Here is a 57,671-nt window from a genome sequence, read left to right on the forward strand (position 1 = left end):
TAGGTTGTTACCGTTACATAGAAAATTATAAAGTCTATGTTTTAATTTGTCGAAAATAATATCTTAATCAATTATTTTGCCTTCGCTTGGTACATATTTTAACACTTCTACATCGATTTCTTCTAATGCTTTACCTACACATTTATGAGAAACAGGTTGTTCAATAACACAGTTGTTAGCAAGTTGCATTTCACGTGCACGCTTTGCAGCTACTGTTACAAGTGTATATTTAGAATCGATTTTTGTTAATAATGAATCAATTGATGGATTTAACATAATTATAGACCCTCCGTCATTTCTTTATAATATTTTGCTACTCTTTCGCGGCGGCAATGTTCACCAACCACAATTGCTTTAATTCTATCACAAGCTAATTCAACTTGATCATTTTCTACAACATAGTCGTAAGCGTCCATCATTTCGATTTCTTCTTTCGCTACAGTTAAGCGATTTTCAATAACATCTTCAGTTTCTGTACCACGGCCGACAATTCGGTTTTTTAGCTCAGATAAACTTGGGGGTGCTAAGAAAATAAACACACCTTCTGGGAAAGCTTTCTTAACTTGAATTGCTCCTTGCACTTCAATTTCTAAGAATACATCTTTTCCTTCTTGTAATGTTTTTTCAACATAGTCAATCGGTGTTCCGTAATAATTACCTACGAACTCAGCCCACTCAAGTAATTTTTCATTACGAATCATTTCCTCAAATTCTTCTCTCTCTTTAAAGAAATAATCCACACCATCTACTTCACCTTCACGCGGCTTACGTGTCGTTACTGAAATAGAATATTGAAAACGTGTATCCTCATGGCTAAACAGCTCTTTTCGAACCGTTCCTTTACCAACCCCAGAAGGTCCTGAAAGAACGATGAGCAATCCTCTTCTACTTCTCATAAATATGTAAAACCTACCCTTCCTCACTTAAATCTTCTTTATTATTCAAACGATGTGCAATCGTCTCTGGCTGAATTGGACTTAATACAACATGCCCATCATCCATAACAATAACCGCCCTTGTTTTTCTCCCATACGTAGCATCTAGTAAAGCATTATGTTCACGTGCTTCCTGTACTGTTCGTTTAATAGGAGCTGACTCCGGACTTACAATAGCAATAATTCGATGAGCAGATACAATATTTCCGTATCCAATATTTAAAAACCGCATGGCCATAGTTTGCGCCTCCTAGTAAGTCTATCCGATTTCTCCACCACGTATAACTTTATATATTTTTTGAAAGCTACTCAATATTTTGTACTTGTTCACGAATTTTTTCAAGGTTATTTTTCATTTCTACAACATATTTTGAAATTGTTAAGTCATTTGCCTTCGAACCAATCGTATTAATTTCTCGATGCATCTCTTGCACGATGAAGTCCATTTTTCTTCCAACAGGCTCTTCAATCTGCAGTGTTTCACGAAATTGTTCTAAATGACTTTGTAAACGAACTAACTCTTCATGAATATCACAACGCTCTGCAAACATCGCGACTTCTGTTAGCAATCTTTGTTCGTCTAGATCTTGATTATGTAATTCCTTTAAGCGATTTTCTAATCGTTCACGATATTTTTGTGTAACAATCGGTGCATGTGGAATAATTGCATTTACACAATTGTGAATCTCTTGTAAACGATACGCCATATCTTTATGTAATCGTTCTCCTTCGCCATCTCTCATCGTTTTCAACATTTGAGCAGCTTGGCGAACAGCCTCATATAAACTATTCTCAAATTGTTCATTTACGTTTTCTATTTCTTCAATTGCCGTTACTTCTGGCATTGCCATTAATTGCCCAAGTGTAATAGAATCTTGCAATTGAAATTTTCCTTTTATATCTTCCATCATCGATTGGTACTGCTTGAGAAGCGACCAATTCACACTTAATTTTCTTTCAACAAGCCCTTCACCCGTTATACTAATAGACACTTCAATGCGCCCACGTCGAACTTGCTGTGCAATTATTTTACGAATTTTGTCTTCAAATACCATCATTTGCTTCGGAAGTCGAATACTCATCTCAAGAAAACGGTGGTTCACCGATTTCATTTCTACTGTAATCTGAAAAGTATCACTTTCTACTTTCGACCTTCCAAACCCTGTCATACTAGAAATCATTTTTATCACATCCAAGCCATGAAATAACTCAATGAAAAAGGTAATAGAGACAAGGCTCTACTACCTTCTGTAAATTATATCACATTTTCATATCATTGACTATTTCAAGTTTAATCCCTTCTTATATAAAAGTGGCTTTTTCTCCTTACCCTTTTTCCTTGTTAATAAAGAACCTACTAATAAGAAAGTCGGAATTGATGACAAACCTCCAATTAACAACCAATCTCTTGCTTGTATTGGCATTGTACTAAAAATTGGTTGTAATGGTGGATAATAAATAACAACGAGCATTAACAACAATGAAATGATAACAGCCCCTACTAAATACACGTTCCCAAATGGATTGCGATGAAAGACAGAATGTTCACTTCGGCAATCAAATACATGAATAAGTTGCGCAAGTACCAAAGTCGCAAATGCTACTGTCTGTGCATATTTCAGTTCATTCGGATGTTGATTATATGCGATAATAAACGCTACTAACGTCACTGCTCCAATGAGGAACCCTCGACTTATAATTTTCCAGGCAAGCCCTCTGGCGAATACTCCCTCTTTCGGATGCCGCGGCGTTCTCTTCATCACATCTCCTTCCGCCTTATCCAAACCTAATGCCATCGCTGGTAAACCGTCGGTAACTAAGTTCACCCATAATATTTGAATTGGAACCATCGGCAATGGTAGCGCCAGTAACATCGCAAATAACATAACTAAAATTTCGCCGACGTTTGATGCTAACAAATATCGAATAAACTTTCGAATATTTTCGTATATGTTTCTACCTTCTTTAATCGCTGATTTAATCGTCGCAAAGTTATCATCTAACAATACAAGCGAAGAAGCTTCTTTCGCAACGTCTGTTCCTGTAATACCCATCGCTATCCCAATATCCGCTGTTTTTATAGCTGGTGCATCGTTTACTCCATCTCCTGTCATCGCTACTATATGCCCTTTATTTTGCAATGATTTAACAATTTTTAATTTATGTTCTGGTGATACACGAGCAAATACGTAAGTATCTTCTACAACATTTTCTAGTTCCTCTATATCCATATTTGCTAGCTCAACACCTTCCACCACACGACCTCCTGGTGGTAAAACCCCTAATTGTTCCGCAATCGCCATCGCTGTTACTTTATGATCTCCTGTAATCATCACTGTTCGAATACCAGCTTCTTTACACTCTTTTACCGCCTGCGCTACCTCTGGTCTTGGCGGATCGATCATACCTTGTATCCCGATTAACATAAAATCTTTTTCAACATCTCTCTCATGTTCAGTGGAATCTGTTACTTTTAATGGCTTAAATGCAACCGCAATTGTTCGAAGCGCTTGGCTACCTAAACTATGAATAGCCGCCTGTACTTCTTTTCTATATAACTCACTCATCGGTTGCTGCTTATCACCCCATAAGATTGTTTGGCTCATTTGCAGGAGGACGTCTGGAGCTCCTTTCGTAACAACAAACTTTTTCCCATCTCGATCACGGACAATAACACTCATCATCTTTCGAGTCGAATCAAATGGGAACTCACGAATAATCTCGAACTTCCCTTTCAGTGCATCACGTGTTATTCCCGCTTTCATTGCTGCAGCTACAAGTGCTCCCTCTGTTGGATCCCCATCTAATACATACGCCTTTTTCTTTTGAATAATATTCGCATTGTTACATAGTGAACCGAATGTAAGTAGCTGATAAAGCGCTTTTGTCTTAGCTGGATTAACTTCTATTTCACCTTTCATAAAAGATCCATTAGGTTCATACCCTTGACCAGTCACTTTCCACAACTCTCCACCTGACCACATATGTGTTACCATCATTTTGTTTTGTGTCATTGTTCCTGTTTTATCAGAACAAATTACAGAAGCACAACCTAATGTTTCTACAGCTGGTAACTTTCTTACAATTGCTCTCTTTTTTATCATACGCTGTACACCAAGTGATAAAGCTACTGTAACGATTGCGGGCAATCCTTCTGGAATAGCAGCAACAGCTAAGGACACACCTGCTAAAAACATATGGTATACTTCATTCCCTTGATACACACCTGCTAATACAACGAGTGCTGTCAAAATAAGAGCTACAATAATTAATATTTTCCCGAGTTGCTCTAATCTTCTTTGCAGTGGTGTTTCCATTTGCTCTGCATTTTGCAACATATTTGCAATTTGGCCCATTGCGGTATTCATACCAGTCGCTACAACGACTCCTGTTCCAGATCCTCGCGTAATCATCGTACCCATAAAAGCCATATTTTTTTGATCACCAATTGAAACATCTTGCCCTTGCAATGCTTCTATCTTCTTTTGTACAGGTACTGACTCTCCTGTCAGGGCAGACTCTTCGATATATAAACTCGATGCCTCAACGAGACGGACGTCAGCCCCAATACGATCACCACTGGAAAATTTAATAACATCACCTAAAACAAGTGCTTTAGATGGTGCCTTTACCCACTTTCCATTCCTCATTACCGTAACTTGCGGGGCGGCTAGTTCTTTTAAAGCTTCCAATGATTTTTCAGCCTTTCTTTCTTGAAAAAAACCTAGAATACCATTGATAATAACAATGGCAACAATAGCTATAGAATCAATATATTCACCTAAAAATGCAGAAACAATTGTTGCTCCAAATAAAACAAGTACCATAAAATCTTTAAATTGTGCTAAAAATACCATTAGTGCAGAAGGCCTTTTTGCTTCTTCTAATTCATTTGTACCAAATTTCTTAATTCGCCCTTCTGCTTCTTTCTCTGTAAGTCCAACCTTTACATTCGTATTCGTTCTTTCTTCCACTTCATGTGCCCGCATTCCATACCAGTTCATCCTGCCATCGACCTCCTGATTCCAGACATACTCTATTGAAAGCTTATTCAGCCTCGTCCAAAAAAATGCTATAATTAACTTTTAGTTAGAAAGGAGTGTTCATTTATGGCATTCGATGGATTATTTACAAGAGCAATTACACATGAAATTGCAAATTCTCTTTACACAGGAAGAATTTCCAAAATATATCAACCTTCAAAATACGAGATTTTATTACATATTCGAGCAAACGGAAAGAACCAAAAACTAATTCTTTCGTCTCACCCTACATATGCGCGTATGCACTTAACGAATCAAAACTACGATTCACCAGCAATACCGCCGATGTTTTGTATGCTTCTTCGTAAACATTTAGAAGGCGGATTTATTGAAAAAATTGAACAAATTGACTTAGAACGTATTATTCAAATTACAGTTCGCAGTCGGAATGAAATCGGAGACGAATCATTAAAAACATTAGTAATCGAAATAATGGGACGACACAGTAACATTATCTTAGTAGATACGAAAACAAATGTTATTTTAGATAGCTTAAAACACATATCTTTAGCGGTAAACCGCCATCGTACTGTATATGCTGGAGCTGAATATGTTGCCCCTCCAGCACAACATAAGGTTAATCCGCTTCTTATCGAAACAGCAACTGATTTTATTAGACCGCTAGACTTTTTATCCGGAAACATGGACAAACAACTTGTCGGAGCATTTATGGGAATTTCCCCATTATTCGCAAAAGAAGTTGTAAAAAAAGCAGGTATGGCAAATGAAAAAGCATTATCTGAAGCGTTTTTCTCCATACAAAAACCATTACTAACTCATACATATTCACCAACAATGATTACTGCAAACGGAAAAGAATTCTTTTATCTTTTCCCTCTTACACACTTGCAAGGAGAAGAAAAAACATTCTCATCTGTTAGTGAATTGTTAGACCGTTTCTTTTTCGGAAAAGCGGAGCGAGACCGTGTAAAACAACAAGCTCATGATTTAGAACGCTTTATGCAAAACGAAAAAAACAAAAATGAGAAAAAACTTATTAAACTTGAAAAAACATTACAAGATGCTGGAAAAGCAGATAAATATCAACTATTTGGAGAGCTACTTACAGCCAATATGTACGCTTTGAAAAAAGGCGATAAAGATATTGAGGTCGTTAATTATTACGATGAAAATGGCGGTACTGTAAAAATCACATTAGATCCTTTAAAAACACCGTCTGACAATGCACAACGCTATTTCCAAAAATACCAAAAAGCAAAAAATTCAGTTGTTGTGGTAGAAGAACAAATCGAAAAAACCAATGAAGAAATTCTTTATTTTGATAGCTTACTTCAACAAATGGAAGCTGCTTCTTCAAAAGATATTGAAGAAATTCGTGAGGAATTAGCCGAAGAAGGATATGTGCGTAATCGTAAGACGAAAAATGCAAAGAAAAAGCCTACAAAACCAGTATTAGATAAATATGTAGCTAGTGACGGTACAGAGATTTTCGTTGGTAAAAACAATAAACAAAATGATTATTTAACAACGAAATTTGCCCGTCGGGATGAAATTTGGTTACATACGAAAGACATACCTGGTTCTCACGTTGTCATTCGTTCTTTAGAACCTGCTGAAGAAACTTTACTAGAAGCTGCAAAAATTGCCGCTTATTACAGTAAAGCAAAAGAGTCTAGCTCTGTACCTGTTGATTTTACAAAAATACGCCATGTGAAAAAACCAAGTGGTGCAAAGCTTGGATTCGTTACGTACGATAACCAACAAACAATATATGTAACACCAGATGCTGACATCGTAATGAAATTAAAAGCGTAAATATAAAAAATGCGTTGCTAGATAGCAACGCATTTTTTATATTCATTCACATTCGTTCCTATATCCATTAACTAATTCACACTATCTTTCTTTTATCATTTTATATATTGTCAAAAAGATTGACAGTGTCATTACGCATTTGTATAAATTTTTTTACAGTATGTATATAAAGTTCAACTCAAGTCAATGTTTTTATCCCCTACTAATTGCAATCTGAATTTTATTAACGGCACGCCTCCCACAAAATAGCTGGATAATCGTTTATTTTCCCTAATATATATTTTGGCACGCTATTTGCTTTATTCAATACTGTGAAAAGGAGGAATTAACATGACTTTAAAAATTAATAAAATCCAAAATCAACTACAAAACTATGAAATTGACGGATTACTTATTACCAAAAAAGAAAATCGCCAATATGCAACAGGATTTACAGGTAGTGCTGGCGCCGTCTTAATTGCTGCGGATAAAGCTGTTTTTATAACTGATTTTCGCTATGTAGATCAAGCGAAATCACAAATAAAAGATGCTGAAATTATTATGCACAAAGGAAATTTAGAAAAAGAAATCGCAAATCAAGTATCGAAATTAAACATACAAAAACTTGGAATTGAAGAAAACAACATGACATTACAACAATATAAAAACTTACAAAAATATGTACATGCGGAAATGATTCAAGTGTGCGAAATCATTGAAAATATTCGTCTTATTAAAGACATGCCTGAAATAGAGACAATGAAAATCGCAGCTAATATCGCGGACGAAGCATTTCATCATATCCTTACGTTTCTAAAACCAGGTATAAGTGAAACTGATGTCCGAGATGAATTAGAATTTTTCATGCGAAAAAAAGGAGCTACATCCTCATCGTTTCAAATAATTGTAGCTTCTGGCGTTCGTTCTTCTCTTCCTCATGGCGTTGCATCAAATAAAATAATCGAGCGAGGTGACATTGTTACCTTAGATTTCGGTGCACTTTACGACGGATATTGTTCCGATATAACACGTACTGTAGCAATCGGGGAACCATCAGAAGAATTCAAAAAAATATACAATGTTGTACGCGAAGCATTAAAACGTGGAACGGAAGCAATTAAGCCTGGAGAAACTGCGAAAAGTATCGATGATGTAACGAGAAATTACATTACAGAGCATGGATACGGTCAATATTTCGGTCACTCTACGGGGCATGGTCTTGGTTTAGAAATACATGAACCGCTTCGCCTGTCCCAGGAAAGTAAGGCTACCTTAGAAGAAGGTATGGTTGTTACAGTCGAACCAGGTATTTACATACCAAACTGGGGCGGTTGTAGAATTGAAGACGATATCGTCATTACAAAAGACGGGTATGAAGTTATTACAAAATCAAATAGAGATTTAATTGTTATTCCTTGTTAATATTATCAAATTTTCACAGGATTTTTTCTTTACGTATAGAATCCCTTATCTGGAGTATTTGTTTAAAAGAGGGGGAATTTTAATTGAATTTTGTAATTGATAAAATAGATGGTTTACAGCCTGAATTTTCAAAACTTGTTTCCATGATGAATTACGCTCGTTACACAACGATGCAAGCGGTGGAAGACTTAACAGTTGAAGAACTGGATTATTTATATGATGAGGAAGCAAATTCGATTGGTATGTTATTGTACCATATGGCCGCTATTGAATTTTACTACCAGATTCATACTTTTGAAGACCGTGAACCAACGGAGGCTGAATTAGAACGTTGGTTACCTGCTATTGAGTTAGGTGATCTTGGACGTGAGAAAATAAAAGGAAACGCTATTGAATTTTACTTAAATACATTACAAGAAGTACGTTCCAAAACAATCGAGACTTTTCAATCGTTACCTGATGAATGGCTATTTAAAACATCAGATTTTTGGAAGAATAAACCAGCAAATAACTATTTTAAATGGTTTCACGTATTTGAAGATGAAATCAATCATCGTGGACAAATTCGTTTAATTAAAAAGATGCAAAAATCTCATGCAGTAAAATGAAAAAATGCCACCGAATAAGGTGGCATTTTCTTTTATTCATTCACGAATAACTTTTTGTTTACTGTATTAGTGACTACCACTACCAACATTAAAATGCATATTAAATATAGCATTTTCACAATAAACAACCACCCTTGAAACATTACAATTCCATCTATTACCTCATTTCCTCTCAATAACAAAAACGGAATCGTACTAATTATAATGACAAACTCGATGCTGAAAACAATTTTCTTTTTTCGGCTATACGCTTTCCATTCATCCCAACGATACATAGGTGCAAAAATCAATACTCCTATACATAATATAACTGGTACCCATTCACTTTTAAGAAATTGCCCTGAAACAACTAATAATAGTAAACAAACGAGCACACCGTAATACCCTATTTTCTCTCTCATTCGTACTCCCCCATTCTACTTCTCCTTTAATATGTAACTTGCTATACTTATAACAATTTTCAGAAAAATAACTACTACAATTACAATATAAAGACCTTTTGCAGACGACATCCATTCTTGAAAAATAGACATTTTCTCCATTTGTTTCTGCCCTTCTATTAAAATAAATCCTACAAAAAGTGAGCAAACAACAATGATACCTATCATAATTCCAATACTTTTCTTGCTATATTGTTTCATATCATCCCAGTTATATAACAGTACAAAAACAAACCCGAAAACAGGTATGATACTGATCCATTCATTGTTTGTAAACAGGTTTAAAATGATTAATAGACTACAAGATATAACGAATCCCCAAAATCCAATTTTTTTGCGCATAAGTCCTCCTCTAATTCCATTTTTAGGATTAATTGTATTATAACATCCATTTTTTCTCCTTACCATTACAGTACATGAAATTTCACTTTTTTCTTTTTCCTATACTCACATACCTTCACTGCTTTCATACAATACACTACACGAATGCCTAAAGGATGTGACTGTTATGTGAGTTGAATTAACGCTATTACACGCTCTCTATGTTCTTTGTTTACTCACTATTATTACCTTCTTTATTCTCAGGAAAGATACAACGATTATTTGTATCGTTTTTATCTTTTTATTAGCATTAACCGCAACAAGTTCTATCCCTCTTGCCATTAGCGGGATCTTTCAAAGTTTCATTTATGCCATTACTGAGCTATTACCAACTATATTAATCATCTCCATTATCGTATCCATGAGTAACCTACTCGTTCATACCGGCATAAATGATACGATGATTTCACCATTTACAAAGATGATTCGAACACCTACACTCGCCTACTGGATTATCGGCCTTTTAATGATGACTATTTCTTTCTTCTTTTGGCCTTCTCCAGCTGTCGCCTTAATGGGAGCTATTTTATTACCGGTCGCTGTACGCGTCGGTCTGCCGCCAATTGGGGTTGCGATTGCTATGAACTTATTCGGACACGGCATCGCCTTATCTGGTGACTTCGTTATTCAAGGCGCTCCGAAATTAACTGCGGACGCTGCTGGTCTGCCTGTTTCTAGCGTTGTTTCTGCCAGTGTTCCCCTCGTTATCGTTACGGGCGTTGTGACAACTTCCGTCGCATTTTTCTTCTTACGAAAAGAATTTCATACAGGATTATCGCTACAAGACACCTCTTCATCATCTGAACTATCTAAAACTACTATTTTTTTATCTCCTCGCATAAAAAAATGGCTCGCTATATGTATCCCTATCGTATATATCCTTGATATCCTTTGTATGATCCAATTTAAACTACAAGGAAGCGATGCTACAGCGCTAATCGGCGGGACGACTGTTATTATGATTATCATCATTTCTCTCATCACCTATAAAGGGAATGGACTAAATAAAACGACCGATTATTTTATAGAAGGGCTCCAATTTGGATTTAAAATTTTCGGCCCAGTTATTCCAATTGCTGCACTTTTTTATTTAGGAGATAGCGGATTTGTAAAAATTATTGGAGACTATTTACCGAAAGGTTCACATGGAATCATTAATGACTTAGGAATCGCTTTATCTCAAACTGTTCCTTTAAACCAATATGTATCGGCAGGAACATTAACTATCGTTGGTGTCATTACCGGTTTAGATGGATCAGGATTTTCCGGCATTTCACTTGCTGGTTCAATTGCCAATCTTTTCGGAACAGCACTTGGGCATGGAACAGCTACCTTAACAGCACTCGGACAAATCGCTGCCATATGGACCGGTGGCGGGACTTTAATTCCTTGGGCTCTTATTCCTGCCGCTGCCATTTGTAAAGTAGATCCGTTTGAACTTGCACGGCGAAACTTTTTACCAGTTGTGATTGGCTTAATCGTCACCACAATCGTTGCGATGTTTATTCTATAACGTAAGCAAGTTTTCTCTTGCTTACGCTTTTTATTATGAAATCCAGCATTTATTACTGAACTCCAAAAGGGATTATATACATGTTAGCGAAGTTATATTAGGAGAGCATTTATTCCAAAACGTTTACGAGAAACAGATTACTTCCATTCGAAAAGGGGACATAACTATGAATGAATTGATTTTCGTCTTATTAATTTGTCCATTACTTATCTTTATCATTTCTGTTATTGGAACCCGCAAGACGAAAACGTATTACGTAATGCCGATTGTAACGTTTGCTAGTTTTTTAATAATAGGTGTGATCGCCTTTACTCCGAAGTTTTTCTTTTGGGTTGGCATGTATAGCATCTTCTCATTTATTGTTTCTTATATGACGCTATTATTTGTGAGAGGATATGAGGTTGTGGAAAACGCTAAATAGTTGTTAGCAAGGAGATTATAATATGATTTTCTTTAATATTGATGGAAATTTACATGAAGTTTTAACAGTGATATAAAAAAACGACCGCGTTCCCCCGCAGTCGTCTTTTTTCATATTACGCTGTGATCCAAGCCTCATTAGCTGGATTTTTACGCCACTCTTGTAATTTTTTCGTTTCAGCTTGTCCGATCATACCTTTTTCTGCTGCAACTTCAGTTAATGCACTGTAATCACTTAAAGAATATGATGCTACGTTTGCTGCTTCTAGTTTCTCTTTTCCTGACTCAAGCTCGTATGTGAAGATTGATACGATTCCTAATACTTCACAACCAGCTTCGCGAAGTGCTTCTACACATGTAATTGCACTGCCGCCAGTTGAAATTAAGTCTTCTACTACTACTACTTTCTGACCTTTTTCAGCTTTTCCTTCGATTTGATTCCCTTTACCGTGACCTTTTGCTTTACTACGTACGTAGCACATTGGTAAATTCATACGATCGCTTACCCATGCAGCGTGCGCAATACCAGCAGTTGCTGTTCCTGCAATAACTTCTACAGTTGGGAAGTGCTCTTTAATTAACTCTTCTAATCCAGCTGCAATCGCTTGACGTACTTTTGGATAAGATAAAGTTAAACGGTTATCACAATAAATTGGTGATTTCATACCTGAAGACCAAGTGAATGGATCATTCGGTTGTAAAAATACTGCTCCAATTTCTAATAAATGCGATGCGATTTCTTTTTTCATACTGTTACACCTTCCCACTGTTGTTTTACTGTTTTATACGCTTCAAGCGGATTTTCTGCTTTTGTAATACTACGTCCAACTACGATGTAGCTTGAGCCAAGTTCCCTCGCACGTTTCGGTGTTGCTACGCGCACCTGGTCATTTACATCATCGCTTGCAAGACGGATCCCCGGTGTTACTGTTACAAATTCATCTCCGCATACTTCACGTAATTTTGGAACTTCAAGCGTTGAGCAAACAACACCATCAAGTCCACTTTCTTTCGTTAATTTTGCATAATGAGCAACCGCTTCTTCTAACGTTTTCTCAATGCCGATCTCTTTTTTCATCATAGCTTCCGAAGTGCTTGTTAGTTGTGTAACTGCAATACAAATCGGTCTCTCTTTTCCTTCTTGCTTACCTTCCTCTAATCCCTCAATCGCAGCTTTCATCATGCTGCTTCCCCCAGCAGCATGAACATTTACCATATCTACATCTAGACTAGCTAGGCTACGCATAGCGCTTTTTACTGTATTCGGAATATCATGAAGTTTTAAATCTAGAAAGATCTTATGCCTTTTTTCTTTTAAGTACGTAATAATTGCAGGGCCTTCTTTATAAAATAACTCCATACCAACTTTGACAAATAACTCTTCCCCTTCAAAGTGGCGCAAGAATTGTTCTACATCTTGTTTCCCTGGAAAATCTAGTGCAACGATTAACGACTGTGACATGTTTGCTTCCAGCTCCTTCCTTGACATTCCGAAATGTGATCAAATCCTAATTCATCTAGTAATGCTGGTAACTCTTCAATAATTGTCGGACATACGAACGGATCAATAAAGTTCGCTGTACCTACTGCAACTGCGCTTGCGCCAGCGTAGAAGAATTCAATTACATCTTCCGCTGTTTCAATACCGCCCATTCCGATAATTGGAATGTTAACCGCTTGACTTACTTCATGTACCATACGAATCGCTACTGGCTTAATCGCAGGACCTGATAATCCTCCTGTACGGTTTGCTAAAATTGGTTTAGCTGTTTTTAAATCTAGACGCATACCAAGCAATGTATTAATCATCGTTAAACCATCTGCACCTGCATTTTCAATCGCTTTTGCAATTTCCACAATGTTTGCCACGTTCGGTGACAACTTCACGTATACAGGTACTTCAGAAACCTCTTTTACTCGCTTCGTTAAATCAGCAGCAATTTCAGGATTTGTACCAAAGGCGATACCACCTGTTTTTACGTTCGGACAAGAAATATTTAATTCTAGTGCATGGACATTAGGCGCTTTAGAAATTTCCTTTGCAACCGCTACGTAATCCTCAGCTTGTGAGCCCGCAACGTTCGCAATAATTGGAAGGTCAAATTGTTCTAACCATGGTAATTCAGAATTCATTACTTTTTCTAATCCTGGGTTTTGAAGTCCGATTGCATTTAACATGCCGCCTGGCGTTTCAGCAACACGAGGCGTCGGATTTCCATAACGTGGTTGTTCTGTCGTCGCTTTAATCATGATTGATCCTAGTACACTTAAATCGTAAAACTGTGCATATTCACGACCAAATCCAAAGCATCCAGATGCCGGTATAATTGGATTTTTTAATGATAATCCTGGTAATTCAACTTGCAATCTGTTCATAGTACAACCTCCCCGATTGGAAATACTGGTCCGTCGCTACACACCTTCTTGTAAGAATGTCCACTCGGATCTTCTTGTAAGTGGCATACACATGCGAAACAAGCTCCAATACCACAGCCCATACGTTCTTCTAATGAAATATAGGCTTTTTTCTCTTTGTAACGTCCTTCTAATGCACGAAGCATCGCTAACGGACCACATGAATAAAGAATATCAAATTCAATTCCGTAATTATCAATTACATCTGTGACAAATCCTTTTGTACCGTGTGTACCGTCTACTGTCGCAACGTACGTATCACCAAGTTCTGCAAATTTTTCTTCATAGAAAACAACATCTTTTGTTTGAAAACCTAAGATGTGAATCACACGTACACCTTTTGCAACGAGGCGCTGTGATAATTCATAAAGTGGTGGTACACCAATTCCCCCGCCTACTAGTAAAGCTGTTTGACCAGCTTCTGCTTCTTCTACAGGAAAACCATGTCCTAGCGGTCCTAGTACATCTACCATTTCACCTTGTTTTCTAGTTGCTAATGTTTTTGTCCCTTGTCCTTCTGCACGATATAGCATTGTAAATTCGTTCTTCTCTTGATCTACATTACAAATACTAATCGGGCGGCGCAGAAGGGGCGCAATGCCCTCTGCTACCTTAATGTGTACAAACTGCCCTGGTTCGTTCATTTGCTGTACTAACGTTCCTTGAAGCACTAATTCGTAAATGTTTTTTGCGATTTCTTTTTGGTTAACGACGATCATATTTTGCTTTTGCATCATGCATGTACCACCTCGTGACGCTTTGTTTGCGTAATTTCTTTCATTGAATGAGCTGAGAATGTCATAGATTCTAATACTCGTAAGATTGCTCTCGTTGTATCAAGTGATGTTAAGCAAGCCACACCGTTTTCTACTGATTCACGGCGAATGCGGAAACCATCACGCGCTGGTTGTTTTCCTTTTGTTAATGTATTGATTACAAACTGTGCTTTTCCTTGGCGGATAATATCTAGTAAGTTGTAGTCTTCAGAATCAATTTTGTTTACAACTTGTACTGGGATATTTTGCTCTGCTAATGTTTGTGCCGTTCCAGCTGTTGCTAATAAGTTATAGCCGATTTCATGGAAACGTTTTGCAATTTCCATCGCCTCTTCTTTATCTTTATCCGCTACAGTGATGATTACGGATCCGTGCGTTGGGATGTTAATTCCTGAGGCAACTAGCCCTTTGTATAATGCTTTTTCAAGCGTTAAGTCTTTCCCCATTACTTCCCCTGTTGATTTCATTTCAGGTCCTAATGTTGTATCAACTGAGCGTAGTTTCGCAAATGAGAATACTGGTGCTTTTACATACACTTCTTTCTCTTCTGGGTGATAGCCCGTTCCGTATCCTTGCTCTATTAGGTTTTGACCTAAAATAACTTTCGTTGCAACATTCGCCATCGGTACGCCTGTAATTTTACTTAAGAATGGTACTGTACGGCTCGCACGTGGGTTTACTTCAATTACATACACTTGATCTTTGAATACTACAAACTGGATATTTAGTAATCCAACAATGTTTAATCCTTTTCCAAGTGCAATTGTATGTTCAATAATTTGTTCTTTTAGTTCGTCAGATAAGCTTTGTGGTGGATATACTCCAATTGAATCCCCAGAGTGAACTCCAGCGCGTTCAATATGTTCCATAATACCTGGAATGAACACATTCTCACCGTCTGAAATTGCATCTACTTCAATTTCTTTACCAACCATGTAACGGTCGATTAATACCGGATGCTCTGCATGAACTTTAACTGCATTTTTCATATAGTGCAGTAGTTCTTCTTGACGATATACGATTTCCATCGCACGTCCACCTAGTACGTAAGATGGCCTTACTAATACTGGGTAACCAATTTCTTCAGCGATTGCTACCGCTTGTTCTACAGTTGTTGCTGTTTTACCAACTGGTTGCGGGATGCCTAATTTTGTTAATGCAGCTTCGAATTTATCTCGATCTTCTGCGCGGTCTAAATCTTCAAGTGATGTTCCTAAAATTTTCACACCGTGTTCTTCTAATTTCGCCGCTAAGTTAATTGCCGTTTGTCCACCGAACTGAACGATAACACCTTCTGGTTTTTCTAAATCAATGATGTGCATTACATCTTCTATTGTTAGTGGTTCAAAGTATAATTTGTCAGAAATACTGAAGTCTGTTGAAACTGTTTCTGGGTTGTTATTTACAATGATTGCCTCATATCCAGCTTCTTTAATTGCCCATACAGAGTGAACTGTTGCGTAGTCAAACTCAACACCTTGACCTATACGGATTGGACCAGACCCTAGTACAACCACGCTCTTACGATCTGTTATAACCGATTCATTCTCGTCACCGTATGTGCTGTAGTAGTAAGGTGTTGCAGATTCAAACTCTGCCGCACAAGTATCTACCATTTTATAAACAGGAGTCATATTGCTTTCTTTACGCATATCGTAAATTTCACGCTCTGTTTTGTTCCAAGCATTGGCGATGTAATGATCACTGAATCCCATTTCTTTTGCAGACTGTAACACTTCCATATTTCCTGCATTTTCTTTTACTTCGTGTTCCATGTTTACGATGTTTTCAATTTTTTGTAAGAAGAAGAAGTCCATTTCACACCATGAATTAATTTCTTCTTTCGTTACACCTTGACGGATTGCTTCTGCTACAACGAACAGACGCTCATCGTCAGCTTTTATAATACGTTTTTTCATTGTTTCTTTATCAAGTTCTTTTAAATGGTCTAATTCTAAGTGATAAATCCCTAGCTCTAAAGAACGAACCGCTTTTAATAATGATTGCTCTAAGTTACGTCCAATTGACATAACTTCACCAGTTGCCTTCATTTGTGTACCAAGCGTTCTGTTTGCTGATTCAAACTTATCAAATGGCCAACGTGGAATTTTTGAAACGACATAGTCTAATGCTGGCTCGAAGCAAGCGTATGTTTTTTGTGTTACTGGATTTACAATTTCATCTAATGTTAAACCGACTGCAATTTTCGCTGCTAACTTCGCAATTGGATATCCAGTTGCTTTAGATGCTAGTGCAGATGAACGACTCACACGCGGATTTACTTCGATTACATAGTATTGGAAGCTATGCGGATCTAGTGCAAGCTGAACGTTACAGCCACCTTCGATTCCTAATGCACGAATAATTCGTAATGAAGTGTTTCGTAACATTTGATACTCACGGTCACTTAATGTTTGGCTCGGTGCTACAACGATTGAATCACCTGTGTGAACCCCAACTGGATCGATATTTTCCATGTTACATACTACAATCGCGTTATCATTCGAATCACGCATTACTTCATATTCAATTTCCTTACAACCAGCAATGCTCTTTTCTAATAAACATTGTGTTACTGGACTATGTTTTAATCCACCTGATACGATTTCAATTAGTTCTTCTTCATTACTACAGATTCCGCCACCTGTTCCCCCCATTGTAAATGCTGGGCGAACAATAACTGGATAACCAATTTCTTTTACAAATTCATGTGCTTCTTCTAACGTATGAATAATGGTACTAGATGGAATTGGTTCATTTAATTCCTGCATTAATGTACGGAATAAATCACGATCTTCCGCTTGCTCAATTGCTGATAATTTTGTTCCTAAAATCTCAACTCCACATTCTTCAAGTATGCCTGATTTCGCAAGTTCAACAGCCATATTTAGGCCTGTTTGACCACCTAATGTTGGTAGGATTGCATCTGGACGTTCTTTACGAATGATACGGCTTACGAATTCTAATGTTAATGGTTCTATATATACTTTATCTGCTGTTGCAGTATCTGTCATAATTGTTGCTGGGTTAGAGTTAACAAGGATTACTTTGTAACCTTCTTCTCTAAGAGATTGACAAGCTTGTGTACCAGAGTAATCAAACTCTGCTGCTTGCCCAATTACAATTGGTCCTGATCCGATTACTAAAATTGTGTTAATGTCTAGGCGTTTTGGCATAACTCTTCCCCTTCTTTCTTGAAGTTTTCAATCATTTCTAAGAAATCTTCGAATAAATCATTTGCATCTTCTGGTCCCGCTGAAGCTTCTGGATGGTATTGTACTGTAAATGCTGGAAACTTCGTATGACGAAGACCTTCTACTGTTCCATCATTTAAAGCAACATGTGTAATTTCAAGATTTGTATTTTCAACTGACTCTTCTTCTACTGCGTATCCATGATTTTGAGAAGTAATTGCTACTTTTCCAGTTGCAAGATTTTTTACTGGATGATTTAAACCACGATGACCGAACTTCAACTTACTTGTATTTGCACCAGATGCTAATGCGAATAACTGATGTCCTAAGCAAATCCCGAATAAAGGAATTTTACCAATAATGTCTTTTAACATTTCAATTGCTTCTGGTACATCTTTTGGATCCCCAGGTCCATTACTTAACATAATTCCATCTGGGCTAAGGCGTAAAATCTCTTCTGCTGTTGTATTGTAAGGTACTACAATTACATCACAGTCACGCTTATTTAATTCTCTTAAAATACCATGTTTCATTCCGAAGTCTACAAGTACAACTCGATGACCACGGCCTGGGCTTGGGTATGGGTCTTTCGTTGATACGCGTTTTACATGATCTGTAAATACTGTCGCTTTTAATTGGCTCACAATGTACTCTACATCTGCATCCATGTTACAAAGTCGTCCGCGTAATGTACCGTATTGACGAATTTTTCTCGTTAATTTTCTCGTATCAATTCCTGCTAATCCTGGAATGTTTCTTTCTTTTAAGTAATCATTTAACGAAATTTCATTACGGAAGTTTGATGGATGATCACAAATTTCATTTACGATTAAACCATTTACAGATGGGTGAATGGATTCAAAATCGTCACGGTTAATGCCGTAGTTTCCGATTAATGGGTACGTAAATGTTACGATTTGACCGCAATATGATGGATCAGATAATGTTTCTTGATATCCAGTCATTCCTGTTGTAAATACAACCTCACCTGACTTTTCGATTTCGCCTCCGAAACCTTTTCCAATTAATACTGTTCCATCTTCTAAGATAAGTTGTCTTTTCATACTAATGCACTCTCCTTTTGCCATGCGATCTTACCGCCAACGATTGTCATTACCGGCCATCCTTGGCATTTCCAACCTGCGAATGGTGTATTTTTTCCTTTTGATAAGAATGTTGTTGGATCAATCTCTTCTTCTTGTTCTAAATCAATGATTGTAATATCAGCTACTCTACCTTCTTTCAGGCGACCTGCTTCTAAACCGAATGTATCAGCTGGTTTTTCTGTTAAGAATTGAATTAGCTGTTCTAATGTAATAATTCCTTTTTTCACAAGGTTTGTGTATAGAAGTGGGAATGCTGTTTCAAAACCAGTAATTCCGAATGGTGCTCTTTCAATTCCTTGTGCTTTCTCTTCCGCTGTATGCGGTGCATGGTCAGTTGCGATCATATCGATCGTTCCATCTAATAGCCCTTCAATTAACGCTGCGTGGTCTTCTTTTCCACGAAGCGGTGGGTTCATTTTAAAGTTAGGATCAGCTGATGGGATATCATCTTCACATAACACTAAGTGATGCGGTGTTACTTCTGCTGTTACTTTAATTCCAGCACGTTTTGCATCACGGATTACACGTACAGACCCTTTCGTACTTACGTGACATACGTGATAGTGACAATCTGCCGCTTCAGCAAGCAGTATATCCCTTGCAATATGTACAGATTCACATACTGATGGGATACCGTTTAATCCGTGTTTCTCAGAAAACTTCCCTTCATGTACACAACCTTTATTAATAAGTGTATTTTCTTCACAGTGTGCAACTACTGCCATATTCAACTTCGCTGCACGCTTCATAGCAGCTAGCATCATGCTCGCATCTTGTACGCCTACTCCATCATCAGTGAAAGCGAATGCTCCAAGCTCTTTTAACGTTTCGAAATCTGTCATTTCAGAACCTGCTTGACGTACTGTAATTGCTCCATATGGTAATACATTTACGTGAGCTTTTTCTTTAATACGTTTTTGTAAGTCTTCCATATGTTCCCTGCAATCTGGTACTGGACGTGTATTTGGCATTGCGCAAATTGTAGTGAATCCACCTTTTGCCGCTGCTAGTGTGCCTGTTGCAATTGTTTCTTTATGTTCACCACCTGGCTCACGAAGATGTACATGTACATCTACTAATCCAGGTGCGATTAACTTTCCGTTCACATCGATTACTTCAGCATTATCTGCCGTAATATTTTCTGCTACTTTCGCAATTTTACCGTCTTGTACGAGAAGATCTGTTGCTACGATTATTCCTTCTTCATTCATATAACGACCATTTTTAAACAAATAATTCATGTTTCATTCCTCCTAATACATTTGGTAAGGCGCGTTTTAGTACAGCCATTCTTACGTAAACTCCATTTTCCATTTGTTTAAATATGCGTGAACGCTCACACTCAACAAGTTCACTTGCAATTTCCACATCACGGTTGAAAGGAGCTGGATGCATAATAATGCTTCCTTCTTTCATACGTTTTTCTCTTTCAAGCGTTAATCCGTGTTTTTCATGATACTCTTTCATAATGTCTGTTTCATAATGATCATGACGCTCATGCTGTACACGAAGTAACATCATCACATCAACTTTTGGAACTAGCTCATCTAAGTTTTTGTACGTTCCAAATATGTTTTTTTCATCTTTCCACTCTTCTGGGCTTGCAAAATAAATCGTTGCCCCAAGCTTCGTTAATGTTTCAGCATTGGATCGTGCTACTCGGCTATGGCGAATATCTCCAACAATTGCAATCTTTAAACCTTCAAAACTTCCAAACTCTTGTTTAATTGTTAGAAGGTCGAGCAGACATTGCGTTGGATGATTTCCGCATCCATCTCCAGCATTTAAGATTGGAATGTTTACTTGATCTTTTAGCTCATCGAAGTAACGATCTTGCTCGTGGCGGATGACTACCGCTTTTGTTCCGATTGATTCCAGTGTTTTTATCGTGTCGTATAACGTTTCTCCTTTTTGTACGCTAGATGAATCTGCTGAAAAGTTTAATACGTCAAGTCCTAATCTCTTCTCAGCAACTTCGAAGCTAAATCTCGTTCTCGTACTATTCTCAAAGAACAAGTTCGCAACAAAAGTTTGCTCTGTTGTTTTGCTCTCTTTCCCATTCGCGAAATCTTCTGCGTCTTTTAGGATTTCTGAAATTTCTAGTTCCGATAATTCACTCATCGTTAACAAATGGCTCATCGTCATCCCTCATCTTTCTGATTTTTATGATAGCACTTATGGATATTTATAACAACATTTGCATAAAAATACCCTAGTCATGTGAGACTAGGGTGCAAGGAAGAAGCCACCCTTTTCTGTCTCACAGGACTGAATTAAAAGGTTGTTTTTATGAAGCAATCTGCTTAGATTGTTTTATTTGTTTCGTTTCTGGTAGTAGTAGATTTAACAGTACACCTACAATTGCTGCTAGTGCCATTCCTTCTACTTGGAACGATTCTCCTACGTGAAGTACCGCTCCGCCAATACCAATTACTAGTATAACTGATGCAATCATTAAGTTTCGTTTGTCACTTAAATCTGTTCTATCATCTACCATCATGCGTAAACCACTTGATGCGATTACACCGAATAGTAAGATTGATACACCACCCATAACTGGTGTTGGAATCGAGTGGATCAGTGCTGAAATCTTCCCGATAAATCCAAACATGATTGCGAATACTGCTGAACCGATGAATAAGTATACACTATACGCTCTCGTAATTGCTAGCACACCGATGTTTTCACCGTATGTTGTATTCGGTGGTCCACCGATTAGTGATGCGATTAATGTTGCTACCCCATCCCCAAAGATTGAACGGTGTAAACCTGGTTTTTCAATTAAATCTCTTTTAATAACATTTCCAAGTACAATTTGATGTCCGATATGTTCTGAAATTGTTACTAGTGCTACTGGCACCATTAAGAGCACAATCTTCCACGAAAACTCTGGTGTGTATGTTACAAACGGTACTGTGAAATCAGGTACGACAAACCATTTCGCCTCAGCTACCGGTTTTAAATCTACTAGCCCTTGGAAGTAAGCGAAGATATATCCGCCGATGATTCCAAGTAACACCGGTATGATGCTGAAAAATCCTCTTCCAAATATGGAGCAAATGATTGTAATTGCTAATGTTACTAGTGCTACTGAAAAGTGTGTAATGCTATACTTACCATCCGCACCGTTCATCGCCATGTTCACTGCTGTATGTGCTAAAGCTAAACCGATTACCATTACTACCGGACCAACTACGATTGGCGGAAGTAATTTCATAATCCACGCTGATCCAGATTTCTTAATTCCGATTGAAATTAAGATGTACACCAGTCCTGCAAGTAAACCACCAAGCATCGCTGCTCCGGGGCCACCTGCTGTTTTTGCTGCAATAATCGGTGCGATAAAGGCGAATGATGATCCTAAATACGCAGGTACTTGACCTTTCGTTATAAGAAGAAACGCTAGCGTTCCTAATCCACTTGATATTAACGCTACTGACGGATTCAATCCTGTTAAAAATGGAACAAGCACTGTTGATCCAAACATCGCGAACAAATGTTGTATACTTAAAAATAACCATTTTCCCGGTTTCGGTACTTCATTAACGTCTAACACTGGCTTTTGTTCCATTGTTACATCCTCCTTCAGTTTAAATCTTTGCAATAAAAAAACTCTTTGTGCCTGTGCACAAAGAGTCCTATACTTTCGTATGCCAAATTTGACATATGAAAGCCAAGACCCTTTGGCAGCCTCACAGGACTACATTTAAAAGGGCTTTACTTATCGTATATACTTACTCGATCTTGTTGATCTGTCTCTTGCAAATCAACTTCGATACGCTCTTCACTTGATGTTGGAATGTTCTTTCCTACATAATCAGCGCGAATTGGTAATTCACGATGTCCTCTATCTACAAGAACAGCTAATTGAATTTGTGATGGTCTTCCTAAATCCATAAGAGCATCCATCGCAGCTCGAACTGTTCTTCCTGTATACAATACATCATCTACAAGGATTACTTTTTTCTTCGTAATATCTACTGGAATATCTGAACCTTTTACTAGTGGTTCTTTATTCTTTGATTGAAGTGTTAAGTCATCACGATATAAAGTTATATCTAACTCTCCTACTTCCATCTCTTTTCCTTCAATTTGACCAATTCGTTCTGCCAAACGTTGTGCAATAAAAATTCCACGTGTTTTAATTCCGACAAGAACACAATTATCGACACCTTTATTTCGTTCCACGATTTCATGACTAATTCGTGTTAAAGCGCGGCGAATCATTTGGTCATCTAAAACGACAGCTTTTTCCTGCATGCTCTACACCTCCAAGCTATTTTTCTTGCGTGAGAGTAATGGTATAAAAAAAGTCCTCTCAGCGTGTGCGAGAGGACTTTTGAAAAAAGGGTACAACATACCCTAAGTATTTCAAACCGTTACCTTCTCAACCTCACGGGGCTGTGTTAAAGGATCATTATTTAACTGTTGTCAGTATCTCAGTTTTCTCATGATTTGTCAATACTATTTCCGTAAAATATTTAAAGTCTCTTCAAACACTTCTGGAATCGGTGCCTCAAACTGAATATATTCACCAGTACGAGGGTGGTCAAATCCTAAAATACCTGCATGAAGTGCCTGTCCATTCATGTCTAATGTTTTCTTTGGTCCATACTTTGGATCTCCTGCAAGTGAATAGCCAATATATTTCATATGAACACGAATTTGGTGTGTACGTCCTGTTTCTAAGCGACATTCTACAAGTGTGAAATCTTTGAAACGCTCTAACACTTGGAAATGCGTAACAGCATGCTTACCATTTTCATCAACTGTCATACTTTGACGTTCTTTCTTATCACGAGCAATCGGAGCATCAATCGTTCCCTTATCATGCGGAATAACACCGTGTACAATCGCTTTGTAACGTCTTGTTACTGTTTTTGCTACAAGTTGATTTACAAGTGATTCGTGTGCCATATCATTTTTAGCAACCATTAATAGGCCAGATGTATCTTTATCAATACGATGCACGATACCAGGACGCATTACACCGTTAATGCCTGATAAATCTGTACAATGATGCATAAGACCATTCACAAGTGTGCCACTTGTATGACCTGGTGCTGGATGTACAACCATACCACGTGGCTTATTTACAACAAGTACATCTGCATCTTCATAATAAATTTCTAAGTTCATATCTTCCGCTTGAATATCTAACTCTTCCGGATCAGGAATCGTTACTGTAATTTCATCATTTTCTTTAACTTTATAATTTACTTTTACCGATTTCCCATTCACTGTTACAACATCATCTTTAATCCATTGCTGTACTTGTGAACGTGACCATTCACTGTTAATTTCTGCAACGAATTTATCGATTCGCTCACTTTTTTGTTCTTCTGCAACTGTTACCTGTACTACTTCACTCATTCAATTACTCCTTCGTTTTCTTGCCTTCTAATAATGTTTGAATAATAATTAATACAACACCAATACATAACGCTGAATCAGCTACATTGAATACTGGATAGTTGTACGAGAAAATATACACGTGAATAAAATCCACTACTTCTTGTCTAAATACACGATCAATAAAGTTACCAATTGCTCCACCTAAAATTAGACCTAATGAAATTCCTAGAAGCTTGTCTGTTTTTGCATATTTTTTCATATACATTACGATAAATACTACAAAGACAACCGTAATAATGTAGAAAAACCACATTTTATTTTCTAAAATCCCCCAGGCAGCTCCTCTATTTCGATGTGATGTTATGTATAATACATTATCGATTATCGGAATGCTCATACCCAATTCCATGTTCTTTACAATTAGCCACTTCGATATTTGATCGATGGCAATGACAAATAACGCTATTACATAATATATCATTTTCATTTCCCCCACAAAGACAGTGTACCTCAAAATTTTAGCATAGCTGCTACCTTTTCACAATGAACCTTTATAGAAGAATAAAATAAATTAAAAAAAGGTAATATAATATCGTTATGCGTATTCATACATTTACCTTTTCATAGAAAAATTCATGAATTGTACGGGCAGTCGGCATTGTTTTCATTTGCTTTGTCGAAATTACTCTCCCCGTCTCTTCACAAATACCGTACATATCTATTTCCATTTTAAATAATGCGCGTTCTACATCCTTTAAGTCCTCTTTTATATCATGTAATAGCAATTTTTTCTTTATCTCTTCCTTAATTTCATATCCAAGCTCTTGGCTGAACTCAGCATCATATTTGTGCATTACTTCTTTAGCTAGTCTCTCTTGCAACTCTTTTCTCATCAATTGCAATTCTTCTTTTATTTCCATGTAAATTTCATTCACGTGTACATTCCTCCTAGCTGTAATGTACAGTTAGTGTGTCCGAAATTTATTTGCTTACCTCACACACATTTTTCCTTCACAGGAAAGAGCCTGAAAGTTATTTCGATATACCATCAATAAAAAAACTGACTGCATCAATAGCAGTCAGTTTTTTTATTATTTTACATAGTTTTCTTTAACAACTGATGCACAACGCTCACATAATGTTTCATGTTCAGCATCTTTACCAATTGTTTCTGAAACTACCCAACAACGTTCGCATGTTTCACCAGTTGCTTGAGAAACAACAACCGCTGTATGCTCATACTTAGGCGCATCTGCTGGAGCTTCTTCCATCATACCACCAAGTTTATATTCAGAAACGATGAATAATTGCTTCAAGTCTTCGCTAATAGACTCTAACATTACTTTCATTTCTGCAGTTGGGTAAAGGGTAATGCTCGCATTTAATGACTTACCAATTACTTTCTCATTACGAGCTACTTCTAACGCTTTTAATACGTCATCACGTAATGTCATAAATGCATCCCATTTCGCTTTTAACGCTTCCGAACCCTCTACTTCTGTAGCTTCCGGCATGTTAGTTAACTGTACGCTTTCTTCTGTTACACCTGGAACATATGGCCATACTTCATCAGCTGTATGAGGTAAGATTGGTGTTACAAGTTTCGTTAATGCAACAAGAACGTCATATAATACAGTTTGAATTGCACGACGATCCGCGTGATTTGCACCTTCAATGTATAAAATGTCTTTTGCAAAGTCTAAGTAGAATGAACTTAGATCAATTGTACAGAAGTTGTGAATAGCATGATATACAGCAGCAAAGTCATATGTTTCATATGCTTCTTTTACTTTTGTAATTAAGTCATTTAACTTCACTAACATGTAACGATCTACTTCACGAAGTTCAGCTACCGCTACTGTGTTTTCACTTGGCTTAAAGTCATCTAAGTTGCCTAATAAGAAACGGAATGTGTTACGGATTTTACGATACACTTCTGCTACTTGTTTTAAAATATCATCTGAAATACGTACGTCAGATTGATAGTCAACAGATGATACCCATAAACGTAAAATATCTCCGCCTAATTGATCCATAATTTTCTTCGGTACGACGATGTTTCCAATCGACTTACTCATTTTACGTCCTTCACCATCTAGTACGAAACCATGGCTTAGTACGCCTTTATATGGAGCTTTACCTGTTACAGCAACCGCTGTTGATAATGAAGAGTTAAACCAACCACGATATTGGTCAGATCCTTCTAAATATAAATCAGCTGGACGTTGTAAGTCATCGCGCTCTTCTAATACCGCTTGGTGAGATGAACCTGAGTCGAACCATACATCCATGATATCTGTTTCTTTACGGAATTCACCATTTGGGCTACCTGGATGTGTAAATCCTTCTGGTAATAAATCTTTCGCTTCACGCTCAAACCATACGTTAGAACCGTGTTCACGGAATAAATCTGCTACATGGTTAATTGTTTCATCTGTAATAATTGGATCACCATTCTCAGCATAGAATACAGGAATTGGCACACCCCATGCACGCTGACGAGAAATACACCAGTCACCACGGTCACGAACCATGTTATGAAGACGAGTTTCGCCCCATGCTGGTACCCATTTCGTTTCCGCAACAGCTTCTAATAACTCTTTACGGAATGCTTCAATAGATGCAAACCACTGTGCTGTCGCACGGAAAATAATTGGTTTTTTCGTTCTCCAATCATGTGGGTATGAATGCGTAATGAATGTTAGTTTCAGTAACGCGCCTACTTCTTCTAATTTTTCTGTAATTGGCTTGTTAGCTTTATCATAGAATAAGCCTTCAAATCCAGGTGCTTCATTTGTTAATACACCTTTATCATCAACTGGGCAAAGTACTTCTAATCCATACTTTTTACCAACAACGAAGTCATCTTCCCCATGTCCTGGTGCTGTATGAACACAACCTGTACCTGCATCTGTTGTTACGTGATCTCCTAGCATAACTAATGAATCACGCTCGTAGAATGGGTGTTTTGCAACTGTATACTCAAGTTCGCTACCTTTTACCGTTTTCACAACTTCAGCATTTTCCCACTCTAACGTTTTTGCAACTGTCTCAAATAATTCAGAAGCGATAATATATTTCTCATCATTTACTTTTACAATGCTATATTCAAGCTCTGGATGAACAGAAATACCTAAGTTCGCAGGTAATGTCCAAGGAGTTGTTGTCCAAATGATAAATTTCTCATCACCTTCTAATACGTTCTTTCCGTCTTTTACAGGGAACGCTACATAAATAGATGCTGATTTTTTATCTTGGTATTCAATTTCAGCTTCTGCTAAAGCAGACTCACTTGTTGGAGACCAGTAAACTGGTTTTTGCCCTTTATAGATGTAACCTTTTTTCGCCATATCACCAAACACTTTAATTTGTTGTGCTTCATAAGCTGGCTCTAAAGTAATATATGGATTATCCCAATCTGCACGTACACCTAGGCGCTTAAATTGTTCACGTTGACGTTCTACTTGTTCATATGCATACTCTGCACATAACTTACGGAACTCAGCAACTGTCATTTCTTTACGTTTTACACCTTTATTCGTTAACGCTTGTTCGATTGGTAAACCGTGCGTATCCCAACCTGGAACATATGGTGCACTGAAACCAGTCATTGACTTATAGCGAACAATAAAGTCTTTTAACACTTTATTTAATGCATGTCCCATATGAATGTCACCATTCGCATATGGAGGTCCATCATGCAACACAAATAAAGGACGGCCTTTTGTATGTTCTTGTACTTTTTCATAAATATTCATTTCAGCCCATTTTTCTTGCATTGCAGGCTCACGTTTTGGTAAATTCCCACGCATTGGGAACTCTGTTTTTGGCATCAGTAATGTATTTTTGTACTCCATGCTCAATTCCTCCTTACATGTATAAAAGAAATACTTAAAAAACGGAATAAAAAAGAGACCTTCTCATCCCAAAAAGGGACGAGAAAGTCTCCCGCGGTACCACCCTAGTAGATTCTATACATATGTATAAAACCCTCTTTATATTCTTAACGCGAATACACGCCTACGCTTACTCTATTTGTTCAGCGCGGAACTCCAGGGTGATATTCCCACTAATCTCCTTATCCTGAGCTTACACCGTCCTCAGTTCGCTATATAAGGTTTGAAAAGGTACTTATCCCTATCTTCGTTTTTCTTAATAAATATGTTGTTTAAAATTATATGTAATAATGAGAAAAACGTCAAGCTTACACTGTTTCTTCTTTTTTCAACAGCTCATCTACTTCGTCTTCTAACTCAATTAGTTTATCCCAATCATCGTTGTTTAGCATTTCAAGCTGTGTCTCTAATAACATACGGAAACGAGTTCGGAATACTTTCGCTTGTTTCTTTAGCTCTTCAATATCAAAAGCAACTTTTCTTGATTTTACTAAAGCTTCGTTAATGATACGATCTGCATTTTTTTCAGCTTCACGTACGATTAATTTCGCTTCTTTTTGCGCATTACGTTTTACTTCTTCCGCTGCTTCTTGTGCAACAACGATAGATTTGTTTAACGTATCTTCAATGTTAGAAAAATGATCTAACTTTCCTTCTAATTGCGCAACCTTTTCTTCTAAAGCTTTTTTCTCACGAATGACTAATTCATAATCTTTGATAATTTGATCAAGAAACTCATTTACTTGATCTTCATCATAGCCACGGAATCCGCGACCAAATTCTTTGTTATGAATATCTAATGGTGTTAACGGCACAACGCCACCTCCAAGTAGTTATCTAAATTTCCTCTTTCAATTATATCTTTTCTTCGACAAAATAGGAGGATTTCCTTCTAAAAAACCAATCATTTTAGTATACCATACAAAATTCTCCATTTGTCGCGTTTTGTTCTACCTTCTACAGAAAACAATTTACTTCGCCCATATCCTCTCACCGAAAACACATCTCCTGGATAACATTCATAAGAAGTTTGCTCTACTGTTTTCCAATTGACTTTTACTAAACCATTTTTTATGAAAGGTTGCACTTTCTGTCTGGATATATGTAACATTTCAGCCAACATAACATCTAAGCGAAGTGAAGAAACCGTTCCAGATTTCTCTCCCCACGTTTCATGAGTCTGTAGAATTTGTTCTCCTTGTACTGCTGATAAGGAGACTTTTACTTTCCCTATTGCTTGTAAGTTCATCTCAATGTAAGATACGATTTCTTTCGCAACTACAATTTGGGCACGATTTTCTTGAAGCAAAATATCACCACATTTTTCTCTCGTTAAACCAAGTGACATAAATGTACCTAATATTTGCCTATGTTCTAGCGTATAAAACTTGGAAGGATAGTCAATTTCTAATACTTCTACTTGAAATTCTTCTTCATTTAATTCTAGATAGTCTGGATAAATAAGTGCTCTTCTACGCTCTGCGTAAGGCGTTGCACCATCAAATTGCACAGCTACATCTCCTTGTCCAATTACCATAGAAACAATTTGTTGCTGTCTTGGATCAAGGAAATCTGTTAGTTTCACTTGATGGTACTCTGCTGCTCGCTTCCACTCTAGCACTTTATCTACAAAGACCTCTTCATCAGGTCTGAAATGTTCGTAAATGCTCATGTATTTAGCCTCTTATTACAAGAAATAGCTGAACAAACTGAACAAACCACTTTTAGCAAGTTTTAACGCAAAAATCGCAACGAGTGGAGAGATATCAATCATACCAAACGGCGGAATAAATCTGCGAAATGGTTCTAAATACGGTTCACAAATACGTGCAAGAAAATCTCCAAAAGTTGATTCCTTTGCACCAGGAAACCATGATAGGAGGATGTAAATGATAAGTGCCCACGAGTAAATCTCGATAGCAGTAAGTAAAACATTTAAAACGGTTGTCATGGCGTATTACCACCTCTTTATATTTGTTTCTTCTTCTTCGCCGAATAATTCTGAAATTGCACCAACAATATCTACATTTTCAGGTGTACACATAAATGTTTTCGGTCCTATTTTTTGAATGTCCCCGCCTATAGCGTATACAGTACCACTTAAAAAGTCAACGATACGTACTGCTTGATCAGTAGACATTCTTTGCAAATTAATTACAACAGCTCGTCTACCTTTCAAATGGTCCGCAATACCTTGCGCTTCCGAATACGTGCGTGGTTCTAATAAAACAACTTTTGAAGATTGCTTTGCCGTTTCAATGCTCACAACATTTTGTTTCGGTTGTGCTTTCGGAAACGTAACATCTTGTTGTTCCGGCGGATCTTGCTGCTTCTTCATGTCCGTTTGCTCCTTTTCATAGCTATATTGAGCTGCTTCTTTTTCTTCTGGTGTATCAAAAAAGAAGTATTTTACTTTTGACCAACTCATAATAAGATTCTCCTTCCTTTTACGCTTTTCCTACTAAAATCGTTCCCAAACGAATATATGTAGCACCTTCTTCAATTGCAATCGTGTAATCATTGGACATTCCCATTGATAATTCTTTACATGGCGCATGTAATAGATTTAGCTCCTGCACCTCTATTTGTAGCTTGCGCAAGTCCTTAAAGCAGCGACGAACTTCTTCCTCTTCTTCTGTAAATGGCGCCATCGTCATTAGTCCAACCACTTCAATCTTATCCAATTCTTGCAAACTTTGAATAAAAGAAACTGTTTCTTCTATTGCCAATCCTTGCTTTGATTCTTCAGATGAGGTTTTCACTTGAATAAAGCATTTCACTTTCTTATCAGCACGTTTCTGAATTTCTTTCGCCAGAGAAAGACGATCTAACGAATGTAAATAATCAATTTCATTAATGATTTCTTTTACTTTTCTCGTTTGTAATGAGCCAATAAAGTGCCAATTAACTTTTGAGCCAAAATGCTCGTATTTCTGTAAGAAACCTTCATTTCTATTTTCACCTAAATCGATAATTCCAGCTTCCATTACTTCGTTTGTTTTTTCAATCCCTACAGTTTTTGTAACTGCAACAAGTTTAATATCTTGCAACGAACGTCCAGCTCGTGTGCAAGATTCTTTAATAGCTTCGTTTACAATTATTAAATTTTCTTGTACTGTCACTTGTTTTCTTCCTCCTTAAAACCTATGAAACTCAACATTCTCCCTGTCTTCCCTTGATCACGACGATGAGAGAAAAATAGTTGTTCTTCACAGCTTGTACAAAGAGATGACATTACAATATGCTCTTCTTTTATGCCTGCTTGTACACATAATATACGATTAATTTCTTTTAAATTAATTGCGTACTGTCCATCAGAAATTTTTTTATATGGGACAGAACCGTTTACTACTTGCTGTGCCGCTGTTAACACTCTATCATCAACAACATAACAACAAGATCCGATTGCCGGTCCAATTGCAACATGAATTTCATCACTTGAAATCCCTTCTGCACTCCATTTTTGAATCATTTCATTTGCAATCTCTTTTACAGTCCCTTTCCACCCGGCATGCGCAAGTCCTATCATACCATGTGATGGTGCATAAAAATAGAGTGGGACACAATCCGCGTAACAAGACGTTAAAAGAACATCGTTATTAGTCGTATAAATGCCATCTGTTTTTGAAATGCCATCCTCATATGAATAGACGCCACTTCCTTTTTCTTGTTGTCCTACTTTTTCAACATGGTGATCATGAACTTGTTCAGAGCAAATCCAGTTTTCCAATGGTTTTTGTAACTTATTTGCTAAAATGCGTCTGTTTTCATGAACGTTCTCCACGATATCATTCACATGTAATCCTAAATTCATCGCATGAAAGGAGCCCGTACTTATCCCACCATCTTTTGTCGTAAATCCAGCAGTAATGTTTCCAAGTTCTTTCCACGCTTGTAAATACAGTATACCGTCCACATATTTAAATGGTTCTCTCATAAAGCGGCTCCTTTTTAATTAAAATAACAGAAAAAGCATGGTACTTCCTGTCTATTTTACCATACTTTTATTTTTTCATAATACCAACAGAAAAAAAAGAGGAATTTGTAATATTCTTTATGAAATTGTCGGTGTTTGTATTGATTCTGTTACAGAATTAACAGGATTTACTCTTACAAGTATGACATCTTCCCCGATTTTCATAACTTCCTCCCAAGGAACTATAATTTCTACGTCTTTCCCAAAAATCCCAAGCATACGCGCCTGTTTGGAAATAATAATAGAGCAAATCTTCCCTGTATCGATATCAATCTCAATATCTCCAATATTTCCAAGCCTTTTCCCATCTGAAATATTTATAACATCCTTCATCTGTAACTCTGAAATCCGTATCACTCTCATCCTCTCCCTTATATGGCGAATTGGAAGTACACAGACTACTGTATTTCATATTAACAGGAAGTAACCGCTACTAAGGTTCATATTATTTTCATTATATGAACACGACTTCATTGCTATGAACGCAAACTATAGTACATATAAAAAGGCCTCACCATAAATGGTGAGACCTTATCCTTGAATCGTTTTATTCATTTGTTTAATAGCCGATTTCTCTAAGCGTGATACTTGAGCTTGAGAAATCCCGATTTCTTCTGCAACTTCCATTTGTGTTTTTCCTTGAAAGAACCGTTTTCGGATAATCATCTTTTCACGATCATTTAAACGCTTCATGCCTTCTTTCAGCGCTAACTCTTCAACCCACTGCTCGTCCTTTTGTTTTTCATCACTTAATTGATCCATAACAAAGATAGGATCTCCCCCATCGTTATAAATCGGCTCAAATAATGACACTGGATCTTGAATCGCATCTAAAGCAAATACAATCTCTTCGTGAGTCACTTCTAGCACTTTTGCAATATCCATTGCCGTTGGTTCTTTTGAGTTTTCTGCGATCAATTTTTCTCTTACTTGCAACGCTTTATACGCAATATCTCGTAACGAGCGAGATACGCGAATCGGATTGTTGTCACGCAAATATCTGCGTATTTCTCCAATAATCATCGGCACAGCATACGTTGAAAATTTTACATTTTGGCCTAAATCAAAGTTATCAATGGATTTCATAAGTCCGATGCAACCAACTTGAAATAAATCGTCAACATATTCTCCTCTGTTATTAAATCTTTGGATGACGCTCAATACAAGACGTAAGTTTCCATTCACTAATTTCTCTCTTGCGCTTATCTCTCCACTTTGCATTTCACGAAATAATTTACGCATTTCTTCATTTTTTAGTACTGGAAGTTTTGCTGTATCAACACCGCAAATTTCTACTTTGTTTCTCGTCAAAGTGTTCCCTCCTATCGGGAGTTGCTGTACAGTGTAAAGTATTTCCTTTGAAGGGGATTTTATGCATGTGGTTTTCTCTTCATTTTTCATTTTAATTACCTCTTCTTCTACAACTAAACAGAATAAGACCAGCCTACATAAAGGCTGGTCTTATTCTTTACACCATTTTATTAAATTCTTTTCGTAACCTTTTTATGATTCTTTTTTCTAAACGTGAAATGTATGACTGTGAAATCCCAAGCATATCCGCCACATCTTTTTGCGTCTTTTCCTCTTCTCCAGCAAGCCCAAATCGAAGCTCCATAATTTGTTTTTCCCGATCATTTAATTGATGCAATGCTTTCATTAGAAGATGACGATCTACAGTAGCCTCTAAATCTTTTGTAATAATATCATCATCTGTACCTAATACATCTGATAACAACAGTTCATTCCCATCCCAATCAATGTTAAGCGGTTCATCAAAAGACACTTCCGAACGATTTTTATTATTTCGGCGCAAATGCATTAAAATCTCATTTTCTATACAACGAGATGCATATGTTGCTAATTTTATTTTCTTTTCTGGATTAAATGTATTTACCGCTTTAATAAGGCCAATTGTTCCTATACTGATTAAATCTTCAATATTTATCCCTGTATTTTCAAATTTCCTTGCTATATATACAACTAGCCGTAAGTTGCGTTCAATAAGTAATGACCTTGCCGCTTGATCGCCTTTTGGCAATTTATTCAAAAGAACTTCTTCTTCTTCTTTCGTTAACGGCGGTGGCAACGCTTCACTTCCACCAATATAATAAATTTCATCGGTCTTAATTCCTAGTTTCAGCAATACTTTATACCAAAGGTATACTAAATAAAATTTTAATTTCATCATATTATCCCGCCTCTCATAATTAAGCAATTACCATTTTTTGCGAAATCAACATTTTTGGATGTACAATGCATTGATACTCTCCATTGGTAGACAGTTGTTGTGTATTTAGCCCAATCAATACTTTGTTTACAACGATTGAACTACCTTCATGATCAACTTGCACACTATCAGGCTTAATTGCCCACAAAAATTGACTCTCTACTCCTACTGCTCGGAAAGGAATTAAGCGTAATTTTGTCGCCCATCCAGAATCTTTTTCTGGTATTTGAGGAATTTCTGTTTTGGAATAAATTTGTTCTGTTAACCAAGATGGCAAACAATGTTCTAATGATGAAATATGCATAATCATTACGGGTGTTTTTGTTAACGGGTCGTAAAGTTGATTCCCACTGTCAATTAAACCTGCTAGTTCCAATTCTTCTTCAGCTAATTGAATTTTCACTTTCACGATTTGGTCATAGTGTATTTTCGTGATTTCTACGCTTTCAATACGCTTTTTAGAAAAATAATAAATTACTGGAAAACCTAAAATAACAAACAACCAACTAATTGGATCACCGTAAGAAATCGATTGAGATTGAACCAATCCATTTACCATCTCATTCGTTTGCAAAAAGAAATGAGTTCCCATTAATCCTCCGCCAACCATAAAAGTGACAAAGTAAAAAGTAAAAACAGTTTGTGTATAATTTCTAAACGTTGTAAACCCAAAGGCTGTATACACAATAAGTAACGAGTACAGTAGTTTCATAATCGGATGTGTCATCATAGAAGCAAAAGGAGTAAAGGCAAAAATAACAATGGTGGAACCTATAAATGCCCCTAACACAAGCCTCCATCTTTTGATCTTCTTTTTTAACACGGTAGCTGTTAATAAAAGTAAAAGAAAATCAATGCAGGCGTTTAACAACCAAACAACGTCGGCGTAAACAACCAAACAATTCACCTCTTTTTTTAAGTTGAGACTAGTATAATGCATATCCAATGGGAAAGTGTGTCAATTTGCGGAGGTGTTTTTTTGTTATTTTGTGATTTCTAGACATAATCTGTCGGTAAAAAATAAAAGTATAGTTTCATAGAATGATATGTTTTTATTTTTTACCGACAAATGGGCTGAACTATATGTAACGAAAATTAAAAATCCTGTACTACAACTTTAACGCGCAATTTTAATCAGTAGAATCGGTTCCTTTTAACCCACATAAACCGAGCTTTTACGGGCAGTTAATGCGAGATAAATTTAAATATACAAAATAAAAAAAGACCTGCTTAGCAGGTCTTTTCCATTCAGAAACAAAAAAGGAGCATGAATGCCCCTTTTTTTATCGTCTACGACGGTTACGTAAAAATGCTGGAATATCGATATCATCTGAATCTGAATGACGCTCATGTACAACCGGCTCTTCACGCTTCATTTCACGTTTTACTTCACGTTGTTTTGAAGGCTGAGCTACTGGTTGTTGCTGTTGTTGCGTGTGATTCGCATTCGGACGAATCATTGGTTTTGGTGGTTGAGTTGCAATACTATCATCAAAACCAGTTGCAATTACAGTTACAATGATATCATCTTTTAATCCTTCATTAATAACAGAACCGAAGATCATATTTACTTCTGGATCCGAAGCTGAAGCTACAATGTCTGCTGCTTCTTGTACTTCGTATAAGCTTAAGTTAGCTCCACCCGTAATATTCATAATAACACCTTGAGCTCCATCAATAGATGTTTCTAGTAATGGACTAGAAATCGCTTTTTTCGCAGCTTCAGCAGCACGATTTTCCCCATTACCAGAACCGATACCCATTAAAGCAGAACCTCTATTAGACATAATTGTTTTTACGTCTGCGAAGTCTAAGTTAATTAGACCTGGTGTAGCAATTAAATCAGAAATACCTTGTACACCTTGACGTAATACGTTATCTGCTTCACGGAACGCTTCTAACATTGGCGTATTTTTATCAACAATCTCTAATAAGCGATCGTTTGGAATTACAATAAGTGTATCTACATTTTCTTTAAATGCCGCAATACCAGATGCAGCTTGTGTTGCACGCTTACGTCCTTCAAACGTAAATGGACGTGTTACAACACCAACTGTTAATGCACCTAGTTCTTTTGCAACTTGAGCAACAACTGGAGCTGCACCAGTTCCAGTTCCGCCGCCCATACCAGCAGTTACGAATACCATATCTGCACCACGAAGTGCTTCTTGGATCTGTTCTTTACTTTCTTCTGCCGCTTTTTTCCCTACTTCAGGGTTTGCGCCTGCACCAAGTCCACGCGTTAATTTTCCACCAATTTGCATTTTTGTTTCAGCTTTTGATAGATTTAACGCTTGTGCATCAGTATTCACAGCGATAAAGTCAACACCTTGTACACCGTGCTCAATCATACGGTTTACAGCATTGTTTCCGCCACCGCCGACACCGATAACTTTTATATTCGCTAATTGATCTTGAGTAGTATCAAACTCTAACATGTCGAAATCCCCCTAGAACCTCATTTTTCGTGTCCAATTTTAATCCCATAAATAACGGAATACACGTTTTACTTTTGACATCATACGGTCATCATTTTGATTATTATTGTTTTGATTACGGGTTTTTTGTTTCGCAGGTTGTTGTTGTACCGGCATTGGTGCTGGTGCTGGTACTGGTTCAAAATGTTCTTGCTTTTCCTGCACATTTTTCCCACGTAATTTAGCTTTTTGATATGAATGTTTAATTAATCCAACTCCACTTGTATATTGGGGCTCACGCACACCAATATAGTCAGGAGTTGCTACACGAACATTTTCATGTAAAATATCATATGCAAGATCAAGAACACCTGGCATAGAAGCTATTCCACCAGTTAGTACATACCCAGAAGCTACTTGCTTTACTCCTAACTTACGTACTTCATCTTGAACAAACATTAAAATTTCCTCTACACGAGCCTCGATAATATCCGATAACTCCAACTGAGAATATTGTTCTGTTTGATCGCTTCCCATAATAGGAACTGTAAACATTTCTTCTTCCGATGCTGTATCATAAAAAGCATGTCCATATTTCAACTTAATTTGATCTGCATTTTCTGTTGAAGTTTTCAACCCAATCGCAATATCCTTCGTTATATGGTCTCCACCTAATGGTAATACGCTTGTCGCTTGTAACTCTCCATCTTTAAAAATAGATAAAGTCGTAGATCCTCCCCCCATATCAACAAGGGCTACTCCTCTATTTTTTTCATCCGAAGATATAGCAACTGTTGCAGCCGCTAAAGGTTGAAGACAAATATCAACAATTTCAAGACCTGCTTTTTCTACACAACGAAGTAAGTTATGTAGTAAGGTTCTCGATCCTGTAATAAGTGTACCTTCCATTTCTAATCTTACACCGATCATTCCACGTGGATCGTTAATCTCGTCAAGACCGTCTACGATGAACTGTCGAGGTACCACATCAATAAACTCACGTTCTGGAGCAATTGACACAACTTGTGCTGCATCTAGAACGCGTAAGACATCTTCATTCCCGATTTCACGATCTTCATTTGAAACAGCGACTACTCCATGACAAGGAAGTAGCTGTACCTGGTTTGCATTGACACCTACTACAACTTGCTCAATGTGGATTCCCACCATGCGCTCAGCTTGTTCAATTGCTTTTTTAATTGATCGAACAGTCTCATCTATATCGACTATCGATCCCTTCTTTAAACCATTCGATTTTACATTTCCAACACCAATAATGTTTAAGCTGTCATTAACCATTTCACCAATGATGACTTTAACATTGGATGTACCGATGTCAAGACTAACATATATTTCATTGCTGTTCATTCTTTGGCACCTCCTTCTTTATTTATACCATACAACTCAATATATGGAACAACAATCGCAACTTTACTATTTATAAGAAAAATATTCAACGTCTTTATACGTTTCCCTTTTTTAACCCTATATTTTTCTTATTTTTATTTAACATTCATTTAAGAATATCGCAGTAACCTGTAAAGAACTGCTTATCTTGAAATAATTTTATTTCAAGTGTAAAAATTACCGCCAAGTATAAGTCTACACTAAGATGTACTCATAGAAAAGTGAAACTTGTACCAATCCTAGTATGAATCTAAGAATTTTTACATATTTTTCATCAAATGAACCATTCTAGTAAATTCGTATGCATATGATAGAACATTCGTTTCTCTTTTTTCTATATTAATGCAGTGAATACTACCGTTCTATTCTTTTTTTTCTTCTACACCTAACTCTTTCGTATATGCACCTACTTCTAAGTCAATTAACACCTTCTTACCTGGCTCAATTGTTTTTAAAATAAGTGGATAAGTTTCCATACGCTTTGCGAAATTTTGAATCGTAGTGCTCACTTCATATCCTTCATTCATATATAAAGTAAGATGGTCTTCATTCGCATTCGTCGGTGAATAACGAATTTCAGAAATAGACCTTAAAATAGTCGGAGTTAACTTTTCTAGTTCAGCAATTAGTCCCTTCATTTTCTCCTCTTTAAAAGGTTCAAAAATTGGTGCTGCAACAGGAAGTTTTCCATTCGGGAGTACATCAAGTGTTTTCCCATTTTCTAATAACGGTTGTAATTTTCCATCTTTGTTTATATAACCAATCGTTACATATTCTTTAATATGAACATCAATTTTGTTTGGAAAACGCTTTTTTACATTTACTGCTTTAATTTCTTTTCGTTTCGTTAAATTTTCTTCCGCTTTATGTGCTGTCACTCGGAAATAACTTGTATCATATGTCACACCTGATTCCTTCATTACTTGGTCATCTGTCATATAATGATTTCCATACACACTTATCTTTTTTATATTACTAAGCGGAGACCGAAAATAAATTAAAAAGAGTACTAATAAAAATAAAATTGATATGTATAAAATCAACCGATGATTAACATTTTTTTTGTTTTTTTTCTTTTGATTTTTTAATTTTGGTACACGATCTTGTAGTTTAATCACTTTACTATTTTTCATGTACGATCCCCCTATGTAACATAAAAAACGGCATGTTCCTCATGCCGTTCTTATCTTCTTATTATAACATAAATGATAATGAGCGGAATGAATAACCGTTATCTTCCAATGATTTCTACTTCTGTGTGCATTTCTACACCAAATTTATCCTTAATTGTATGCTTTATTAATGAAATCAAATCTAATACATCTTGCGCTGAGGCTCCCCCAGTATTAATAATAAAATTCCCATGCATTTCAGAAATTTGAGCTCCACCTATTTGATAGCCACGAAGCCCAGCTTTCTCTACTAAATCTCCTGCAAAATACGGGATTGGATTCCGAAACACACTTCCAGCACAAGGATGATTCCACGGTTGTGTTTCACGGCGGTAATCTTTATTCTTTTGCATGTTTCTTACGATTTCCTCACGCTCTCCTACCTGTAATTGAAACTCCGCCTCCAAAACAATACCAGGACGTTTCGTTTGCAATACAGATGTACGATATGAAAACTCCATTCCTCTATTCGTTAACCATTCAATTGTTCCGTTTTCAAATAGAATTAGAGCCTTTGACAATATGTTTGATATGTCTGATTTATGTGCTCCAGCATTCATATACACTGCACCACCGACACTCCCTGGAATACCACTTGCAAATTCCAATCCAGCCAACCCTTGGCGACTAAGTAATGTTGACAATTTAATAAGGGGATATCCGCCACCAACTCTTACCCTATGTTTTTCGACCTCTAAGTGGTCTAATCCTTCTCCTAAACGAATAACAACGCCTTCTATCCCTTTATCAGATACAAGAAGGTTTGAACCTCGACCAATTACAGTCCACTTTATTTTATATTTCTTTACTAACTGCAATATTTTCTCAATACCGGCAACATGCTTTGGCACAATTAAAATATCAGCTGGTCCACCTATCTTCATAGTTGTATAACGTGCTAACGGCTCGTTAACTAACACGCGACCAACATTTGCTTCTATAAGCTCATTTACTAATTGTTCCATAGACGCTCTCCCCCAATATTAAGTTTCCTTATTACAGTAATATGCAGGGCGTTCACCTAACGTTATTTTTTCACAAGCTTATTCATTACTCCATACAACTTATTTGCTGCATCAGGAATACCTAGTTGCTTAGCAGCTAGCTTCATATTTTGTAATGTTTGTGTATCTAATAAAATCTCATCAATATCACGAATAAGCGTTTCAGCTGTTAATTCTTTTTCAAGTAACATTTTCGCCGCTCCTTTATCAACAACTGAAAGTGCATTCTTCTCCTGATGGTTATTTGTTACGTACGGACTCGGAATTAACACACTCGGCTTACCTAATGCTGTTAATTCTGCAAGTGTTGTTGCTCCGGCTCTTGAAACAACAAGATCAACGCCGGTTAGTACCTCTGGCATATTATGAATGAAAGGTTTAATAATAACATTATTCGGATTGCCTTTTTCCTTCACAGCATCCATCACTTTGTCATAATGCACTTCACCTGTTACGTACAATACTTCGTAACTTTTATTTCCAAACTGTTCAATCGCTTCTACGAAAGCATCGTTAATCGGTCTAGCTCCGCGACTTCCCCCAAAAATAAGTACGGACTTTTTAGGAAGAGATAGACCAACTGAACGTTTCCCTTTCATTCCGTTTTGATCCATTACCTCTGATGCTCGCGGATTACCTGTCATTACCACTTTTGACTGTGGAAAATGTTCTGTAGCTGCTTCAAAACAAACCGCAACTTTATCAACGTAACGACTTAAAAATTTATTCGTTACACCTGGTACACTATTTTGTTCATGTACAATAGTTGGAATACCTAGTTTTGCTGCCGCATATACAACAGGTCCACATACGTACCCACCCGTTCCAATCACTATATCCGGATTAAAACGACGAATATATCGTTTACTATCTTGTACACCCTTTAGAAAACGCATAACCGTTTTCACATTATCTAACGATATTTTTCGTTTAAATCCACTTATAACAATAGATTGGAACGGAATACCAGCTTTTGGAACGATGGTACTCTCTAATCCATTTTCTGTACCAATGTATAAAAATCTTGCTTCCGGATTTAATTTTTTTATTTCTCTAATTAAAGCAAGAGCTGGATAAATATGGCCTCCAGTACCCCCACCACTTACTAATACTCGCACTACTAATTCCTCCACTTCCCTGTTCTTATTCAATTGTATTTATTTCCATATACATATTGTATTTTCCACACATACGAAAAACCCTGTCTTTTAAACAGGGTTTAATAGCGAGAATGGCGACTTATATTCAATAATACACCTACTGCCATTAACATTAAGGTCAAACTTGATCCACCATAACTTAAAAATGGCAAAGTAATACCCGTAACAGGCATTAGTCCCGTTACAACACCAACATTAATCATTACTTGAATCGCAATCATCGCCACAATACCTACTGCTAAAAACGTACCATATAAATCTGGCGCTCCTAATGCTATACGAATCCCGCGCCATAGTAATAGACTAAATAATAATAACACAAATGAACCGCCAATAAAACCTAATTCCTCGGATAAAATTGCAAATATAAAGTCTGTTTGTGGTTCAGGTAAATAAAGAAATTTTTGTCTACTTTGCCCAAGTCCAAGCCCAAATAAACCACCAGGTCCAATTGCGAGTAACGATTGAATAATTTGAAATCCACTTCCGAGCGGATCCGACCACGGATCTAAATATGATGTGATGCGTTTCATTCGATATGGTGCTGATGCAATTAACCCTACAAATCCTGCTACACCAAGCAAACCAAACATTGCAAAATGAAAGACCCTTGCTCCCGAGATAAATATCATAATAATACATGTCCCAACCATTACCGTTCCCGTACCAAGATCTGGCTGTAACATAATCATCCCAAAAGCAAGAAATACAAAACTAAGAGCAGGTAGTAATCCACGTTTAAACGATGTAATTAACTTTTGTCGTTCCGCTAAAAATTTCGCTAAAAAAATAATCATCGCGAATTTCATAAACTCTGACGGTTGAATGGAAAATGCACCGATTCCAATCCAACTTCGTGCTCCCCCACGGACAAGACCTACTCCTGGAATTAGAACGAGAATAAGAAGAACGAAACAAACTAGCAAAATTACTTTTGAATATGTCCGCCACACCCAATAATCAATTTTCATGATAAAAAACATAGCCACTACACCAATACTCGCAAACAACAATTGTCTTTTTGCAAAAAAGAATGAATCCCCCATTTTATAAGAGGCCCAAACCGCACTCGCACTATAAACCATAATCATTCCGATTGTTAACAACGCAAGTGTAACGATAATAAGAATATAATCAGGCGTCTTCTTCATTAGCCATGAACACCACCTCTTTAGGCAGAATCTTTTGCCCTATGTAACAAAACATCAGTAGGTGTTAGCCTACTGATGTTTTGATTTACTTTATATAAGTTTATGCACAGCTTGTATAAAAATGTCTCCTCTTTCTTCAAATGTTTTAAATTGATCCCAGCTTGCACATGCTGGGGAAAGAAGAATTACATCGCCCTCTGTAGAATGAGCATAAGCTTTCACTACTGCTTCATCTAAAGTGTCGACACTTTCAATTATATCTAATCCCACTTTTTCTGCTGCTCTTACTAATTTTGGTGCTGTTTGTCCAAATGTTACAAGCGCTTTTACATTTTTGAAATATGGAATTAAATCATCGAATTCATTTCCACGATCAAGCCCACCTGCTAATAACACAATTGGTTGTGTAAACGCAGATAAAGCTTTCTCAGTCGCTAACATATTCGTCGCTTTTGAGTCATTATAAAACTTACGGTTGTTAATAGTTGTTACATATTCTAAACGATGTTTTACACCTGTAAAACGTTTTAACACAACCGTAATAGCTTCATTAGAAACACCTAATAGTTTCGCAATACTCATCGCAGCTAAAATATTCTCTAAATTATGCTGACCAGGTAAAACAATATCGCTTACTTCAACAACTTTTTCACCTTTGAAATAAAGAGCGTTATCTTTTATACACGCACCATCTTCATTTTCTTTCGCTGTCGAGAATAGTATTTTTTGACCTTTACTATAAGCAGATAAAGCCATCACATCTGCATCATCTGCATTTATTACACTATAATCGTTTTCTGTTTGGTTTTTAAAAATATTAGCTTTTGCTAAACCATATTCTTTCTTCGTCCCATGATAATCTAAGTGGGCCTCAAATAAGTTTAAAAACACAGCGATTTTAGGCTGGAACGATTCTACTCCCATCAGTTGGAACGATGAAAGTTCTGTAACTACAACTTCATTCTCTTTTGCATCCTGTGCTACTTCACAAGCTACAGTGCCTATGTTCCCTGCAATAATAGGATGCTTTCGTCCTTCTTTTAGCATTTCAAACGTAAGCATTGTCGTCGTCGTTTTACCGTTAGACCCCGTAATGCCAACAAATGGCGCTTCTGAAATACGGTATGCTAATTCAACTTCCGTAACGATTGGAATCTGCTTTTCTTTCGCAGCAACTAATATTGGGTTAGAATACGGAATCCCTGGATTTTTTACTACAAGAGAAATATTTCTCTCTAATAATTCCAAAGGATGCCCCCCGCATACAACGTCCATTCCTTTTGCTTGTAATTCTGCAGCAAGCGTATTTTCTGCTAAAGGCTTTCCGTCATTTACAATAACATTTGCCCCTAATTTTTGTAACAAGGTAGCTGCTGCATAACCACTTTTTGCAATGCCTAATACAAGAATATTTTTATTTTGAAATTCAGTTACAGTTTTCAATTACATCCACACCCCGATATAAATTCCTAACATAGCTAATAAAAATCCTACAGACCAAAACGTCACAACGACGCGCCATTCTGACCAACCACATAATTCATAATGATGGTGTAATGGACTCATTTTAAAGACACGCTTTCCGGTTGTTTTAAACGAAATGACTTGAATAATAACAGATAAAGTTTCCATTACGAATACTCCACCAATAATTACAAGTAACAATTCTTGTTTTAGTAAAATTGCTACAGCTGCGATCGCTCCACCTAAAGCTAAGGAACCCGTATCTCCCATAAATACTTTCGCTGGATTCGCATTGAATACTAAAAATCCAAGTACAGCTCCTACAACTGCCATACAGAATATTGCTACTCCGAATTGCTCTTGTGCCACAGCAATAATACTAAACGCTCCAAATGCAATAGCGGCTGTTCCCGATAATAAACCATCTAACCCATCAGTTAAGTTAACTGCATTCGACCCACCAATAAGCATAAATAATACAAGAACAAAATACGCCCAGCTTAGTTCAAACTTAACATCCGTCCCTGGAATCATAATGTATGTGTGAAATGCTTGCCCTTTTCCAATTAAAAAGAACGCAATTGCAATAATAAGCTGTCCTAGTAATTTTTGTTTCGATGTTAAACCAAGATTTCTTTTCTTAACTACCTTTATGTAGTCATCTAAAAAACCAATTAATCCATAACCAAATGTCACCAATAATAGTAACGAAACCTCTGCACCTAAATGATTAAACTTAATTGCCATAATTAAGGTCGTTACCATCATAGATACATATATGACAATACCACCCATCGTTGGTGTCCCTGATTTTTTTTGATGTGACTTCGGTCCCTCATCACGAATACTCTGTCCGAACTTTAATTTTCTTAAAAATGGAATAAACAGTGGCGAAAGGGCAACAGAAATTAAGAATGCTACCCCTGCCGTTACTAATAAACCTTGCTCAAGCACATGTAGTCCTCCTCTCACGTTGTTACTCTTCGCTGTTTAGACGCCCTGTAATTGCTTCTTTAGCAACTTCACGATCGTCAAAATGATGAACTTCTTTACCAATAATTTGATACGTTTCATGCCCTTTACCAGCAATAATAATAATATCTTCTGCTTTGGCTTTCGAAATAGCATAACGTATCGCTTCTTTTCGATCAACAATTACTTCATAATTATTCCCTTTTGCATCTTTTATCATATCATCTAGAATAGCCACTGGATCTTCGCTTCTTGGATTGTCTGATGTATAAATCGCTTGAGTTGCATATTCTACCGCGACACTTGCCATCACTGGCCTTTTCGTGCGATCTCTATCACCACCACAACCAACGATACAATACACATCACCGTTCGCAAACTGTTTCGCTGTTTTTAGAACGTTCTCTAAGCTATCAGGTGTATGTGCATAATCCACAATAACTGTGTAATTTTGCCCACCATCAACAACTTCAAAACGTCCAGGCACACCAGCAAGCTCTTTAATTACATCAATAATTGTTTGTAAGCTTACGCCCGAAACAAGCCCTGCTGCTGTAGCAGCCAACACATTGTATACATTAAACTTACCAATTAATTTCATCGTAACATCTACACTTTCATACGGTGTTACAAGTGTAAATGTCGTACCACCGCTCGTCATAACGATATCTTTAGCCATAATGTCACTTGAAACATCTATACCGTAAGTTACAACAGTTGCCGCTGTGCTTCTCATATACTCTTCCGTAACTGGATCATCGCTGTTCAATACAGCGTATTTTTTACGATTATGATTATAACTATTGCCAAGCTGTGCAAAAAGCAAGCCCTTCGCATGTTTATATTCTTCCATCGTTTTATGATAGTCTAAATGATCTTGTGTTAAATTCGTAAATACTGCAACATCATAATCGCATCCGTGTACACGCCCAAGATCTAAAGCATGAGACGAAACTTCCATTACTGTGCTATCTACACCTTGTTCAACCATTTTTGAAAACGTCTGTTGAAGTGTTAGTGCATCTGGTGTTGTATTTTTCACCTCAAATGTTTCATCACCGATTTTCATATTAATCGTTCCAATTAGCCCTGTTTTGTGACCATGTGCGCGCATAATTTCATCCATAATATGCGATGTTGTTGTCTTTCCATTTGTACCTGTAATACCGATTAAATGTAACTTGTGTGTTGGTTGACCATAAAAATAATCAGCTAAAACCGCTAACGAACGAAAAGTATTTTTCACAAGTACAACTGGAACGTCAACATCAATTGGTCTTTCCGCAACAATAGCAGCCGCTCCTTGTGCCGCTGCTTGCTTAGCAAAATTATGGCTATCAACCGTATACCCTTTCATACATACAAATAAGCTTCCTTCTTTCACTTTACGTGAATCAGCTTCAATAGATGTGATTTCTGGATTTTCTTTTGGAACAACTGGAAAATCATGCAAACATGATACAAGTGTATGCAACTTCATTTCACTAAACCCTCTCTACATTGTTTATTTATCTCTTTTTTAGTAAGCAACACATTACCTCCTAGTTAATTTAAATAGGAGGTACGTGCTACTATCGTCTAATACATAGACCTATTTATTAATGAGACACTTCCCGTCTCAAATTAAGTAACTCTTCTATAAAGAACTCACTTCCACCAATTGTACCATAAAACACATTATGTTACCTTTAATTCCCGAAGTAAATTCTAATTTTTGAGCCTTCTTTTACCTTGGCCCCAGCTTCTGGTGATTGTTTAATTACTTTCTCTCCATCTCCGCTTATATCTAGCTTCAAATCAACAAGTTGAGTTTGTAAATCTTTCTTTTTCATGCCAATTAAATTCGGAACTTCAACAGTTGGTGTGTCGCCCCATTTATATTCTTTCTCAACTTGTTCTTTTCTAGGTTTCACTCCCATAACAGGAAGTGCATCCCGAAGAATATTCCCAACAATTGGAGCCGCTACTACTCCACCAAATTGAGTGACTCCTTTTGGATTATCGACAGCTACATAAACAACAATTTGCGGATCATCCGCTGGAGCAAAACCAATAAAAGATACGATATAGTTATTCTCTAAATATTTACCATCTTTCACCTTTTGAGCAGTACCTGTTTTTCCACCTACACGATATCCGTCAATAAACGCACCTTTACCAGATCCCTTCGCTACAACATTCTCTAATGCATAACGAACTTTTTCTGAAGTTTCCTCGGAAATAACTTTCCTTTTATCAACAGGTGTTTTTTTACTAACAACTTGATTATTTTTCGGATCAATAAATTCCTTAGCTATATATGGTTGGTATAACGTTCCACCATTTACAGCCGCTGCTACAGCTGCTACTTGTTGAATTGGTGTAACAGAAACACCCTGCCCAAATGAGGTTGTTGCTTGCTCAACTGGACCAACTTTATCTAAATTAAATAAAATCCCACTACCTTCACCTTGCAAGTCGATTCCAGTCTTCTGTCCAAAGCCGAAGTTGCGAATGTATTTAAACAACCTGTCTTTACCAAGACGATCACCAAGTTCAATAAACCCTGGGTTACACGAGTTTTGAACGACTTCTAAAAACGTCTGGCTACCATGACCTCCAGCTTTCCAACATTTTAATCTGGCCCCACCAACTTCAGCTGCTCCATCATCATAAAACGTATCTTTCTCTAAGTCTACTAAATTTTCATTCAAAGCGGCCGCTAACGTAATAATCTTAAATGTTGAACCAGGCTCATACGTACTCCATACTGGTAAATTTCTATTATACACTTCTGGAGAAACACTTTGAAAATCTGCTGGATCAAAACTCGGTCGACTCGACATGCCTAAAATCTCACCATTTTTTGGATTCATTGCAATTGCAATCATACCGTCGGGATTATACGTTGACTCTGCGATATTCATTTCTCTTTCCATAATTCTCGTAATACGCGCATCAATTGTTAAGCCTAAGTTCAATCCAGCTTCTGGTTTTTTGAAATCATCACCAATATTAGGCATTCTTTGTCCTTTCGCATCTGCAAAAAAACGGACATGACCTTTATCACCATTCAGCTCTTTATCATAATATTTTTCTAACCCCATAAGACCTTGATTATCACTACCTGCAAACCCTAATACGTGTGATAAAAAATTCCCAAATGGATAGTACCGGATAGAATCCTCTGCAATATAAACTCCCTTTAAACTTAATCCTCGTACCTCTTTCGCTTTGTCATGCGATATTTTCCTGCCACCCTTATCTAATCTCACAATTGATTCCTTTTTTGTAACCCTCTTATAAATCTCGTCTTTTTCCACACCTAATACTGCAGCTAACTTCTCTGCAGTCTCTGCTGGTTTTTCAATTTGCCTCGGTACTACAAATACCGTTGGGGCACTTTTATTTGTGGCAAGTTCCACACCGTTTCGGTCTAAAATTTTCCCTCTTTCAGGCTCAAAAGTAATATTACGACTCCACGAATCTTTCGCGCGATCCGTTAACATATTCCCAAGAAAAAACTGTACATATCCAAGACGAATATCGATGATAGTGAAAATAAGTATACCTGATATAAGTATAAAAATAAGTCTTTTTCTAACCGTTACATTTGATACACGCATATTGGAACAAGCCTCCCTTACGCCTAGCTTGTTCCAATATATGCTTGTACTTATTTAATTAGAACTCCTTGCTTCTTACCATTATGGTTTTTCTGCTTCTTGTTGCGGTTCAAGTGGTGGCACTAGTGTTACACCTAATTCTGTACCCGGTTGCAGTAACGTTCCTTCTGCTACACTTTGTTCAGTTACGTATCCGGTACCAGAAGGTTTTAAGTTAAGCTGTAATGTTTTCGCCAAATTCATAACATCACGCAGTGCCCACCCTTGTATATTTGGCATTGTTGGCTTATCTCCCACTAAGAAGACTCGATCGCCTTTTAATGTTTGTTCAGTTGCTTTTGGTACTTGTTGCTGCACTTTTCCTTCACCTAGTATGATTGGACGGAGTTTTGCTTTTTCAATTGCTTTCCCCGCTTCAGCCATCGTTTTACCAGTTACATCCGGAACAGCAGTTTGTTGCTCTTTTAAATGTTTCTTCGGATCTTTCACTTCATTTGGCTTTATCTTTAAATACTCTAAACTATTTTTTGTTACATATTTAAAAATATCAGCTAACGGCTGTGCACCGTTCTCATCATCTTTCAATTTCGGCTGTTTAACAGCTACATACACAACAAGTTGCGGATCGTCCATCGGCGCCATCCCTAAGAATGAGAATATATAATTCTCTCTCCCTGTCATATAGCCACCTTTTCCATCCGGAATTTGCGCTGTCCCTGTTTTACCACCAACTGAATATCCATCGACTTTATAAGCAGTTCCTGTTCCTTTCGGAGATGTAACAACACGTTCTAACAACTGTCTTACTTGCGCTGCTGTTTCTTTTGTAACAGGCTTTCCTACTTCTTCTGGTTTATGCTCTAATTTTACTTCCCCTGTTATCGGATCTACAATTTTGTCAATCGCATATGGTTTCATCATTTTCCCATCATTTGCAATTGACGTTGCAGCTTGTACAAGCTGAATTGGCGTTACAGTAGACCCTTGTCCAAAAGCCGTTGTTACTTGCTGTATTTGCTGATCAAATAAAATTGTATTAGAACCTTCACCAGGTAAATCAATATTTGTTTTCTCATCTAGCCCAAAAGCATTAATATATTTACGGAAACGTTCTGGACCAAGTTTTTGATCACCTAAAATAGCAAACGCTACGTTTGAAGATCTCTCTACCCCTTCATCGAAGGTAATAGAGCCCCAGCCAGCACCGCCATTATGATCTTTTATTTTCCGGTTTCCAACTTGATATGTACCAGACTGATAATAATCTTGTCCTTTGTACACACCTTCATTAATAGCTGCCGCTAATGTGAAAATTTTCATTGTTGACCCCGGTTCAAATGCATTTGAAATCGCATCATTGAAGAAATATTTAATTTGACGATCATTAGGATCATAACTAGGTTTAGTAGACATCGCTAATATTTTTCCAGTTTTCGGATCCGCAACAATCCCTATTAAACTTTCTGGATTATATTGTTTACTCGCCGCTTTCATCGCATCTTCTAAATAACTTTGAACCCGTTGATCCATTGTTAAATACACGTTATCTCCATTTTTTGGTGCCTCTACGTTCACTTTGCCACCATCAAGAGATACACCTTTACGATCGCCTGTATATGCTACCTTTCCGTTAGAAGCGCTTAAATATTTATCCAAACTTTTTTCTAAGCCAAATTGTCCCACCGAAGTTCCCTTTTCATTTGGTTTCGCATGACCTATGACGTAAGACGCAAAATCACCGTTTGGATACACTCTTGCATTTTCTGTAATAAAAGATATTCCCGGCAAATTCAATGCCTCTATTTGTTTCTTCTGTTCTCTCGTCAAATCCTTGCCTAGTGTTCCAAATTCGACTTGACTTCTGCCTTCCTTATTTAATGCAGCTAAAATATCCTCTTCGCCTTTTCCTAGTACTCCCGCAATTTTCTTTGCAGTATCCTCTTTATTCTCAACAGGTTTCGCACCTTTTAATTCAGCTACAAGTTTATAAGAGTTTGCATCTTGCGCTAACACATGACCATTTTGGTCATAAATCGTTCCTCGATTCGCTTCGAGAACTCCTGTTTTACTATGTTTTTGCCTAGCAAGTTCATCCAAATCCTGATTATGCACTGTTCCTGTCGCTTGTATGTAAAAAAATCGGGCTAATAACAGCAAAAAGAGCAGGAGGAAAAATATCATAAAATAACCTGCTCCTTTATTGGTATGAAATTTAGTCATATTTTTCTTCATCTTTCCTTCACACCTATTGCCTTACTTGAGGCCTTTCACATTATTCGCATTAATTTCTAGCCCATGTTTTTTTGCAACTTCAGCGATTCGTTCATAGCGACTTAGCTTCTCTACTTCAGCCTGCAATTCTTGATTTTCTTTTTGCTGCTGTACAATTTTTTCTTCGATCGTCGCTGCTTCTACATTAACTTGATAAAGCCCTGCTTTATTCCCAATAAACGCTACACAGGCATACAATAAAAAGCCAATAAACGCTACATACATCAGTTTTTCGACCCTTGTAATCTTTGCTTTAACCTTCGGCTTAACCATCTGCTGTGGGGGCGTTTGAATTTGTACCTCTTCTTGCGCTTGTTGTTTGTACTTTACAGCTAAATTAGTCATACCTCTCTCTCCTTTTTATCGTTTTTCAGCGATTCTCAACTTCGCAGAACGCGCTCGATTATTTTCTTCCAGCTCTATATCAGAAGGTAAAATCGGTTTTCTTGTAATAAGCTTTAATTTCGGCTTAAATTCATCTGGGATAATTGGTAACCCTGGCGGCAATGGCGGCGTTGTACTATTTCGCTTAAATGTTGTTTTACAAATACGGTCTTCTAATGAATGGAATGTTATAACACTAACTCTTCCACCAGGCTTGACCATCTCAATAGCAGATTCCAACGCTTCTTCAAATACTTTCAATTCATCATTTACAGCAATACGGATTGCCTGGAAAACTCGCTTCGCAGGATGTCCACCAGTTCTACGCGCAGGAGCCGGAATACCTTCTTTTATTAGTTCCACTAATTCTCCTGTCGTTTCAATAGCTTTATTTTCACGATACGCTTCAATTTTTCTTGCTATTTGCTTTGAAAATTTCTCTTCACCATACTGGAAGAAAATTCTTACGAGTTGTTCATATGACCAGCTATTTATAACATCATATGCTGTTAATGGGGCATCTTGATCCATCCGCATATCTAACGGTGCATCATGATGATAACTAAAGCCTCGCTCTGGTGTATCTAATTGTGGGGATGAAACACCTAAATCGAATAAAATACCGTCTACCTCTGTTATGCCTAATTCCTGTAGTTTTTCAGATAAGTAACGGAAATTGCTCTTTACCGTTATAAACTGCTCACCGTATGAAGAAAATTTTTCTTTTGCATTTTGAATCGCTATCTCATCTTGATCAAAAGCAATTAATTTTCCCCCATCAGTCAATTGGGATAATAAATAAGAACTATGTCCTCCTCCCCCCAGTGTACAATCTACATATGTACCATCTGGCTTTATATCTAAGCCGTCTACTGTTTCTTTCAAAAGTACTGTTACGTGTTTAAACATTGTTGCACCTACTCTTTTTCCAATTAATTTATGTTAAATGTATTTCTTCCTCTAAACGTATTTCTCACGATCAGAGAACGAAATACTACTAAAGAACGACTCAGTTAACTTACCAACAAAGGCAGCATACTATACAAATCGCTATTTTCTTTTATTATATACTAAATTTTATCATTTTTTGCGGGAATTTAAATAAAAAACTGTCGAAAAAGAGAATAATACGTTTACATTTTGTGTGATTTTGTCATATATTTAAGTATCCTACATATATACAATCTCTACCAGCTATAAAATGATAATTCAGAAAAATTTCACTTCACAGTAAATTCAACAGAATAAAAATAAAATCCTGCTCCAAAGAGCAAGATTCTATAGTTTTATAACATGATGTTTTCCATCCCAAGAAAATGAATTCTCCATCACTCGATCAACGAAATCCAAACCGAACTGATTTAAATAATAACATACATTCCACACGCGCTCTTGCGGAGCTCCTAATGGACGAATTGCACATTGTATACGGCGGAATTTATTTAGTTGAACTTCATGTTTTTTCTCAACATTTCTTTTCAACATTCTTTCTAACAGTTCAATTTGTTCATTAATTTTCAGCTCATTCTTCCCTGCGAACTCACTTAATCCTGGATCTATTTTTTTCACAAACTGTTGTAATGATGTATGAATATCAATAATTTCTTTTTTCGCCTCTACAAATCGATTATCGATTGGTTCCTCTATTTGATCAGACAACCAGTTTTCACGTAATTTATCCACATCATGTAAAAACGGATCATTTTCTTGCAACTGTAAATCATTTAAATCTGTCGCTATATCTCTCTCTATATAAGTCATTGTAAGACGAGGAACGACAGGCGACATTTGGAAACCAACAGTATGGAATACTTGTTGCAGTTCACTCCAATAAGCTATCTCCCCTGGACCTCCAATAAACGCTAGCGTAGGAAATACATACTCTTGCATAAGAGGACGTGTTACAACATTATTACTAAAACGCTCTGGACTTCTCTCCAACTCTTCAATCAATTCTTCATATGAAAAAGAATGTGTCCCATCTTTTCCGACAAACTTTCCTTGATTGTCTTCAAGCAGCACTCGCTCATTATCGATTTCCATGAATATATGCACTGCATTAGACTTTGTTTCAATAATTGGTTTATACCCTAATTCTTTAATTACTTCCTGCTGATTGTGAAGCCCCTCTTGCACTTCTTTATACTTGCTTATAATACGTTTGAAGAATGGAACCTCTAACTTCCTTAATTCAGGATGATGCGAATCAACAAGAATTAAACCAGAATTAGCAAACATTTTTGTAATAAGGTAAGCAAAGAAATCTACATACGTATTCGATTTATTCAAAGCATCATCTACAAATCGTAATACATCCTTTGTAAAATTCGTTTCTGGGTATGTTTTAAAAATCTCTTCCATCCATTTTCTACAATCTTCAACAGACAGTTCAGACTCAGAAGCACTCGCCTTTTTCGGATTACGGTCATGAAAAATAGTCTTTTTTATTTTTTTATTTTTCGTTACAAAAGTATGATTAATCTCATCCATATCATGATCTTCACCAGCAATCCAGAATACAGGAACGACTTTAACGCCTAAACTTTCTTCCTTTTCCTTTGCAAGCTGTAAAATTGAAATAACTTTATGAATTGTATAAAGCGGTCCAGTTAATAACCCCGCTTGTTGTCCAGCTATAACAACATATGTATTTTCATCTCCAAGCGCTTTTACATTTTGAATTGTAGATTCTCCCGCTTGCAATTTTGTATTATATTCTAATAAATGCGCTACTAACTCTTGGCGGAAAAACTTCCTTTCACGCAAATCATGTAAACGTTGTTTAAAAGCAACTTCTGTTAACATATAATCAAAACACGACTGTATCTCTTTTTTACCCTTCATATAGTCCGCTACAATACCTTGTTGCGGAACAGAGATTTCGTTTATCTCCATATAATTCTTCCTTTCGTATCCAGTTCTCTCACCAATCCACATTGTAGTCAATGTTTCACGTAAAAGCAAAGAATAACACTTATTCTTTTACTTCTAATCCTTTTATTGCATCGAACAAAAATTGAAGTGTCGGAACTGGTCGTTGCTGTTTCTTAGCTTCCTCTAACACATATCCAACAATCGCATCGATTTCCGTTTGTCTATTCGCTCTTACATCTGCTAGCATAGATGATGTATTATGAGACGTTCTTTCACATATACCTCGTACCATTTCCCATACCATTTCTTGTTCTTCACTAACAAGAAATGCAACTTCCCTAAATACTTGCTCCATCATTTGATAAAAAAAAGGATTCGTAATTAACTCACCGTTCTGAACCCGCAATAACGCTGTCAATGGATTAATACATACATTTACTACTAATTTTTTGTACATAATACCTTTCCAATCAGCCTCTATTTGAATTGGAAAATGAGCAAAAGGAAAATAATCGAATACTTTTTTAAAATATAAAGATGGACCGCGCACTACCCCAAACTTCGTTATACCTATTCCAGTATGATGGACCGTATACCTTTCTTCTTTTTTCGCACCGTGTTCTACAATACCAACAGCTATATTCTCATTCCTTATTTTCTGTATAGCATGAAGATGCGACATTCCGTTTTGCAAAAAGATTAATGATGATTCTCCTTGCACAAACGGTAATATGTCATTTATATGGTATTGCTTCACAGCAATAAATGTATAATCTAACTTCTGATCTAACATATATTCTATCGGTAAAATGGATGGAAATACCGTTTCACGTTTCCCATCTCTAATACAAGTTACACCTGTTTTATTCAATTCTTCAGCCTGCTTAGCCGTCCTTGTAAACAACGTGACATCTTGATTACTTTTTTGTAAATAAAATGTATATAATAGACCAATAGCACCTGATCCTACAATTCCAATTTTCATTTTCACCCAAGGAATTCATATTAAATTTCCTTGCCTTCCCTCCCTTTATATCTTTCTAATTCACATGCATACATCCTACGCTTGCACTGACTCCTAACAGATAAATGCAACCTCTTCTTTCACTATGTATATACTACCTATTAACGTGCTTCTATTCTTAGTTTAGCAAATCCTCAAAAAAATAATAAAAGAAATATACTATCTTCTTCATAAAAATAAAAAAATAAGTTATAATATTATTATAAATATTTTTACTTTTCTGGATTCAACAAGATAAGAAAAGGATGTGATGTAATGGGATTCCCAAAAGTTGAGCGCTTGCTCATCAATTATAAAACATTAGATGAATTTAAAAAATTTAAAGGTTGCGGAGCTCTAGAACTATCTATGTTGGAAGAGTTACAAGCAAACATTATTGAAAACAATAGCGAATCACCATTTTATGGTATTTATTATGGCGGATCACTAATCGCACGTATGAGTCTATATATGAAAAGGGATGGTGGCGAACCATTTGAAATTACTGGCCCTTACCTAGAACTTTATAAACTTGAAGTGTTACCAACTTTTCAAAAACAAGGATTTGGACAAATGCTTGTGAATTATGCAAAACAACTACAGTTCCCAGTTAAAACGATAGCACGTATCCATTCGGCTGGTTTTTGGGATAAATTAAATTTCCAACCTGTATCAGTAACTAATGGTGATTTTTATATTTGGCATCCAGAAACAAATATGAATGCGATTACAAACGAGGAATCTGCATAAGAAATAAAAAAACAGCTGCGTAACAGCTGTTTTTATTTCTTTAACTTCTCTAACTTTCCATTCGAACGAACACTATTTCTTTCCGCTACCATTACACTTCTTTTTTGATCGATATAATCAAGTAATGTTCTATACTCTTCCTCATATACTGATAATCGCTCTAGAAGTCGTTCTCTCTCTGTTTGTAGCGATTCAACTTGTTTTTGCAACACCATTAAAGAGTTTTCATCTTTATAATTTTGCAAGAAATCAATAACATCATTCAGTGTAATTGACGTAGGCTCTAATACCTCCGTCTCTTTCACTTCATAATTTTCTACTTTACGAAGTTGTTTCGCTTCTTCAATACGTTCTTTATATTGCTTTCTCACGTAAGAATTCCATCTAAATCCACATGCTGCTGGTGTACGAGACAAATGTCTTCCCACTTCTTTAAAGGCAGAAAGTTGCGTTCCACCTTCTTGAATATGCCGGAGTACTACTTCTGCCAGAAGCAAATCTTCATCATCAGTCCAAGCATCTTGTCTTGTTGTCGCCATCTCTCTAGTCCTCCCTATGCATTTTTTATTAAGCATATGCAGTTACTAGAAAAGATAGAATACAACAACTAAAGAATAAAACAAAAAAAATAAACGCAGAAGATATCTTCTACGTTTATTTTCCCGCAATTACTTGCTGATTACTTCTTTACCTTTGTAAGTACCGCATGCTTTACATACACGGTGAGCTAATTTCGCTTCACCACAGCTTGGGCACTCTACCATACCAGGTACTGATAATTTGAAATGCGTACGACGCTTTCTTTTTACTGTTTTAGAAGTTCTTCTAAAAGGTACAGCCATTCTTCCCACCTCCTTAAAAGAAATAATTATTTTCATATGAAGGCCTAAACCAGTCTTCCGATTATTTGTCAAAAAACTTTGCAAGTCCTGCCAATCTTGGATCAACAGCCTTTTCTTTGTTTTCTTCCGAAATCACTTGCCAGTCTTGACCTTGCATCGGTGCTCCACCAGAAACATCATCACTGAAAATTTGCATTGGAATCTCCAAAAGTATATTTTCCTTGATTACGGGCAGTAAGTCAAGTACTTCTCCTTCTAAACAATGAATTTCAGCTTCTGTTTCAAACTCTTCTTCTGAAGTTTGGAACACCTCAGTTGTTTTAATGTCAAATGGTAATGTCACATCTACTAAAGAGCGAGAACATGGTAAAACCATGCTTCCAGTTATATGTAGATGGAACGTAAACTTCCCGGAGCCAAAATCAACTCTTCCTGTTACATGAACAGGATTAATTTCACGAATATCTTTCTCGACCTCTTTTAGCTCACTTACATCTACCATCTCATCCAATGTCAATCCTTTATTTCTCAATTTATTCAATTGATGGATGGACCATTTCATATCATATCACCTCAAGGCAACAAACAAAATTATAGCTAGCCATTTTATATTTGTCAATGTTTTTTCTTTACACTATAATGAAGTCATCATAGTAAATAATATATAGAGTATCATGTTTTCCAAAAAGATGCTACATCGAAAGGAGAGATTATCATAAAAGCCAGTGGTATT

At 36.8% G+C, this 57,671-nt stretch carries 56 protein-coding genes and 1 other annotated feature (1 of these 57 running past the window's edge); of the genes, 7 read left to right on the forward strand and 49 right to left on the reverse strand.

What is annotated here, in order from left to right:
• Window positions 1-63: 63 nt before the first annotated feature.
• The 5 genes from rpoZ to JDS95_RS03825 form a co-directional block, all read right to left on the reverse strand.
• Window positions 64-276 carry a DNA-directed RNA polymerase subunit omega gene (gene rpoZ, locus JDS95_RS03805; protein WP_000933967.1) on the reverse strand — a complete coding sequence of 71 codons (213 nt, stop codon included), beginning with the start codon at window positions 274-276 and terminating at the stop codon, window positions 64-66.
• A 2-nt stretch (window positions 277-278) separates the two neighbouring features.
• Window positions 279-896 carry a guanylate kinase gene (gmk, locus tag JDS95_RS03810; RefSeq protein ID WP_001257739.1) on the reverse strand — a complete coding sequence of 206 codons (618 nt, stop codon included), beginning with the start codon at window positions 894-896 and terminating at the stop codon, window positions 279-281.
• A gap of 13 nt (window positions 897-909) precedes the next feature.
• The gene (remA, locus tag JDS95_RS03815) at window positions 910-1,173 is read right to left on the reverse strand and encodes an extracellular matrix/biofilm regulator RemA (RefSeq protein ID WP_001251456.1); all 264 of its coding nucleotides are present in this window, start codon (window positions 1,171-1,173) and stop codon (window positions 910-912) included.
• 67 nt (window positions 1,174-1,240) lie between these two features.
• Complete coding sequence (locus tag JDS95_RS03820; protein WP_000625871.1) at window positions 1,241-2,116, reverse strand: YicC/YloC family endoribonuclease; 876 nt, start codon at window positions 2,114-2,116, stop codon at window positions 1,241-1,243.
• Between the two features lie 99 nt (window positions 2,117-2,215).
• Entirely contained in the window at window positions 2,216-4,939 is a 2,724-nt protein-coding gene (locus JDS95_RS03825; protein WP_001104768.1) for a calcium-translocating P-type ATPase, SERCA-type, read from the reverse strand.
• A 105-nt stretch (window positions 4,940-5,044) separates the two neighbouring features.
• On the opposite strand from JDS95_RS03825, the gene JDS95_RS03830 reads away from it, so the two are divergent.
• From JDS95_RS03830 to JDS95_RS03840, 3 genes are all read left to right on the forward strand, one after another.
• On the forward strand, window positions 5,045-6,754 hold the full coding sequence (locus tag JDS95_RS03830) for an Rqc2 family fibronectin-binding protein (protein ID WP_000863276.1): 1,710 nt from the start codon (window positions 5,045-5,047) through the stop codon (window positions 6,752-6,754).
• 330 nt (window positions 6,755-7,084) lie between these two features.
• Entirely contained in the window at window positions 7,085-8,155 is a 1,071-nt protein-coding gene (locus JDS95_RS03835; RefSeq protein WP_000172791.1) for a M24 family metallopeptidase, read from the forward strand.
• Between the two features lie 83 nt (window positions 8,156-8,238).
• A complete protein-coding gene (locus tag JDS95_RS03840; RefSeq protein WP_001012037.1) occupies window positions 8,239-8,763 on the forward strand; it encodes a DinB family protein in 525 nt (174 codons plus the stop codon).
• Window positions 8,764-8,795: 32 nt separating this feature from the next.
• On the opposite strand, the gene JDS95_RS03845 is transcribed toward JDS95_RS03840, so the two are convergent.
• Together JDS95_RS03845 and JDS95_RS03850 are read right to left on the reverse strand one after the other, a co-directional pair.
• On the reverse strand, window positions 8,796-9,164 hold the full coding sequence (locus JDS95_RS03845) for a YoqO family protein (RefSeq protein ID WP_001208248.1): 369 nt from the start codon (window positions 9,162-9,164) through the stop codon (window positions 8,796-8,798).
• A gap of 15 nt (window positions 9,165-9,179) precedes the next feature.
• On the reverse strand, window positions 9,180-9,611 hold the full coding sequence (locus JDS95_RS03850; RefSeq protein ID WP_002044627.1) for a YoqO family protein: 432 nt from the start codon (window positions 9,609-9,611) through the stop codon (window positions 9,180-9,182).
• A gap of 154 nt (window positions 9,612-9,765) precedes the next feature.
• Here JDS95_RS03850 and JDS95_RS03855 point away from each other — a divergent pair, with 154 nt between their 5' ends.
• Window positions 9,766-11,097, forward strand: a complete 1,332-nt coding sequence (locus JDS95_RS03855) for a hypothetical protein (RefSeq protein WP_226534158.1) — start codon at window positions 9,766-9,768, stop codon at window positions 11,095-11,097.
• A 166-nt stretch (window positions 11,098-11,263) separates the two neighbouring features.
• Entirely contained in the window at window positions 11,264-11,518 is a 255-nt protein-coding gene (locus JDS95_RS03860) for a YbeF family protein (RefSeq protein ID WP_001003926.1), read from the forward strand.
• Window positions 11,519-11,633: 115 nt separating this feature from the next.
• On the opposite strand, the gene pyrE is transcribed toward JDS95_RS03860, so the two are convergent.
• From pyrE to panE, 39 genes are all read right to left on the reverse strand, one after another.
• Complete coding sequence (gene pyrE / locus JDS95_RS03865; protein WP_000711461.1) at window positions 11,634-12,266, reverse strand: orotate phosphoribosyltransferase; 633 nt, start codon at window positions 12,264-12,266, stop codon at window positions 11,634-11,636.
• Window positions 12,263-12,979, reverse strand: coding sequence for an orotidine-5'-phosphate decarboxylase (gene pyrF, locus JDS95_RS03870; protein ID WP_000083504.1), 717 nt, complete (start codon window positions 12,977-12,979; stop codon window positions 12,263-12,265). Before pyrF ends, pyrE begins: the two co-directional genes overlap by 4 nt.
• A complete protein-coding gene (gene pyrD, locus JDS95_RS03875) occupies window positions 12,964-13,893 on the reverse strand; it encodes a dihydroorotate oxidase B catalytic subunit (protein WP_001081057.1) in 930 nt (309 codons plus the stop codon). Before pyrD ends, pyrF begins: the two co-directional genes overlap by 16 nt.
• Window positions 13,890-14,669: a dihydroorotate oxidase B electron transfer subunit gene (gene pyrK, locus JDS95_RS03880; RefSeq protein ID WP_000983361.1), complete on the reverse strand. Its 780-nt coding sequence runs from the start codon at window positions 14,667-14,669 to the stop codon at window positions 13,890-13,892. Before pyrK ends, pyrD begins: the two co-directional genes overlap by 4 nt.
• On the reverse strand, window positions 14,666-17,884 hold the full coding sequence (gene carB, locus JDS95_RS03885; RefSeq protein ID WP_001126140.1) for a carbamoyl-phosphate synthase large subunit: 3,219 nt from the start codon (window positions 17,882-17,884) through the stop codon (window positions 14,666-14,668). The genes pyrK and carB overlap by 4 nt, the downstream gene beginning before the upstream one ends.
• On the reverse strand, window positions 17,869-18,966 hold the full coding sequence (locus JDS95_RS03890) for a carbamoyl phosphate synthase small subunit (RefSeq protein ID WP_000828666.1): 1,098 nt from the start codon (window positions 18,964-18,966) through the stop codon (window positions 17,869-17,871). The genes carB and JDS95_RS03890 overlap by 16 nt, the downstream gene beginning before the upstream one ends.
• Window positions 18,963-20,249, reverse strand: coding sequence for a dihydroorotase (gene pyrC, locus JDS95_RS03895; RefSeq protein ID WP_001108362.1), 1,287 nt, complete (start codon window positions 20,247-20,249; stop codon window positions 18,963-18,965). Before pyrC ends, JDS95_RS03890 begins: the two co-directional genes overlap by 4 nt.
• Entirely contained in the window at window positions 20,233-21,147 is a 915-nt protein-coding gene (gene pyrB / locus JDS95_RS03900; protein WP_000018837.1) for an aspartate carbamoyltransferase, read from the reverse strand. The genes pyrC and pyrB overlap by 17 nt, the downstream gene beginning before the upstream one ends.
• Before the next feature lie 148 nt (window positions 21,148-21,295).
• Window positions 21,296-22,579, reverse strand: coding sequence for a uracil permease (gene uraA, locus JDS95_RS03905; RefSeq protein WP_000435916.1), 1,284 nt, complete (start codon window positions 22,577-22,579; stop codon window positions 21,296-21,298).
• Between the two features lie 146 nt (window positions 22,580-22,725).
• Entirely contained in the window at window positions 22,726-23,268 is a 543-nt protein-coding gene (pyrR, locus tag JDS95_RS03910) for a bifunctional pyrimidine operon transcriptional regulator/uracil phosphoribosyltransferase (RefSeq protein WP_001156491.1), read from the reverse strand.
• Window positions 23,269-23,472: 204 nt separating this feature from the next.
• The gene (locus tag JDS95_RS03915; RefSeq protein WP_199690292.1) at window positions 23,473-24,381 is read right to left on the reverse strand and encodes an RluA family pseudouridine synthase; all 909 of its coding nucleotides are present in this window, start codon (window positions 24,379-24,381) and stop codon (window positions 23,473-23,475) included.
• A 4-nt stretch (window positions 24,382-24,385) separates the two neighbouring features.
• Window positions 24,386-24,844 carry a lipoprotein signal peptidase LspA gene (lspA, locus tag JDS95_RS03920; RefSeq protein ID WP_000642175.1) on the reverse strand — a complete coding sequence of 153 codons (459 nt, stop codon included), beginning with the start codon at window positions 24,842-24,844 and terminating at the stop codon, window positions 24,386-24,388.
• Between the two features lie 124 nt (window positions 24,845-24,968).
• Window positions 24,969-25,298, reverse strand: coding sequence for a TraR/DksA C4-type zinc finger protein (locus tag JDS95_RS03925; RefSeq protein ID WP_001002952.1), 330 nt, complete (start codon window positions 25,296-25,298; stop codon window positions 24,969-24,971).
• A 156-nt stretch (window positions 25,299-25,454) separates the two neighbouring features.
• A complete protein-coding gene (gene ileS2, locus JDS95_RS03930) occupies window positions 25,455-28,220 on the reverse strand; it encodes an isoleucine--tRNA ligase (protein ID WP_016109031.1) in 2,766 nt (921 codons plus the stop codon).
• Window positions 28,221-28,291: 71 nt separating this feature from the next.
• Window positions 28,292-28,516 (reverse strand) — a binding site (T-box leader).
• 51 nt (window positions 28,517-28,567) lie between these two features.
• Entirely contained in the window at window positions 28,568-29,074 is a 507-nt protein-coding gene (gene divIVA, locus JDS95_RS03935; protein ID WP_001131611.1) for a septum site-determining protein DivIVA, read from the reverse strand.
• Between the two features lie 89 nt (window positions 29,075-29,163).
• The gene (locus JDS95_RS03940; RefSeq protein WP_000029703.1) at window positions 29,164-29,931 is read right to left on the reverse strand and encodes a YlmH family RNA-binding protein; all 768 of its coding nucleotides are present in this window, start codon (window positions 29,929-29,931) and stop codon (window positions 29,164-29,166) included.
• Between the two features lie 15 nt (window positions 29,932-29,946).
• Window positions 29,947-30,210: a YggT family protein gene (locus JDS95_RS03945; RefSeq protein ID WP_000214326.1), complete on the reverse strand. Its 264-nt coding sequence runs from the start codon at window positions 30,208-30,210 to the stop codon at window positions 29,947-29,949.
• A gap of 6 nt (window positions 30,211-30,216) precedes the next feature.
• Window positions 30,217-30,687, reverse strand: coding sequence for a cell division protein SepF (locus JDS95_RS03950; protein WP_000119137.1), 471 nt, complete (start codon window positions 30,685-30,687; stop codon window positions 30,217-30,219).
• 19 nt (window positions 30,688-30,706) lie between these two features.
• Complete coding sequence (locus tag JDS95_RS03955) at window positions 30,707-31,381, reverse strand: YggS family pyridoxal phosphate-dependent enzyme (protein WP_000218001.1); 675 nt, start codon at window positions 31,379-31,381, stop codon at window positions 30,707-30,709.
• Complete coding sequence (gene pgeF, locus JDS95_RS03960) at window positions 31,378-32,196, reverse strand: peptidoglycan editing factor PgeF (protein WP_001209013.1); 819 nt, start codon at window positions 32,194-32,196, stop codon at window positions 31,378-31,380. Before pgeF ends, JDS95_RS03955 begins: the two co-directional genes overlap by 4 nt.
• Window positions 32,197-32,313: 117 nt before the next feature.
• Entirely contained in the window at window positions 32,314-32,598 is a 285-nt protein-coding gene (locus JDS95_RS03965) for a YlmC/YmxH family sporulation protein (RefSeq protein ID WP_033660757.1), read from the reverse strand.
• Between the two features lie 168 nt (window positions 32,599-32,766).
• Window positions 32,767-33,546 (reverse strand): RNA polymerase sporulation sigma factor SigG, encoded by a 780-nt coding sequence (sigG, locus tag JDS95_RS03970; RefSeq protein ID WP_000197755.1) that lies wholly within the window; start codon window positions 33,544-33,546, stop codon window positions 32,767-32,769.
• A gap of 157 nt (window positions 33,547-33,703) precedes the next feature.
• Entirely contained in the window at window positions 33,704-34,423 is a 720-nt protein-coding gene (gene sigE / locus JDS95_RS03975; protein WP_000976947.1) for an RNA polymerase sporulation sigma factor SigE, read from the reverse strand.
• Between the two features lie 19 nt (window positions 34,424-34,442).
• Complete coding sequence (gene spoIIGA / locus JDS95_RS03980; protein WP_000261990.1) at window positions 34,443-35,360, reverse strand: sigma-E processing peptidase SpoIIGA; 918 nt, start codon at window positions 35,358-35,360, stop codon at window positions 34,443-34,445.
• 385 nt (window positions 35,361-35,745) lie between these two features.
• Window positions 35,746-36,900, reverse strand: a complete 1,155-nt coding sequence (gene ftsZ / locus JDS95_RS03985; protein WP_000888977.1) for a cell division protein FtsZ — start codon at window positions 36,898-36,900, stop codon at window positions 35,746-35,748.
• Between the two features lie 39 nt (window positions 36,901-36,939).
• Complete coding sequence (ftsA, locus tag JDS95_RS03990) at window positions 36,940-38,247, reverse strand: cell division protein FtsA (RefSeq protein WP_001087556.1); 1,308 nt, start codon at window positions 38,245-38,247, stop codon at window positions 36,940-36,942.
• A gap of 401 nt (window positions 38,248-38,648) precedes the next feature.
• Window positions 38,649-39,419: a cell division protein DivIB gene (gene divIB / locus JDS95_RS03995; RefSeq protein WP_000798216.1), complete on the reverse strand. Its 771-nt coding sequence runs from the start codon at window positions 39,417-39,419 to the stop codon at window positions 38,649-38,651.
• Window positions 39,420-39,517: 98 nt separating this feature from the next.
• On the reverse strand, window positions 39,518-40,423 hold the full coding sequence (gene murB, locus JDS95_RS04000; RefSeq protein ID WP_000437053.1) for a UDP-N-acetylmuramate dehydrogenase: 906 nt from the start codon (window positions 40,421-40,423) through the stop codon (window positions 39,518-39,520).
• A gap of 62 nt (window positions 40,424-40,485) precedes the next feature.
• Complete coding sequence (murG, locus tag JDS95_RS04005) at window positions 40,486-41,580, reverse strand: undecaprenyldiphospho-muramoylpentapeptide beta-N-acetylglucosaminyltransferase (protein ID WP_001265419.1); 1,095 nt, start codon at window positions 41,578-41,580, stop codon at window positions 40,486-40,488.
• 101 nt (window positions 41,581-41,681) lie between these two features.
• Window positions 41,682-42,773, reverse strand: coding sequence for a stage V sporulation protein E (gene spoVE, locus JDS95_RS04010; protein WP_000753526.1), 1,092 nt, complete (start codon window positions 42,771-42,773; stop codon window positions 41,682-41,684).
• Between the two features lie 90 nt (window positions 42,774-42,863).
• The gene (murD, locus tag JDS95_RS04015) at window positions 42,864-44,216 is read right to left on the reverse strand and encodes a UDP-N-acetylmuramoyl-L-alanine--D-glutamate ligase (RefSeq protein WP_000860109.1); all 1,353 of its coding nucleotides are present in this window, start codon (window positions 44,214-44,216) and stop codon (window positions 42,864-42,866) included.
• Window positions 44,217-45,191, reverse strand: a complete 975-nt coding sequence (gene mraY, locus JDS95_RS04020) for a phospho-N-acetylmuramoyl-pentapeptide-transferase (RefSeq protein ID WP_000893065.1) — start codon at window positions 45,189-45,191, stop codon at window positions 44,217-44,219.
• A 22-nt stretch (window positions 45,192-45,213) separates the two neighbouring features.
• On the reverse strand, window positions 45,214-46,689 hold the full coding sequence (locus JDS95_RS04025) for a UDP-N-acetylmuramoyl-L-alanyl-D-glutamate--2,6-diaminopimelate ligase (protein WP_000766324.1): 1,476 nt from the start codon (window positions 46,687-46,689) through the stop codon (window positions 45,214-45,216).
• Between the two features lie 208 nt (window positions 46,690-46,897).
• Window positions 46,898-48,814, reverse strand: a complete 1,917-nt coding sequence (locus JDS95_RS04030) for a stage V sporulation protein D (RefSeq protein WP_001266240.1) — start codon at window positions 48,812-48,814, stop codon at window positions 46,898-46,900.
• A gap of 81 nt (window positions 48,815-48,895) precedes the next feature.
• A complete protein-coding gene (locus JDS95_RS04035; RefSeq protein WP_000739952.1) occupies window positions 48,896-51,046 on the reverse strand; it encodes a penicillin-binding protein in 2,151 nt (716 codons plus the stop codon).
• Window positions 51,047-51,067: 21 nt separating this feature from the next.
• Complete coding sequence (gene ftsL / locus JDS95_RS04040; protein WP_000182809.1) at window positions 51,068-51,430, reverse strand: cell division protein FtsL; 363 nt, start codon at window positions 51,428-51,430, stop codon at window positions 51,068-51,070.
• A 15-nt stretch (window positions 51,431-51,445) separates the two neighbouring features.
• Window positions 51,446-52,378: a 16S rRNA (cytosine(1402)-N(4))-methyltransferase RsmH gene (gene rsmH / locus JDS95_RS04045; protein WP_000472505.1), complete on the reverse strand. Its 933-nt coding sequence runs from the start codon at window positions 52,376-52,378 to the stop codon at window positions 51,446-51,448.
• Between the two features lie 369 nt (window positions 52,379-52,747).
• Window positions 52,748-54,364: a bacillithiol biosynthesis cysteine-adding enzyme BshC gene (gene bshC, locus JDS95_RS04050; RefSeq protein ID WP_085450625.1), complete on the reverse strand. Its 1,617-nt coding sequence runs from the start codon at window positions 54,362-54,364 to the stop codon at window positions 52,748-52,750.
• Between the two features lie 79 nt (window positions 54,365-54,443).
• A complete protein-coding gene (gene panE / locus JDS95_RS04055) occupies window positions 54,444-55,328 on the reverse strand; it encodes a 2-dehydropantoate 2-reductase (protein WP_033661358.1) in 885 nt (294 codons plus the stop codon).
• 294 nt (window positions 55,329-55,622) lie between these two features.
• On the opposite strand from panE, the gene JDS95_RS04060 reads away from it, so the two are divergent.
• Window positions 55,623-56,096: an N-acetyltransferase gene (locus JDS95_RS04060; RefSeq protein WP_000506686.1), complete on the forward strand. Its 474-nt coding sequence runs from the start codon at window positions 55,623-55,625 to the stop codon at window positions 56,094-56,096.
• A gap of 32 nt (window positions 56,097-56,128) precedes the next feature.
• Here the strand turns inward: JDS95_RS04060 and JDS95_RS04065 are convergent, their stop codons facing one another.
• The 3 genes from JDS95_RS04065 to JDS95_RS04075 all read right to left on the reverse strand — a co-directional run bounded on the left by JDS95_RS04065 (window position 56,129) and on the right by JDS95_RS04075 (window position 57,500).
• The gene (locus tag JDS95_RS04065; RefSeq protein ID WP_000246458.1) at window positions 56,129-56,635 is read right to left on the reverse strand and encodes an RsfA family transcriptional regulator; all 507 of its coding nucleotides are present in this window, start codon (window positions 56,633-56,635) and stop codon (window positions 56,129-56,131) included.
• A gap of 129 nt (window positions 56,636-56,764) precedes the next feature.
• A complete protein-coding gene (gene rpmF / locus JDS95_RS04070; RefSeq protein WP_001984764.1) occupies window positions 56,765-56,938 on the reverse strand; it encodes a 50S ribosomal protein L32 in 174 nt (57 codons plus the stop codon).
• A 61-nt stretch (window positions 56,939-56,999) separates the two neighbouring features.
• Window positions 57,000-57,500, reverse strand: coding sequence for a YceD family protein (locus JDS95_RS04075; protein ID WP_000872142.1), 501 nt, complete (start codon window positions 57,498-57,500; stop codon window positions 57,000-57,002).
• A gap of 153 nt (window positions 57,501-57,653) precedes the next feature.
• On the opposite strand from JDS95_RS04075, the gene JDS95_RS04080 reads away from it, so the two are divergent.
• Window positions 57,654-57,671 carry the start of a nucleotidyltransferase gene (locus JDS95_RS04080; protein WP_167545148.1) on the forward strand. Its footprint extends 1,224 nt past the window's final position, so only the first 18 of its 1,242 coding nucleotides appear in the window; its start codon is at window positions 57,654-57,656; its stop codon lies off the right edge, out of view.

The organism is Bacillus cereus group sp. N24 (genome assembly GCF_016483345.1).
In the GTDB taxonomy this organism is placed as follows: Bacteria; Bacillota; Bacilli; order Bacillales; family Bacillaceae_G; genus Bacillus_A; species Bacillus_A toyonensis.

What these genes read in the sequence shown, in the direction of transcription:
- rpoZ (WP_000933967.1), bottom strand. Translation starts at nt 276, where the DNA reads ATGTTAAATCCATCAATTGATTCATTATTAACAAAAATCGATTCTAAA.
- gmk (WP_001257739.1), bottom strand. Translation starts at nt 896, where the DNA reads ATGAGAAGTAGAAGAGGATTGCTCATCGTTCTTTCAGGACCTTCTGGG.
- remA (WP_001251456.1), bottom strand. Translation starts at nt 1,173, where the DNA reads ATGGCCATGCGGTTTTTAAATATTGGATACGGAAATATTGTATCTGCT.
- JDS95_RS03820 (WP_000625871.1), bottom strand. Translation starts at nt 2,116, where the DNA reads ATGATTTCTAGTATGACAGGGTTTGGAAGGTCGAAAGTAGAAAGTGAT.
- JDS95_RS03825 (WP_001104768.1), bottom strand. Translation starts at nt 4,939, where the DNA reads ATGAACTGGTATGGAATGCGGGCACATGAAGTGGAAGAAAGAACGAAT.
- JDS95_RS03830 (WP_000863276.1), top strand. Translation starts at nt 5,045, where the DNA reads ATGGCATTCGATGGATTATTTACAAGAGCAATTACACATGAAATTGCA.
- JDS95_RS03835 (WP_000172791.1), top strand. Translation starts at nt 7,085, where the DNA reads ATGACTTTAAAAATTAATAAAATCCAAAATCAACTACAAAACTATGAA.
- JDS95_RS03845 (WP_001208248.1), bottom strand. Translation starts at nt 9,164, where the DNA reads ATGAGAGAGAAAATAGGGTATTACGGTGTGCTCGTTTGTTTACTATTA.
- JDS95_RS03850 (WP_002044627.1), bottom strand. Translation starts at nt 9,611, where the DNA reads ATGGTAAGGAGAAAAAATGGATGTTATAATACAATTAATCCTAAAAAT.
- JDS95_RS03860 (WP_001003926.1), top strand. Translation starts at nt 11,264, where the DNA reads ATGAATGAATTGATTTTCGTCTTATTAATTTGTCCATTACTTATCTTT.
- pyrE (WP_000711461.1), bottom strand. Translation starts at nt 12,266, where the DNA reads ATGAAAAAAGAAATCGCATCGCATTTATTAGAAATTGGAGCAGTATTT.
- pyrF (WP_000083504.1), bottom strand. Translation starts at nt 12,979, where the DNA reads ATGTCACAGTCGTTAATCGTTGCACTAGATTTTCCAGGGAAACAAGAT.
- pyrD (WP_001081057.1), bottom strand. Translation starts at nt 13,893, where the DNA reads ATGAACAGATTGCAAGTTGAATTACCAGGATTATCATTAAAAAATCCA.
- pyrK (WP_000983361.1), bottom strand. Translation starts at nt 14,669, where the DNA reads ATGATGCAAAAGCAAAATATGATCGTCGTTAACCAAAAAGAAATCGCA.
- carB (WP_001126140.1), bottom strand. Translation starts at nt 17,884, where the DNA reads ATGCCAAAACGCCTAGACATTAACACAATTTTAGTAATCGGATCAGGA.
- JDS95_RS03890 (WP_000828666.1), bottom strand. Translation starts at nt 18,966, where the DNA reads ATGAAAAGACAACTTATCTTAGAAGATGGAACAGTATTAATTGGAAAA.
- pyrC (WP_001108362.1), bottom strand. Translation starts at nt 20,249, where the DNA reads ATGAATTATTTGTTTAAAAATGGTCGTTATATGAATGAAGAAGGAATA.
- pyrB (WP_000018837.1), bottom strand. Translation starts at nt 21,147, where the DNA reads ATGAGCCATTTGTTAACGATGAGTGAATTATCGGAACTAGAAATTTCA.
- uraA (WP_000435916.1), bottom strand. Translation starts at nt 22,579, where the DNA reads ATGGAACAAAAGCCAGTGTTAGACGTTAATGAAGTACCGAAACCGGGA.
- pyrR (WP_001156491.1), bottom strand. Translation starts at nt 23,268, where the DNA reads ATGCAGGAAAAAGCTGTCGTTTTAGATGACCAAATGATTCGCCGCGCT.
- JDS95_RS03915 (WP_199690292.1), bottom strand. Translation starts at nt 24,381, where the DNA reads ATGAGTGAAGTAGTACAGGTAACAGTTGCAGAAGAACAAAAAAGTGAG.
- lspA (WP_000642175.1), bottom strand. Translation starts at nt 24,844, where the DNA reads ATGATATATTATGTAATAGCGTTATTTGTCATTGCCATCGATCAAATA.
- ileS2 (WP_016109031.1), bottom strand. Translation starts at nt 28,220, where the DNA reads ATGGAGTACAAAAATACATTACTGATGCCAAAAACAGAGTTCCCAATG.
- JDS95_RS03940 (WP_000029703.1), bottom strand. Translation starts at nt 29,931, where the DNA reads ATGAGCATTTACGAACATTTCAGACCTGATGAAGAGGTCTTTGTAGAT.
- JDS95_RS03945 (WP_000214326.1), bottom strand. Translation starts at nt 30,210, where the DNA reads ATGACAACCGTTTTAAATGTTTTACTTACTGCTATCGAGATTTACTCG.
- JDS95_RS03950 (WP_000119137.1), bottom strand. Translation starts at nt 30,687, where the DNA reads ATGAGTTGGTCAAAAGTAAAATACTTCTTTTTTGATACACCAGAAGAA.
- pgeF (WP_001209013.1), bottom strand. Translation starts at nt 32,196, where the DNA reads ATGAGAGAACCATTTAAATATGTGGACGGTATACTGTATTTACAAGCG.
- JDS95_RS03965 (WP_033660757.1), bottom strand. Translation starts at nt 32,598, where the DNA reads ATGAGAGTGATACGGATTTCAGAGTTACAGATGAAGGATGTTATAAAT.
- sigE (WP_000976947.1), bottom strand. Translation starts at nt 34,423, where the DNA reads ATGATGAAATTAAAATTTTATTTAGTATACCTTTGGTATAAAGTATTG.
- ftsZ (WP_000888977.1), bottom strand. Translation starts at nt 36,900, where the DNA reads ATGTTAGAGTTTGATACTACTCAAGATCAATTAGCGAATATAAAAGTT.
- ftsA (WP_001087556.1), bottom strand. Translation starts at nt 38,247, where the DNA reads ATGAACAGCAATGAAATATATGTTAGTCTTGACATCGGTACATCCAAT.
- divIB (WP_000798216.1), bottom strand. Translation starts at nt 39,419, where the DNA reads ATGAAAAATAGTAAAGTGATTAAACTACAAGATCGTGTACCAAAATTA.
- murB (WP_000437053.1), bottom strand. Translation starts at nt 40,423, where the DNA reads ATGGAACAATTAGTAAATGAGCTTATAGAAGCAAATGTTGGTCGCGTG.
- spoVE (WP_000753526.1), bottom strand. Translation starts at nt 42,773, where the DNA reads ATGAAGAAGACGCCTGATTATATTCTTATTATCGTTACACTTGCGTTG.
- JDS95_RS04025 (WP_000766324.1), bottom strand. Translation starts at nt 46,689, where the DNA reads ATGAAGTTGCATACACTTGTATCATGTTTGCATGATTTTCCAGTTGTT.
- JDS95_RS04030 (WP_001266240.1), bottom strand. Translation starts at nt 48,814, where the DNA reads ATGCGTGTATCAAATGTAACGGTTAGAAAAAGACTTATTTTTATACTT.
- JDS95_RS04035 (WP_000739952.1), bottom strand. Translation starts at nt 51,046, where the DNA reads ATGAAGAAAAATATGACTAAATTTCATACCAATAAAGGAGCAGGTTAT.
- ftsL (WP_000182809.1), bottom strand. Translation starts at nt 51,430, where the DNA reads ATGACTAATTTAGCTGTAAAGTACAAACAACAAGCGCAAGAAGAGGTA.
- rsmH (WP_000472505.1), bottom strand. Translation starts at nt 52,378, where the DNA reads ATGTTTAAACACGTAACAGTACTTTTGAAAGAAACAGTAGACGGCTTA.
- bshC (WP_085450625.1), bottom strand. Translation starts at nt 54,364, where the DNA reads ATGGAGATAAACGAAATCTCTGTTCCGCAACAAGGTATTGTAGCGGAC.
- panE (WP_033661358.1), bottom strand. Translation starts at nt 55,328, where the DNA reads ATGAAAATTGGAATTGTAGGATCAGGTGCTATTGGTCTATTATATACA.
- JDS95_RS04060 (WP_000506686.1), top strand. Translation starts at nt 55,623, where the DNA reads ATGGGATTCCCAAAAGTTGAGCGCTTGCTCATCAATTATAAAACATTA.
- JDS95_RS04065 (WP_000246458.1), bottom strand. Translation starts at nt 56,635, where the DNA reads ATGGCGACAACAAGACAAGATGCTTGGACTGATGATGAAGATTTGCTT.
- rpmF (WP_001984764.1), bottom strand. Translation starts at nt 56,938, where the DNA reads ATGGCTGTACCTTTTAGAAGAACTTCTAAAACAGTAAAAAGAAAGCGT.
- JDS95_RS04075 (WP_000872142.1), bottom strand. Translation starts at nt 57,500, where the DNA reads ATGAAATGGTCCATCCATCAATTGAATAAATTGAGAAATAAAGGATTG.